General features: G+C 67.0%; 48 protein-coding genes and 1 tRNA gene (1 of these 49 running past the window's edge). 17 read left to right on the top strand and 32 right to left on the bottom strand.

The features are described from left to right. The 3 genes in view from DFQ15_RS00980 to DFQ15_RS00970 are tightly spaced (at most 8 nt apart) and all read left to right on the top strand, a layout consistent with a single transcriptional unit that may run on beyond the window. A protein-coding gene (locus tag DFQ15_RS00980) for an amino acid ABC transporter permease (RefSeq protein ID WP_110464165.1) crosses the window boundary here: on the top strand, positions 1–457 show its 3' portion. It extends 206 nt beyond the left edge of the window; only the last 457 of its 663 coding nucleotides appear in the window; the start codon falls outside the window, past its left edge; it ends in the stop codon at positions 455–457. A gap of 8 nt (positions 458–465) precedes the next feature. Further along, positions 466–1,119, top strand: coding sequence for an amino acid ABC transporter permease (locus DFQ15_RS00975; protein ID WP_110464164.1), 654 nt, complete (start codon positions 466–468; stop codon positions 1,117–1,119). Next, complete coding sequence (locus DFQ15_RS00970; RefSeq protein ID WP_310593095.1) at positions 1,103–1,984, top strand: amino acid ABC transporter ATP-binding protein; 882 nt, start codon at positions 1,103–1,105, stop codon at positions 1,982–1,984. Before DFQ15_RS00975 ends, DFQ15_RS00970 begins: the two co-directional genes overlap by 17 nt. Before the next feature lie 57 nt (positions 1,985–2,041). Here the strand turns inward: DFQ15_RS00970 and DFQ15_RS00965 are convergent, their stop codons facing one another. Next, complete coding sequence (locus DFQ15_RS00965) at positions 2,042–3,598, bottom strand: methyl-accepting chemotaxis protein (protein ID WP_110464163.1); 1,557 nt, start codon at positions 3,596–3,598, stop codon at positions 2,042–2,044. Positions 3,599–3,905: 307 nt separating this feature from the next. On the opposite strand from DFQ15_RS00965, the gene DFQ15_RS00960 reads away from it, so the two are divergent. Next, on the top strand, positions 3,906–4,418 hold the full coding sequence (locus tag DFQ15_RS00960; RefSeq protein WP_158528988.1) for a DUF1439 domain-containing protein: 513 nt from the start codon (positions 3,906–3,908) through the stop codon (positions 4,416–4,418). Between the two features lie 86 nt (positions 4,419–4,504). Here DFQ15_RS00960 and DFQ15_RS00955 read toward each other — a convergent pair whose 3' ends face one another. The 4 genes from DFQ15_RS00955 to DFQ15_RS00940 form a co-directional block, all read right to left on the bottom strand. Further along, positions 4,505–5,380: an ion transporter gene (locus DFQ15_RS00955; protein WP_110464161.1), complete on the bottom strand. Its 876-nt coding sequence runs from the start codon at positions 5,378–5,380 to the stop codon at positions 4,505–4,507. Between the two features lie 76 nt (positions 5,381–5,456). After that, positions 5,457–7,049 carry a methyl-accepting chemotaxis protein gene (locus tag DFQ15_RS00950; RefSeq protein WP_110464160.1) on the bottom strand — a complete coding sequence of 531 codons (1,593 nt, stop codon included), beginning with the start codon at positions 7,047–7,049 and terminating at the stop codon, positions 5,457–5,459. Positions 7,050–7,229: 180 nt separating this feature from the next. Beyond that, positions 7,230–7,511 carry a hypothetical protein gene (locus DFQ15_RS00945; protein ID WP_110464159.1) on the bottom strand — a complete coding sequence of 94 codons (282 nt, stop codon included), beginning with the start codon at positions 7,509–7,511 and terminating at the stop codon, positions 7,230–7,232. A gap of 85 nt (positions 7,512–7,596) precedes the next feature. Continuing rightward, the gene (locus tag DFQ15_RS00940; protein ID WP_110464158.1) at positions 7,597–9,309 is read right to left on the bottom strand and encodes a long-chain fatty acid--CoA ligase; all 1,713 of its coding nucleotides are present in this window, start codon (positions 9,307–9,309) and stop codon (positions 7,597–7,599) included. A 265-nt stretch (positions 9,310–9,574) separates the two neighbouring features. Between DFQ15_RS00940 and DFQ15_RS00935 the strand changes: the two genes are divergently transcribed. Both DFQ15_RS00935 and DFQ15_RS00930 read left to right on the top strand, forming a co-directional pair. Then, the gene (locus DFQ15_RS00935; RefSeq protein WP_082448320.1) at positions 9,575–9,733 is read left to right on the top strand and encodes a DUF3309 family protein; all 159 of its coding nucleotides are present in this window, start codon (positions 9,575–9,577) and stop codon (positions 9,731–9,733) included. Positions 9,734–10,067: 334 nt separating this feature from the next. Next, a complete protein-coding gene (locus DFQ15_RS00930; protein WP_110464157.1) occupies positions 10,068–10,685 on the top strand; it encodes a hypothetical protein in 618 nt (205 codons plus the stop codon). Positions 10,686–10,872: 187 nt separating this feature from the next. Here the strand turns inward: DFQ15_RS00930 and eda are convergent, their stop codons facing one another. Both eda and edd read right to left on the bottom strand, forming a co-directional pair. Continuing rightward, positions 10,873–11,517: a bifunctional 4-hydroxy-2-oxoglutarate aldolase/2-dehydro-3-deoxy-phosphogluconate aldolase gene (eda, locus tag DFQ15_RS00925; RefSeq protein WP_110464156.1), complete on the bottom strand. Its 645-nt coding sequence runs from the start codon at positions 11,515–11,517 to the stop codon at positions 10,873–10,875. After that, positions 11,508–13,328 carry a phosphogluconate dehydratase gene (gene edd, locus DFQ15_RS00920; RefSeq protein WP_110464155.1) on the bottom strand — a complete coding sequence of 607 codons (1,821 nt, stop codon included), beginning with the start codon at positions 13,326–13,328 and terminating at the stop codon, positions 11,508–11,510. The genes eda and edd overlap by 10 nt, the downstream gene beginning before the upstream one ends. A 164-nt stretch (positions 13,329–13,492) precedes the next feature. On the opposite strand from edd, the gene DFQ15_RS00915 reads away from it, so the two are divergent. The 4 genes from DFQ15_RS00915 to DFQ15_RS00900 all read left to right on the top strand — a co-directional run bounded on the left by DFQ15_RS00915 (position 13,493) and on the right by DFQ15_RS00900 (position 18,510). Further along, the gene (locus DFQ15_RS00915) at positions 13,493–13,876 is read left to right on the top strand and encodes a hypothetical protein (protein ID WP_110464154.1); all 384 of its coding nucleotides are present in this window, start codon (positions 13,493–13,495) and stop codon (positions 13,874–13,876) included. Between the two features lie 604 nt (positions 13,877–14,480). Beyond that, on the top strand, positions 14,481–15,938 hold the full coding sequence (locus DFQ15_RS00910) for a TolC family protein (RefSeq protein ID WP_110464153.1): 1,458 nt from the start codon (positions 14,481–14,483) through the stop codon (positions 15,936–15,938). A gap of 1 nt (position 15,939) precedes the next feature. After that, entirely contained in the window at positions 15,940–17,355 is a 1,416-nt protein-coding gene (locus tag DFQ15_RS00905) for a multicopper oxidase family protein (RefSeq protein ID WP_110464152.1), read from the top strand. A gap of 159 nt (positions 17,356–17,514) precedes the next feature. After that, complete coding sequence (locus DFQ15_RS00900; RefSeq protein WP_110464151.1) at positions 17,515–18,510, top strand: P1 family peptidase; 996 nt, start codon at positions 17,515–17,517, stop codon at positions 18,508–18,510. 85 nt (positions 18,511–18,595) lie between these two features. Here the strand turns inward: DFQ15_RS00900 and DFQ15_RS00895 are convergent, their stop codons facing one another. Both DFQ15_RS00895 and ettA read right to left on the bottom strand, forming a co-directional pair. Continuing rightward, entirely contained in the window at positions 18,596–20,125 is a 1,530-nt protein-coding gene (locus DFQ15_RS00895; protein WP_158528987.1) for a DUF1631 family protein, read from the bottom strand. A 208-nt stretch (positions 20,126–20,333) separates the two neighbouring features. Then, a complete protein-coding gene (gene ettA / locus DFQ15_RS00890; RefSeq protein ID WP_110464149.1) occupies positions 20,334–21,995 on the bottom strand; it encodes an energy-dependent translational throttle protein EttA in 1,662 nt (553 codons plus the stop codon). A gap of 375 nt (positions 21,996–22,370) precedes the next feature. Between ettA and DFQ15_RS00885 the strand changes: the two genes are divergently transcribed. Beyond that, positions 22,371–24,164: a DEAD/DEAH box helicase gene (locus DFQ15_RS00885; RefSeq protein ID WP_110464148.1), complete on the top strand. Its 1,794-nt coding sequence runs from the start codon at positions 22,371–22,373 to the stop codon at positions 24,162–24,164. A 260-nt stretch (positions 24,165–24,424) separates the two neighbouring features. On the opposite strand, the gene alaS is transcribed toward DFQ15_RS00885, so the two are convergent. Both alaS and DFQ15_RS00875 read right to left on the bottom strand, forming a co-directional pair. Continuing rightward, positions 24,425–27,124 carry an alanine--tRNA ligase gene (gene alaS, locus DFQ15_RS00880; RefSeq protein WP_110464147.1) on the bottom strand — a complete coding sequence of 900 codons (2,700 nt, stop codon included), beginning with the start codon at positions 27,122–27,124 and terminating at the stop codon, positions 24,425–24,427. A 148-nt stretch (positions 27,125–27,272) separates the two neighbouring features. Continuing rightward, a complete protein-coding gene (locus tag DFQ15_RS00875; RefSeq protein WP_158528986.1) occupies positions 27,273–28,553 on the bottom strand; it encodes a phosphatase PAP2 family protein in 1,281 nt (426 codons plus the stop codon). Between the two features lie 355 nt (positions 28,554–28,908). On the opposite strand from DFQ15_RS00875, the gene DFQ15_RS00870 reads away from it, so the two are divergent. Continuing rightward, on the top strand, positions 28,909–30,312 hold the full coding sequence (locus DFQ15_RS00870; protein ID WP_233504206.1) for a carbohydrate porin: 1,404 nt from the start codon (positions 28,909–28,911) through the stop codon (positions 30,310–30,312). A gap of 151 nt (positions 30,313–30,463) precedes the next feature. On the opposite strand, the gene DFQ15_RS00865 is transcribed toward DFQ15_RS00870, so the two are convergent. Continuing rightward, a complete protein-coding gene (locus DFQ15_RS00865; protein ID WP_110464256.1) occupies positions 30,464–31,483 on the bottom strand; it encodes a PLP-dependent cysteine synthase family protein in 1,020 nt (339 codons plus the stop codon). 35 nt (positions 31,484–31,518) lie between these two features. On the opposite strand from DFQ15_RS00865, the gene DFQ15_RS17345 reads away from it, so the two are divergent. Then, complete coding sequence (locus DFQ15_RS17345; protein ID WP_158528985.1) at positions 31,519–31,668, top strand: hypothetical protein; 150 nt, start codon at positions 31,519–31,521, stop codon at positions 31,666–31,668. A 140-nt stretch (positions 31,669–31,808) separates the two neighbouring features. Here DFQ15_RS17345 and DFQ15_RS00860 read toward each other — a convergent pair whose 3' ends face one another. The 4 genes from DFQ15_RS00860 to DFQ15_RS00845 form a co-directional block, all read right to left on the bottom strand. Continuing rightward, the gene (locus tag DFQ15_RS00860) at positions 31,809–33,161 is read right to left on the bottom strand and encodes an MATE family efflux transporter (protein ID WP_233504205.1); all 1,353 of its coding nucleotides are present in this window, start codon (positions 33,159–33,161) and stop codon (positions 31,809–31,811) included. Positions 33,162–33,205: 44 nt separating this feature from the next. Then, the gene (locus tag DFQ15_RS00855; protein WP_110464255.1) at positions 33,206–34,207 is read right to left on the bottom strand and encodes an ornithine cyclodeaminase; all 1,002 of its coding nucleotides are present in this window, start codon (positions 34,205–34,207) and stop codon (positions 33,206–33,208) included. Positions 34,208–34,240: 33 nt separating this feature from the next. Further along, positions 34,241–35,836: an alanine racemase gene (locus DFQ15_RS00850; protein ID WP_233504204.1), complete on the bottom strand. Its 1,596-nt coding sequence runs from the start codon at positions 35,834–35,836 to the stop codon at positions 34,241–34,243. 390 nt (positions 35,837–36,226) lie between these two features. Continuing rightward, positions 36,227–36,300, bottom strand: a tRNA-Gly gene (locus DFQ15_RS00845). A gap of 227 nt (positions 36,301–36,527) precedes the next feature. Here DFQ15_RS00845 and DFQ15_RS00840 point away from each other — a divergent pair. From DFQ15_RS00840 to DFQ15_RS00835, 4 genes are all read left to right on the top strand, one after another. Beyond that, complete coding sequence (locus DFQ15_RS00840) at positions 36,528–37,814, top strand: tyrosine-type recombinase/integrase (protein ID WP_110464142.1); 1,287 nt, start codon at positions 36,528–36,530, stop codon at positions 37,812–37,814. A gap of 226 nt (positions 37,815–38,040) precedes the next feature. Further along, complete coding sequence (locus tag DFQ15_RS17340) at positions 38,041–38,280, top strand: hypothetical protein (protein WP_158528984.1); 240 nt, start codon at positions 38,041–38,043, stop codon at positions 38,278–38,280. Positions 38,281–38,298: 18 nt separating this feature from the next. Beyond that, entirely contained in the window at positions 38,299–38,820 is a 522-nt protein-coding gene (locus DFQ15_RS17335) for a hypothetical protein (protein WP_158528983.1), read from the top strand. Between the two features lie 7 nt (positions 38,821–38,827). Further along, on the top strand, positions 38,828–39,055 hold the full coding sequence (locus DFQ15_RS00835; RefSeq protein ID WP_110464141.1) for a hypothetical protein: 228 nt from the start codon (positions 38,828–38,830) through the stop codon (positions 39,053–39,055). A gap of 67 nt (positions 39,056–39,122) precedes the next feature. Here the strand turns inward: DFQ15_RS00835 and DFQ15_RS16895 are convergent, their stop codons facing one another. From DFQ15_RS16895 to DFQ15_RS00760, 16 genes are all read right to left on the bottom strand, one after another. Beyond that, entirely contained in the window at positions 39,123–39,818 is a 696-nt protein-coding gene (locus tag DFQ15_RS16895) for a hypothetical protein (RefSeq protein WP_146228614.1), read from the bottom strand. A gap of 56 nt (positions 39,819–39,874) precedes the next feature. Continuing rightward, entirely contained in the window at positions 39,875–40,666 is a 792-nt protein-coding gene (locus tag DFQ15_RS00830) for a DNA adenine methylase (RefSeq protein ID WP_110464140.1), read from the bottom strand. 164 nt (positions 40,667–40,830) lie between these two features. Next, positions 40,831–41,436 (bottom strand): hypothetical protein, encoded by a 606-nt coding sequence (locus DFQ15_RS00825; RefSeq protein ID WP_110464139.1) that lies wholly within the window; start codon positions 41,434–41,436, stop codon positions 40,831–40,833. Position 41,437: 1 nt separating this feature from the next. Then, positions 41,438–42,154, bottom strand: coding sequence for a transglycosylase SLT domain-containing protein (locus DFQ15_RS00820; RefSeq protein WP_199399788.1), 717 nt, complete (start codon positions 42,152–42,154; stop codon positions 41,438–41,440). Between the two features lie 76 nt (positions 42,155–42,230). After that, positions 42,231–42,464: a hypothetical protein gene (locus DFQ15_RS00815; protein WP_110464138.1), complete on the bottom strand. Its 234-nt coding sequence runs from the start codon at positions 42,462–42,464 to the stop codon at positions 42,231–42,233. Beyond that, positions 42,461–44,491 carry a hypothetical protein gene (locus tag DFQ15_RS00810; RefSeq protein WP_110464137.1) on the bottom strand — a complete coding sequence of 677 codons (2,031 nt, stop codon included), beginning with the start codon at positions 44,489–44,491 and terminating at the stop codon, positions 42,461–42,463. Before DFQ15_RS00810 ends, DFQ15_RS00815 begins: the two co-directional genes overlap by 4 nt. Before the next feature lie 34 nt (positions 44,492–44,525). Then, positions 44,526–44,984, bottom strand: a complete 459-nt coding sequence (locus tag DFQ15_RS00805; protein WP_110464136.1) for a hypothetical protein — start codon at positions 44,982–44,984, stop codon at positions 44,526–44,528. 8 nt (positions 44,985–44,992) lie between these two features. Continuing rightward, complete coding sequence (locus tag DFQ15_RS00800; protein ID WP_110464135.1) at positions 44,993–46,084, bottom strand: hypothetical protein; 1,092 nt, start codon at positions 46,082–46,084, stop codon at positions 44,993–44,995. 15 nt (positions 46,085–46,099) lie between these two features. After that, positions 46,100–46,513 carry a hypothetical protein gene (locus DFQ15_RS00795; protein ID WP_110464134.1) on the bottom strand — a complete coding sequence of 138 codons (414 nt, stop codon included), beginning with the start codon at positions 46,511–46,513 and terminating at the stop codon, positions 46,100–46,102. Next, the gene (locus DFQ15_RS00790; RefSeq protein ID WP_158528982.1) at positions 46,510–46,908 is read right to left on the bottom strand and encodes a hypothetical protein; all 399 of its coding nucleotides are present in this window, start codon (positions 46,906–46,908) and stop codon (positions 46,510–46,512) included. Before DFQ15_RS00790 ends, DFQ15_RS00795 begins: the two co-directional genes overlap by 4 nt. A 3-nt stretch (positions 46,909–46,911) precedes the next feature. Then, positions 46,912–48,174 (bottom strand): hypothetical protein, encoded by a 1,263-nt coding sequence (locus tag DFQ15_RS00785; RefSeq protein WP_110464132.1) that lies wholly within the window; start codon positions 48,172–48,174, stop codon positions 46,912–46,914. A gap of 11 nt (positions 48,175–48,185) precedes the next feature. Then, positions 48,186–50,075, bottom strand: coding sequence for a hypothetical protein (locus DFQ15_RS00780; RefSeq protein WP_110464131.1), 1,890 nt, complete (start codon positions 50,073–50,075; stop codon positions 48,186–48,188). 2 nt (positions 50,076–50,077) lie between these two features. Further along, positions 50,078–51,991 (bottom strand): hypothetical protein, encoded by a 1,914-nt coding sequence (locus tag DFQ15_RS00775; RefSeq protein WP_110464130.1) that lies wholly within the window; start codon positions 51,989–51,991, stop codon positions 50,078–50,080. Between the two features lie 3 nt (positions 51,992–51,994). Continuing rightward, positions 51,995–52,390 carry a hypothetical protein gene (locus DFQ15_RS00770; RefSeq protein WP_110464129.1) on the bottom strand — a complete coding sequence of 132 codons (396 nt, stop codon included), beginning with the start codon at positions 52,388–52,390 and terminating at the stop codon, positions 51,995–51,997. Position 52,391: 1 nt separating this feature from the next. Then, positions 52,392–56,102 (bottom strand): tape measure protein, encoded by a 3,711-nt coding sequence (locus tag DFQ15_RS00765; RefSeq protein ID WP_110464128.1) that lies wholly within the window; start codon positions 56,100–56,102, stop codon positions 52,392–52,394. Positions 56,103–56,220: 118 nt separating this feature from the next. Continuing rightward, positions 56,221–56,979 (bottom strand): phage tail tube protein, encoded by a 759-nt coding sequence (locus DFQ15_RS00760; protein WP_146228612.1) that lies wholly within the window; start codon positions 56,977–56,979, stop codon positions 56,221–56,223. Between the last annotated feature and the right edge of the window lie 22 nt (positions 56,980–57,001).

Here is a 57,001-nt window from a genome sequence, read left to right as displayed (position 1 = left end):
CATCGTGCAGCTGTTTTTCGTCTTCTTCGGCTTGCCGGTCGCGGGGGTGAAGCTCTCGCCCGAGACCGCCTCAGTGATCGCCATGGTGGTGAACCTGTCGGCCTACGCCACCGAGATCATCCGGGCCGGCATCGAAGCCACCCCGCGCGGCCAGGTCGAGGCGGCGCAGAGCCTGGCGATGGGCCGGCTGCAGATCTTCACCCGGGTAGTGCTGCCGCCGGCGCTGGCCAAGGTCTGGCCGGCGATGACCAGCCAGATCGTGATCGTGATGCTGGGCTCGGCCGTGTGCGGCCAGATCTCGACGCCCGAGCTGAGCTATGCGGCCAACCTGATCCAGAGCCGCAACTTCCGCGCGTTCGAGGCCTTCATCGTCGCCACCGGCCTGTACCTGCTGCTGTCGATCGCGCTGCGGCGGCTGCTGCAGTGGGCCGGACCGCGTTTCATCTTCGGCCGCTAGAGCGTGTCATGGTCGAATTCACCCTCTGGGACATCCTGCGCAACCTGCTGCTGGCGGCGCGGTGGACGGTGGCCCTTTCGTTGATCGCCTTCGTCGGTGGCGGCATAGTCGGCATGGCGCTGCTGGTGCTGCGGCTGGGGCGCGGCAAGATCGCCGCACGCTTCGTCGGCGGCTACGTGCAGGTGTTCCAGGGCACGCCGCTGCTGATGCAGCTGTTCCTGGCGTACTTCGGCGTGGCGCTGCTCGGCATCGACACCTCGGCCTGGTTCTCGGCCGCGCTGGCGCTCACGCTCTACACCAGCGCTTTCCTCACCGAGATCTGGCGCGGCTGCGTGGCCGCCGTTCCCCGGGGCCAGTGGGAGGCGTCGGGCAGCCTGGCGCTGAGCTTCGCCGAGCAGCTGCGCCATGTGGTTCTGCCGCAGGCGACGCGCCTGGCGATCGCGCCGACCGTAGGCTTCCTGGTCCAGGTGGTCAAGGGCACCGCGCTGGCCTCGGTGATCGGCTTCATCGAGCTGACCAAGGCCGGCAGCATGATCTCCAACGCCACCTTCAAACCCTTCGTCGTCTACAGCTGCCTGGCGCTGATGTACTTCGCGCTGTGCTTCCCGATCAGCCTCGTTGCCAGGTCCCTCGAAAGGAAACTCCATGCAGACCGCCGTTGACGACGCAAGCCCCGGCATGCCTTCTTCAAACGACGGCGGCCGAACCGCCGGGCCGCCCCGGGGCGGCCGCGCCTTGCATTTGGGGGGTGGCGAATCGCACGGAGCGCAGCGCAGTGGAAAGCCGGGGGGCGCCGCTATCGTGCAGATCACCGGGCTGCGCAAGTCCTATGGCAGCAACGAGGTGCTCAAGGGCATCGACCTGAAAGTGGCGCGCGGCGAGGTGATCGCGATCATCGGCAAGAGCGGCTCGGGCAAGAGCACCCTGCTGCGCTGCATCAACGGACTGGAGGTATTCCAGGAAGGCGCGCTGACCGTCGACGGCAAGCAGCTGATCTATGAAAGCGCGATGGCGATGCGCGAGCTGCGCCAGCGCGTCGGCATGATCTTCCAGGGCTTCAACCTGTTTCCGCACCTCTCGGTGGGCCGCAACGTGATGCTGGCGCCCACGCTGGTCAGGAACAAATCCCAGGCCGACGCCGGCGCGCATGCGAAGAAGCTGTTGGAGCGCGTGGGCCTGGCCGAGAAGTTCGACGCGCGGCCCGAGCAACTCTCGGGCGGCCAGCAGCAGCGGGTGGCCATCGCCCGCGCGCTGGCGATGGAGCCGGCGGTGCTGCTCTGCGACGAGATCACCTCGGCGCTGGACCCGGAACTGGTCGGCGAGGTGCTGCGGGTGGTCGAGTCGCTGGCGCTGGAAGGCATGACGCTGCTGATGGTGACGCACGAGATGAATTTCGCCCGCAAGGTGGCCGACCGGGTGATCTTCATGCACCAGGGCCGGGTGCACGAATCGGGCACGCCGGCGGCGGTGTTCGGCAGCCCGCAGACGCCTGAGCTGAAGCAGTTCCTGTCGTCTCTGCACGACTGAGCCCGCGCGCCGCGGCGGGATAGCGGATTTCCGTCCGCACGGCGCCGCGCCGAAGCGTCAGAGCCGGAACACGCTGACGCTCTGCGACAGCTGCTCGGCCTGGTGGCGCATCGAAGAGGCGGCGGCCGCCGACTCTTCGACCAGCGCCGCGTTCTGCTGCGTCACCGCGTCCATGTCGGAAATCGCCTGGTTGATCTGGTCGATGCCTTGCGACTGCTCCTGGCTGGCCGACGCGATCTCCCCGACGATATCGGTCACCCGCTTGACGCTCTGCACTACCTCGGTCATGGTGGCACCGGCCTGGTCGACCAGCCGGGTGCTGTGGGCCACGTTGCCCACCGAATCGTCGATCAACGTCTTGATCTCCTTGGCCGCGGAGGCGGACCGCTGTGCGAGGCTCCGCACCTCCGACGCCACCACCGCGAAGCCCCTGCCCTGCTCGCCGGCACGGGCGGCCTCCACCGCGGCGTTCAACGCGAGGATGTTGGTCTGGAACGCGATGCCCTCGATCACGCCGATGATGTCGACGATCTTCTTCGACGAGCGGTTGACCGAGCCCATCGTGTCGACCACTTGCGCCACCACGTCGCCGCCGCGTGCGGCCACCGCCGAGGCGGAGGCCGCCAGCTGGCTGGCCTGGCGTGCGTTGTCGGCGTTGTGCTTGACGGTGCTGGTCAGCTTTTCCATCGACGCGGCCGTCTGCTCCAGCGCGCTGGCTTGCCGCTCGGTGCGGGCCGAGAGATCGTGGTTGCCCGAGGCGATCTGGCTCGATGCCGCCGCGATAGCCTCGGTGCCCAGTCGCACGTCGCCGACGATGGCGGCGATGCTGTCGCGCATGCTGCGCATCGAATGCACCAGACTGGTGGTGTCCTGCGGCCGGGTGACGATCGTCGTCGTCAGGTCGCCGCGGGCCATTTGGTCGGCCAGGCGCGCTGCGTGGTCGGGCTCGCCGCCGAGCTGCCGCAGCAGGCCGCGCGAAATCAGCAGGCCGATGGCCAGCAGCACCGCCGTCAGAAGCAGCGCACCGGCTCCGAACCGGACGACGCGGGCCATGATCGCCGCGTCCACCGTGTCGACATAGACACCCGAGCCGACAATCCAGCCCCACGGGGCGAAGCCCCGCACATAGGACACCTTCTGCACCGGCGCGTCGCTGCCCGGCTTGGGCCAGAGATAAGGCACGAAGCCGCCGTCCGAAGCCTTGGCGACCTGCACCATCTCCACGAACAGCCGCTTGCCGGTGGGATCCTTGTTCTCGGAAAGATTCTTGCCGTCGAGTTCCGGGCGCACCGGGTGCATCACCATCGTCGGGGTGAAGTCGTTGATCCAGAAGTATTCGTTGCCGCCGTAGCGCATCGACTTGATCGCGGCCATCGCCTGTTGCCGCGCGTCGGCCTCCGAGAGCTTGCCGCTCGTCGCCAGCCGGTGGAAATGCACGATCAGGCTGTGGGCCGATTCGACGTTCTGCCGGACGCTGGCTTGCCGCTCGTCCATGATCAAGCGGCGTTCCGACACCAGGAAGATGGCGGTCAGCAGCGCCACCCCGACCAGCGCGCTGGCGGTAAGAACTCCGAGACGCTTGGCGATGCTGAGGCTGTGCAGGCGGTTGGGCATACGGGCGCTTCCGGTTCAGAGGGCTTTGAAAACGAATGCAAGGCGGATCGTAAGCGTGTGTATCTGCAATTCCATTGCTCTTAAACCCTCGCATTTCCGCTTGCAGCAACATCGAAGTCAACTAAAACTATTTTGGTTCAGTTTTATGCACTTCCGGCGAAAGTTCGAAATCCGCAGCGCGTTCGATGCCGGAACCGCCGCATGCGGAAATTCCTCACACCGGAATGCTTGACACACTCTCCCCACGATGCCCTTGACCTCGAACCGCCGTGCCGCCCTGTCTACCGCCCTCGGATGTCTTGCGACCATGGCATGGTCGAGCCCTTCGCAGGCGGGCTACAACATCTGGACCGGGACCTATACCATCGGCCGCGACGAAGTGCAGGCCGGCATCGCCAAGCGTTTTCCGGTGGGCCTGCGGTACATGGAGATGTTCGAGGTGAAGCTGACATCACCGCGCGTGGCCCTGCTGCCGCAGACCAATCGCCTGTCGGTCACGGTCGATGCGACGGTGCGCAATCCGCTGTTCTTGCCGACGCCGGTGCCGGGTGTGCTGGAGATCAGCAGCGGCCTGAAATTCGATGCGCAAGCCCGTGCGGTGCGGCTGCACGAGCCGACGGCCGAGCGCCTCACCCTGCAGGGCCTGTCGGCCGCCGACAGCCGCAACCTCCAGGCGCTGGGCGCCACCGTGGCCCGCGAACTGCTGCGCGACTATCCGTTGCACACCTTTACCGAGGACGAGCTGCGGCTCGGCAACCGCAAAGTCGAGATCGGCGACATCACGGTCACCGATGCCGGGCTGGCGGTGGAGGTGCGCTGAGACGCGGGCGGGATGCGCGACGGCACCGGCGCCTGCCGTTCGAACCCTCGCCAGCGCTGAGCCGACCGCATCCGCAGGATGCCCGGCTAGCGGCCCGCGTGCTCGGGCAGGGGCGCGCCGCACTGCATGCAGAAGCGCGCCTGCGTCGCATGGCCCACCGCGCCGCAGGCCTCGCAGGCCGGCGCACCCGACGATACCATCACCCGCCGCGCCGTCATCTCGGCGGTGACGATGCCGGTCGGCACGGCCAGGGTGCCCCAGCCGAGCAGCATCATGACCGAGGAAATCAGCCGGCCCAGGTCGGTGCGCGGCGTGATGTCGCCGAACCCGACGGTGGTCATGGTGGTGATCGCCCAGTAGACCGAGGTCGGCACGCTGGTGAAACCGTGCTCGGGACCTTCGACCACGTACATCAGCGTGCCGACCACCAGCACGATCATCAAGACCGCCGAAAGGAACACCATGATCTTGCGGCGACTGGTCTGTAGCGCCTGGGCGAGCGCCTGGAACTCGACCACGTACGCCGCCAGCCGAAACACCCGGAAGATCCGCAGCAGCCGCAGGATCCGCACGTCGATCAGTGCGTGCAGCTCCGGAAACACCAGCGCCAAGTAGGTCGGCAGCAGGGCCAGCAGATCGACCACGCCGAAGAAGCTGCGAGCATACCGCCAGGGATGCCGCAGGCACAGCAGCCGGGCCGCGTATTCGAGCGTGAAGAGCACGGTGAAAACCCACTCCAGCCGGCTAAACAGCAGGTAGTGCCGGTCGTGGATGGCCTGCACGCTGTCGGCGATCACCACGCCCACGCTCAGCAAAATGAACAGGATCAGCAGTTTGTCGAAGTTGCGGCCGGCCGTGGTTTCCGACTCGAAGATGATGCGGTAGACGTCGAGTCGCCAGCCGCGCTCGGGCTTTCCGAAACGGATGGATTCGGGCGGGGAGATCGGGGGTGCGTCGGCCATCCGCGGATTCTAGAAGCGTGGCCGGCGCGTGCCTGCCGCACGCACCTTGCATTGCGCCGCGGCGCCGCACCGGCGTTCACTGCAGCGTCAGCAGCGGGCCGTGCGCCGCGGATACGTGGCGAAACACCGATACCGCCTGCACCAGCTGCTCTGCCTGCAGCCGCAGGCCGGATGCGGCCGCCGCGCTCTGCTCGACCAGCGCGGCGTTCTGCTGGGTCATCTCGTCCATCAGCGTGACCGAGCCGCCCACCTGCTGCATGCCCTGGTTCTGCTCGTTGGTGGCGTAGCTGATCTCGTTCATCAGCGCACTGACGCGCTTGACCGCACCGACGATCTCGGCCATGGTGCTGCCCGCGTCGCCGACCAGCGTGGTGCCGCGCGCGACCTGCTCGGCGCTGGCGTCGATCAGAGACTTGATCTCCTTGGCCGCCGCGGCGCTGCGGCCCGCGAGGCTGCGCACCTCGGCCGCCACCACCGCGAATCCGCGCCCCTGCTCGCCTGCCCGCGCCGACTCCACCGCCGCGTTGAGCGCCAGGATGTTGGTCTGGAACGCGATACCGTCGATCACGCCGATGATGTCGGCGATACGGCTGGAGCTGACCTGGATGCCTTTCATCGTCTCCACCACCTGCTCGACCACACCGCCGCCGCGGGTGGCCACTTCCGATGCCTGCAGCGCCAGCTGGTTCGCGTTCTGCGCATTGGCGGCGTTGTGTTGCACGGTGGAGCCCAGCTCTTCCATCGACGCGGCCGTCTGCTGCAGGGCCGAGGCCTGCTGCTCGGTGCGCCGGCTCAGGTCGTGGTTGCCGTCGTCGATCTCGCCGCTGGCCGAGGCGACCGCCACCGCGTTTTCGCGGACCGCACCGACGATGCCGCTCAGCTTCTCCTGCATGTTGCGCAGCGCCAGCAGCAGCTGGCCGGTCTCGTCCTTGGCGAGGATGTCGACTCGGTGCGACAGGTCGCCTTCGGCGATGTGGTCGGCCACCTCGACCGCCTGTTTCAGGGCCCGCGTGAGCCGCATCGTGATGGTGTAGGCGGTGGCAAGCGCCACCACCGCCGACAGCAGGCAGAACGTGAGCAGCATCGCGCGCTGCCGTTCGAAATGCGCGGTGGCTTCTTCGATGGAGGCTTGGGCACGCTGCGCGGTGAAGTCGGAGTACGCCTGCGTCGCCTGCACCAGCTGCAACAGCAAGGGGTTGCACTTCTGGATGATGGCGGCGATCGCCTCGTCACGCTTCTGCTCGCGTGCCAGCTGCACGATGTTCATGGCCACCGGGGTGTACTGGCGCTCGATCTGCTGGATGCGGGCGTAGAGATCGTTGGCGGTGGCATTCGGCTCGGGCGAAGACGCCAGCATCGCGCCGAGCTTCTGCAGGTTGGTGTCCACGTCCTTGTGGGCCTGCAACACGCTGGCGTATTCGGCATCCGCGTCCTGCGGGCTGCCGGCGATCACCAGGTTACGAGCGGCGATTGCCCGCCGGTCGACCGAGGAGCGGACATGCTCGGCCACCCGGGCGCGGGCGCTCAGTCCGTTGACGTACTGCCTGAACTGCGCATTGGCATTGGAGAGGGCCACGAGGCCCGAGGCGGCCACCGCGAGCAGCAGTGCGGTGAGCACGCCGAAATTGATTGCGAGCTTGGTCTTGACCGAAAGGTCCCTAAACGCCATAACGACTCCTAGATTTAGACACCAGGCAGGCACGGCCGGTGGCCGCGCGCGAGATGGGGTCTGAACACATCTTCGGCTTATTTTACCCGGCTTTAATTTAGCTGAAGTTCGGAGTTTCCAGGAGATGAAAAGAAGGGGTGAAACCTGCCAGAAGCCGTTTTGTGAAGGATAGAAGCCGAATCAGCTCAGTACGGCCGCCGGCTGCACCGCGCCCGAGGGGAGCCTGTCGATCCGCATCGACAGATCGAAGAATTCGGCCTTGCCGGCGTAATAGCGGTCCAGGCGCCACTCCTGCAGGATGTCCATCGCCAGGCCGAAGCGGGGATAGTCGAGCTTGTAGAGGCTGCCCAGCTCAAAGCTGCCGGCCGATTCCAGCGCCAGGACCAGCTCCAGCAGCGTCTTCGCGCCGTCGCTGTCGGGGTCGGATTCGATGAATCGGCGGGCTTGTTTGATGGCGTTCATGTCGGGCGGTAGGGAGAAAAACCGCACTCTACCGCCCCTATGCCCGGTTGTCGTGACATCCGTATGAAGCGGTGCCGCGCCAAGGTCACAGCCTCGGCGCGGTTTGCACCTGGGCGGCGTTTTCGGATTCCTGCAGGGCTCGCCACATGACCTTGCCGCTGCCGCTCCTGGGCAGCGCCGCGACGATCTCGACCATCCGGGGCGCCTTGTAGACCGCCATGTTCTCGCGGCACCAGGCGACGATGTCCTCGGCCGACGTGTCTGCATGGCTGTGGCGCAGCACGACGATCGCCTTCACGCTCTCGCCGCGGTACGCGTCGCGGGTGGCGATGACACAGGCCTCCTGGATCGCCGGGTGCCGGAACATCAGCGCCTCCACCTCGGCCGGCCACACCTTGAAGCCCGACGCGTTGATCATCCGCTTTAGCCGGTCGGTCATGAAGAAGTAGCCGTCTTCGTCGGTACGGCCCAGGTCGCCGGTGCGAAAGAAGCGCTGGCCGTCGCGCTCGATGAAGGCCGCCCGGGTGGCGTCCGGCCGCTTCCAGTAACCCGAGAACACCTGAGGCCCGCAGACCACGATTTCGCCCTGCTCGCCCTGTGCCACCGGTTCGAGCGTATCCGGGTCGAGGATCAGCGACGCGGTGCCGACGAAGGGTATGCCCAGGCACTGCTGCTTGGGCGCGTCGGGCGGGTTGGTGTGGGAGGGGGCGGCCGTTTCGGTGAGTCCGTAGCCTTCGGTGTAGCGCAGGCCGAATTCCTCCAGCAGCCGCTGCGCCACCGCCTGCGGCATCGCAGCCCCGCCGCCGCCGATGTAGACCAGGCTCGACAAATCGTAGCTGTGCATCTGCGGGCTGCCGAGCAGATCGATCAGCATCGTCGGAATGTTCGTCCAGTGGGTCACCCGATAGCGCGATATCAGCCGGCCGGCCAGGTCGCGGTCCCAGCGCGGCATCACCACCAGCGTGCCGCCGCCGTAGACCGCCGTGTGCAGCAGGCTCACCATGCCGGTGATGTGGAACATCGGGATCGCCGCGAGCGTTACGTTCTCCGACGTGCCGTTGCTCCAGGCGAGGCCGGCCACCGCGTTGTGCATGATGCCGGCGTGCCGGTGCATGCAGCCCTTGGGCAGGCCGGTGGTGCCGCTGGTGTAGGGCAGCAGTGCCAGGTCGTCGGGGCCGACGTCCAGCGACGGCGGCGCGTCCGGGCAGGACAGCGCGTCGGCCCATGGGTGCACCGTACCGCCGGCCAGGACCGGCGTGGCATGTCGCGTGCCCAGCCACTCGCGCCAGGCGGGCGGCGGCGCGTTCTCGCCCTCGGTGCCGGCGTCGAACGCGTCTGAAAAGTGCGTGACGACCATGTGTCGCAGCCCGCTGCCCGCCGGCAGCGCGTTGCTGGCGGCGGCCAGGTCCCCCGCCAGGTCGGCCGTCGTGATCGCCACGCGGGCATCCGGGTCGGTAATGTAGTGCTTGAGCTCTTCCGCGCGGTTCATCGGGTTGACCGGCACCACCACCGCATTGGCCCGCAGGATAGCGAAGTGCGCCACCACCAGTTGCGGGCAGTTCTGCATGTCGAGCGCCACCCGGTCGCCCTTGCGAACCCCGAGCTGGAAGAGATGGCCGGCCAGCCGTTCGGCCTGCGCCGAAAGTTCCGAATACGTGGTGGTTCGCCCGAAGAACACCACCGCAGCCTTTTGCGGATAACGGCGGGCCGATGTGGCCAGATTGTCCCAGAGCGATACCGCCGGCGGGATGATGCGATGGGGCAGGCGCCGGGGCCAGAACTTGTAATGCGGTTGCATGCGGTCTCCTTGCTGCAAGGGTAGCGCTGCAGTCGCCGCACACCCACCGGGCCAGCCCTATGCGGCCGCTGTTCACGTCGCCTTCGCGACCGGCACCGGTTGCTCGCCGGCGCGGATGTGGGACACGCCTGACGGCGTTTCAGGCCGCGATCCTGCCGGGGCCCGCCCGCGCGCGGCCGACCATTCGGCCAGACGTCCGGAACGTCACGGCCCCGACGGGTCGCCATAAACACAGTCACACCGTGACATTCGAGGAGTAATCACCATGTCTCTTTCGTTCATTCTGTTGATCGTCCTGATCCTGATCCTGGTGGGCGTCCTGCCGACGTGGGGACACAGCCGCTCGTGGGGCTACGGTCCGAGCGGCGGCATAGGCCTGGTGTTGGTGATCGTGATCGTGCTGCTGTTGATGGGGCGGATATGACCGCCGGCCGATCGTCCGGCCCAAGATGAAGAAGGGGTCCCGCGGGACCCCTTCTTCCTTGGCGCTTCCATTCATGCATGCGTCGACAGAAAAAGCGTGGGCCGGGCGGCGGCACCTTTGCCTGGCCATCGCCGCTGCGGCAGCTGGAGCGGACCCGTACGTACGCTCGACCCGACCACCGATGGCCACGAACCATTTTCTTGATGAAATTGGCCCGCAGCCGGCGCACGGCGCCGACTACCAGCTATCAATTAGATAGCATTGGTCGGGGTGGTCATCCGGGTGTCACTACACTCGGGGCCCGCGCTCTCGCACCACGCTTCTCATTCTCCCGATGGACTTTCTCTTGCTGGCGACCCTGGTCGCCATCGGCGCGTACGGCCTCAAGGCGCGCGACCAGGGCCGCCGAATCGTCCTGCTGGGCACCCACCTGCGACAGTACCGGATCGAAAAGCTGATGGAACACTTGACAGAGGGCTACCTGCGCGCCTTGGGCGAGGACGACCCCGAAGGCCGCCAGCAGATCTGGAACCTGCTGCATGCCACAGAGAGTTCGCTGGCCCACCAGTTCCAGACCTTCGCGACCGAGTTCGCGCGGTTGGACGAAGCCCAGACCCGCGTCAGCACCCTGCCCTTCGCCCTACCCTACGCGGCCAGGCTGCTGCCCGCCGCCAGCTTCGACGTGCGCAAGGCCTTCGCGATCCATGCGCGCGGCATCGACAACGCGGACCGCAACACCGGGCAGCGCTCGCCCCGCGACAGGGCCTTCACCCTGTCGGCCGAGCTGTTCCTGATGCAGCACACCTGCCACTGGTTCTGCCGATCGAAGGCCGTCGCATCGGCCCGGATGATGGCTCGCCACCAGACGACGCACCGGCAGCTGGTGGACGCGGTGGCGCCCGAGACCCGGTTGACCTACCTGGCCTTGATCGAAGGCGCCAGGCCGCGCTGACCGCGGGCGGCCCGCACCACCCCGGTGCCCGATCGCACGGGTCTGCGGATCGCCGTGCAGCAGCGGACCGCGACGCGGCTGCCTCGCCTCTCCCCGGCTTTCCCTATGAGGGTGGGACCCTCGCGGATACGTCACAGTACAAACACGCCTTGAGCCACCCCCGCGTCGGCGCGGCATCGACGCCGCATCAGCGCGCAAGTTGCGACGCGGCGCGGGCCAATGCGGTGATACGGTCCCAGTCCCCGGCCGCGACGGCATCGGCCGGCGTCAGCCAGGAGCCGCCCACGCAGGCGACATTGGGCAGGCCCAAAAACTCCGCGGCGTTGGCGATGCCGATGCCGCCGGTGGGGCAGAAGGCGACGTCGCCGAACGGACCGTGCCACGCCTTCAGCATCGCCGAGCCGCCGGCCTGCAGCGCGGGGAAGAACTTGAGTTCGGTCAGGCCGTCTTCCTGGGCCATCATGATTTCGCTGCCGGTCGCGACGCCGGGCAGCAGCGGCAGGCCCGCGTCCTCGCACGCCTGGCCGACGGCCCGGGTATAGCCGGGGCTGACCGCGAAACGCGCGCCTGCCCGGGCCACCGCAGCCGCCTCGGCCGCGGTGCGGACGGTGCCGGCACCGGCGACCGCCTCGGGCACCTCGCGGGCGATCGCCTCGATGCAAGCCAATCCCTGGGGCGTGCGCAGCGTCACCTCCAGCATGCGGATGCCGCCGGCCACCAGCGCGCGGGCCAGCGGCACCGCATGGGCCACATCGTGCAGCACGATCACCGGGATCACCGGCGCGTCGCGCATCACCTCGAGCGCGGTCAGCGCAGCGTTCTTCACAGCCATGTGCAAGCTCCTTCTTCGGCGGTCAGCGCGTTGCGGCGCATGCCGGCGAAAAGCTCTCGCCCCAGGCCCGCGCCGTTGTGTCGGATCAGGTCCTCGGGCATCTCGGCCAGCGGCCGGGCATCCCATTCGGCAGCCGGCACCAGCACCTCCAGCGTGCCGGCGTTCGCGTCGAGCCGCACCGGATCGCCGTCGCGCACCTTGGCCAGCGTGCCGCCGGCCAGCGCCTCGGGCGACACGTGGATCGCCGCCGGCACGTTGCCCGACGCGCCGCTCATGCGGCCGTCGGTCACCAGCGCCACCCGGAAGCCGCGGCCCTGCAGCACCGCCAGCGGCGGCGTCAGCTTGTGCAGCTCGGGCATGCCGTTGGCCTTGGGGCCCTGCCAGCGCACCACGCAGACCACGTCGCGCTCCAGCAGGCCGTCGTGGAACGCACGCTGCAGGCCGTCCTGCGAATCGAACACCGCCGCAGGCGCCTCGATCACATGGCGGTCGTCCGGCACCGCCGAGACCTTGATCACCGCGCGGCCCAGGTTGCCCTGCAGCAGCTTCAGGCCGCCGACCGGGCTGAAAGGCGACGTGGCCGGCCGGACCACCGTGTCGTCGCGCGACGGCCCGATGTCGGACCAGCGCAGTGCACCGCCCTCCACCGCCGGCTCGCGGGTGTATTCGCGCAGACCGTGGGGGCGCACGGTGAGCACGTCCTCGTGCATCAGGCCGGCGTCGAGCAGTTCGCGGATCACGTAGCCGGGGCCGCCCGCGGCCTGGAACTGGTTCACGTCGGCGCTGCCGTTGGGGTAGACGCGGGTCAACAGCGGCACCACGTCGGACAGCGCTGCGAAGTCGTCCCAGTCGATGGTGATGCCGGCCGAGCGGGCCACCGCCACCCAGTGAATCAGGTGGTTGGTCGAGCCGCCGGTGGCCAGCAGCGCAGCCATGGCGTTGACGATCGCGCGCTCGTCCACCACCCGGCCGACGGGCGCGAAGCGCCCGCCGTCGCGCCGGATGCCGAGCACCGTGCGCACCGCCTCGCGCGTCAGCAGTCCGCGCGCATCGTGGCCCGGGTTGATGAAGGCCGTGCCGGGCACGTGCAGGCCCATCGCCTCCAGCAGCATCTGGTTGCTGTTGGCGGTGCCGTAGAAGGTGCAGGTGCCGGGGCCGTGGTAGGCCTTCTGCTCGGCCTCCAGCAGTTCGGGCCGGCCGACAAGGCCCTGCGCGGCCTGCTCGCGCACCTTCGACTTGGCCTTGTTGGAGAGGCCGCTGGTCATCGGCCCGGCGGGCACGAAGACGGTCGGCAGATGGCCGAAATGCAGCGCGCCGATCAGCAGGCCGGGCACGATCTTGTCGCACACACCCAGCATCAGCGCCGCGTCGAACACGTCGTGCGACAGCGATACGGCGGTGGACAGGGCGATGGTGTCGCGGCTGAACAGGCTCAGCTCCATGCCGGGCGTGCCCTGCGTCACTCCGTCGCACATCGCCGGCACGCCGCCCGCCACCTGCGCGGTGGCGCCGCAGGAGCGGGCCTCGTCTTTCACGATGTCGGGGTAGTGCTGAAACGGCGCGTGGGCCGACAGCATGTCGTTGTACGCGGTGACGATGCCGATGTTGGGGCCCCGCTCGGCCACGACGCGCAGCTTGTCGTGGCCGGGCATGCCGGCGAAGGCGTGGGCGACGTTGGCGCAGCCCATGCGCTCGGCACCGGGCGCCCGGTGCGCCAGCGCGTCGAGTTGCGCCAGATAGTAGTCCCGGTGCGGCCGGCTGCGCGCGCGGATCCGGTCGGTGACGCGCTGGAGGGTCGAATGCAATGTCATGTGGGGATGCTCCGGAAGTCTCTTCCGCGCCGCGCTGTCCGCGTCGAAGGGGCTGCCGGCCATCCTAACGCGCGGATCGGAACCGAGGTAGGCGGAGGTAACGAACCGGTTACGAACGGGGAGGCCATCGCGTGGACAGAACGAACCCCTTATCATCGCCCCCCATGTCCCGCCCGCTCCTCGTCGTCTTCGCCTTGCTGCTGGTGCTGCGCGGCTGGGTGGGCGATGCGATGGCGATGCAGCCGCCGGCGGCGGGACATTGCCAGCCGGCGCATACGGCAGCGCAGAAGGTCGAAGGGCAGGTCGCGCACGACGGCATGGCGTGGCACGGCGGAATGCAAGATGCGGCCCCTGCCGCGACGCACGCCGGGTCTGCGGCCTGCGGCGATTGCCAAATGTGCCATACGGCCGCACTGCCGTCCGGCCCTGGCGGACCGGTGCCGGCCCCGCTGCCGCAAGCCTTGCCCCGCGCGACGCCCGTGGCGTATGCCAGCGCCGATCCGGTGCCCGGCTTCAAACCGCCGATTTTTCGGTCTCCCCGCCCGTAGTCCGTCTGCAGCGGACCGGTGCTTCGGCACCGGCTTGCGCAGACGTGTCCTCGTTTCGTCCGGAGACCGTTCCCATGTCTTTTTTCTTTTGCGGCGTCGTCCGCCGTCGCAGCGCCTTGCGCCGCATAGCGCCGCTGGCCGCGGCCGCTGTTTCCCTGTTCGCAGCCCAGGCCGTCACAGCATCGCCCGCTGCGGCGGTAGATGCCGGTATTGCCGCACCACCACCGGTGTACCGCCCGGCTTTCGATGGACCCCTGGGCTTGGAACGGGGCCGCACGCCCTGGCGCGACGCCAATGCCGCAGCGCTAGAGGAAGCCGGTGCCGGTCGTGCGCATGGCAGTCATACCGATCATGGCAACCAGGGCAGTCATGCCAATTCGGATGCCCACGCTACGCAGCCGACGATGGCCATACCGATGCCGGCCGCTCCCCCACCGAACAACCCGGCTCTACCGCCGGGCGGGCCTGCACACCACGGGCATGCCGCCCCCATGCCCCCGAGGCCGGCCGTACCGACACCTGCAGCGACGGCGCCCCAGCCTTCGGATGCGCCGACGGCCGATCCATACGACCACAGCCACCGCCATCCGGCAGGGAGCGCCCGATGAGCGTGCACTTTCATCGCACCACACCACTGGCGCTGGCCGCCCTCGCCCTCCTCGCGGGCTGCGCATCCGCCTCCCCCGATGGCCTGCGGGGCGATGTGCAGTCGCTCGCCGCGCCCCGCATCGGCACGGCGGACGCACCCTTGCCCGCACCGGGCGCCGACGTGTCGGCCACCGTCGCCGGCCTGCTGCGGCCGCAACCGCTGACGGCCGACGCCGCGGTGCGCATCGCGATGCTGCAGAGCCCCGCGCTGCAGTCCTCGCTCGCGACGCTGGGCATCGCCGATGCCGACCGGGTGCAGGCGGCGCTGCTGCCCAACCCGGTGTTCTCGATCGCGCGGCTGACCGAGGGCGGCGAGCGCGAGATCGAGCGCAGCCTGTCGATCGGACTGCTGGGCATCGTCACTCTGCCCTGGCGGGCCGAGCTGGGCCGGCAACAGGCCGAAGCGGCCACGCTGCAGGCGGCGCAGGAGGCGGTGCGCCTGGCGGCCGACGTGCGCCGCGCCTGGTTCCGCGCGGTCGCGGCCGAGCAGTCGGCCCAGGCGGCCGAGCGGATGCGGCAGGCCGCGTCCGCCGGTGCCGAGCTGGCCCGCCGCATGGCGCGCACCGGCAACTGGAGCACGCTGCAGCAGTCGAAGGAGCAGCTGGTGCTGGCCGAAAGCGCCGCCCACCTCGCCCGCAGCCGCCAGGCCGCGGAACGCGAGCGCGCCACCCTCGCCCGGCTGCTGGGCCTGCGGGGCGAGCAGACCGGGTTCGCCTTGCCCGACCACCTGCCCGCGCTGCCGGCGGCCAGTGCCGCGCCCGATGCGGCAGCGGTCGAATCGACCGCGCTGCGCGAGCGGCTCGACGTGCGGGCGGCCCTGGCCCGCAACCGCCAGTTCGCCCGCTCGCTGGGGCTGGTGCGGGCGACGCGCTACGTCAGCGACCTCGACATCGGCTATGTCCGCAACGCCACCTTCGACGAGGCGGGCGGCGGCCGCTCGGTGCAGCGCGGCTGGGAGCTGGACCTGCCGATACCGCTCTTCGACTGGGGCCAGGCGCGCAGCGCCCGCGCCCGCCACCTGTACCTGCTGAGCGCCGCGCAGGTGAGCGAGGTGGCGGTTCGGGCGCGCAGCGAGGCGCGCACCGCCTGGCTCGGCTGGCGCACCGCGCACGACCTGGCGCTGCACTACCGCCAGGAGGTGGTGCCGCTGCGCAGCCACATCGCCGACGAGACGCTGCTGCGCTACAACGGCATGCTGGCCAGCGTCTGGGAGCTGCTGGCCGAGGCGCGCGCCAGCCTGGCCGCGGTCGATGCCGCCACCGCCGCCGAGCGAGATTTCTGGATCGCCGATACCGACCTGCGGCAGGCGCTGACCGGCGGCTCCGCCGCGACCACCAACGCGCCCCTGCCAGCAGGCTTTCCCGCCGCCACCGCGCCCTTCGGCGCTCTTCCCCTCACCAGCCCGGGCCACTGACATGAACCGCCGCAATTTCTTCGCCGGCACGGCCGGTGCCGTCGCCGCCTCCACCGTCGCCCGCTCGGCCCTGGCCGCGCTGCCCGAGGCGCACCACCAGCACGGCAGCGGCACCGCACCGCCGCTGTTGCCGGGCGACGGGCCGCGCTACAACCCGGTCGTCACTCTCAACGGCTGGACGCTGCCCTGGCGGATGAACGCCGGCGTCAAGGAGTTCCACCTGGTCGCCGAGCCGGTGGTGCGCGAGATGGCGCCGGGCATGGAGGCCCACCTCTGGGGCTACAACGGCCAGAGCCCGGGCCCGACGATCGAGGTGGTCGAGGGCGACCGGCTGCGCATCTTCGTGACCAACCGCCTGCCCGAGGCCACCACGGTGCACTGGCACGGCCAGCGCCTGCCCAACGGCATGGACGGCGTGGGCGGCCTGACCCAGCCGCACATCCCGCCCGGCAAGACCTTCGTCTACGAGTTCACCGCGCAGCGTCCCGGCACCAACATGTACCACCCCCATTCCGACGAGATGGTGCAGATGGCGATGGGCATGATGGGCTTCTGGGTGACGCATCCGCGGGCGGCGCGGCATCCGCAGATCGCGACGGTGCAGCGCGACTTCTGCTTCCTGATGCAGAGCTTCGACATCGACCCCGGCAGCCGCACGCCGCGCGTGGCGACGATGACCGATTTCAACCTCTGGGCCTGGAACAGCCGGGTGTTCCCCGGCATAGCCCCGCTACCGGTGCGGCGCGGCGACCGGGTGCGGATCCGCGTCGGCAACCTCACGATGACAAACCATCCGCTGCACCTGCACGGCCACGAGTTCAGCGTCACCGGCACCGACGGCGGGCCGGTGCCGCCCTCGGCCCGCTGGCCCGAGGTGTCGGCCGACATCGCGGTGGGCCAGATGCGCCAGATCGAGTTCGTGGCCGACGCCGAGGGCGACTGGGCACTGCACTGCCACAAGGCGCACCACACGATGAACGCGATGGGCCACGCGGTGCCGACGATGGTCGGCGTGCCGCAGGAAGACCTGGCGCAGAAGATCCGCGGCATCGTGCCGCCCTATATGGCGATGGGTTCGCGCGGCATGGGCGACATGGGCGCGATGCGGATGCCGCTGCCCGAGAACACGCTGCCGATGATGTCGGGCGACGGCCCCTTCGGCCCGATCGAGATGGGCGGCATGTTCAGCGTGCTGAAGGTGCGGCGCGACCAGCCGGCCGGCGACTACCGCGACCCGGGGCCGTTCGCACACCCGCCGGGCACGGTGGCGCACGAGTGGACCGGCGCGCCGCCGCCGCAGGCGCCGACCGCTCCCGGTGCCGGCGCACCGGCCGCGCCCGCCGTGCCGCAGGGCCATCACCCTGGCGGGATGGACCACGGGGCCATGGGCCACGGCACCGGCGGCACGGCGCGGTAACTGCGGCCGTGCAGGCAGGTTTCAGGGGTCTTTCAGGCCTGCAGCCGGCTCGGAACGCCGGCCTCCAGCTATCGAAACCATAGCGCCGGACGTTTGCGGGGCTGCGCCGGTCGATGGCACGCGGTACCGGCCCGCCGCGGGCCTGCCGATAATCCGCGGATGTCTACAGCCCACCCTCCCGGCGCGATCACCGACGTGCCCGGCATCTCCGTCGGCCACTGGACCTCGGACCTGCGGCCCACCGGCTGCACCGTGGTGCTGGTGCCCGAAGGCGCGGTGGCCGGCGTAGACGTGCGCGGCGCAGCCCCGGGCACGCGCGAGACCGACCTGCTCGCGCCCGGCAACCTGGTGGAGCAGGTCCATGCGTTCCTGCTGGCCGGCGGCAGCGCCTACGGGCTCGATGCGGCGGGCGGCGTGATGCGCTGGCTGGAAGCGCATGGCCACGGCCTGCCGGTGGGCGTCGGCCGGGTGCCCATCGTGCCGGCGGCGGTGCTGTTCGACCTGTTGGTCGGCGACATGCGGGTCCGGCCCGACGCTGCGGCAGGTTACGCGGCCTGCGCCGCCGCGTCGGCACGGCGGCCGGCCGAAGGCAACGTGGGCACCGGCGCCGGGGCGGCGGTGGGCAAGCTGTTCGGTATCGGCCGCGCGATGAAGGGCGGCGTGGGCACCGCATCGGTCACGGTGGGCGGTACGACGGTGGGGGCGCTGGTCGCGGTGAATGCGCTGGGCGACGTGGTCGATCCCGCCACCGGCCTGCCCGTCGCCGGTGCGCGCAGCCCCGACGGCCGCCGCCTGCACGACACCCGCCGCGCCCTGCTGGCCGGCGACCCGCTGCGGCCGCTGATCGCCGGCACCAACACCACCGTCGGCGTGGTCGCGACCGACGCGCCGCTCACCAAGGCGCAGGCCCAGCGGCTGGCGCAGTCGGCGCACGACGGGCTGGCGCGCACCATCAACCCGGTGCACACCGTCTCCGACGGCGACACGCTGTTCGCGCTGTCGACCGGCCGGGCGACCGGCGTGCCCGAACGGACCGTGCTGGGCGCGATGGCGGCCGAGGCGACCGCGCTCGCGGTGCTGCGGGCGGTGCATGCTGCGCGGAGCATCACGGTGGACGGCCTGCATCTGCCGGGTCTGTCGGACGTTCGGGTATGAGGCCCGTGCCGCGCTGAACGCTTGGCGGCGGTCTGCGCCGAGGCCTGCGGGCCGCAGCACCCAGTGTCGCCGGCTGCCCTGCCGACTAGCCTTGCTGCACGATCCGCAGCCGGTTCTCTTTCATGCACTGCACGCAGAGGCGGCGGGTCATCGATTCGTTGCGGCCGTCTTCGCCTTCGAACAGCAGGAGCGAGCCGTGCGGGCTGGCCCACAGCAGTTGCAGCCGGCGCCAGTGGCCGTCCTGCAGCAGCTCGACCTTCACGCCGGGTGCCAGCGTGTCGTCGGTGACCGCCGCGTCGCCGGGCATGCCGTCGCCCGCCGGCCGGAAGGCCAGGTCGTCCGGGGGCGCATTCCAGGGCCGCGTCGGTGGTGACGACGCGGCCGCGCCGTCGGCGGCGGCAGGCTCCGCCTCGGGCATCGCGGGCAGCGGCCGGTTGCGGATCGCGAAGGAGCTGCCGTCGGGCCGCAGAGCGATCTGGTGCGCATCGACCAGCGCCTGGAAGAAATCGACCGTCTCCTCCTCGGGCCAGCCGATCGTCGCCAGGCCGATGCGCAGCCGGGTGAACAGGTTCTGCAGCACGCTGGTCAGGTGCCGCCGGTCGGCGCGGCCGAGCACCGGCTGGGCGCTCCAGAGCAGCGGGCGCACCAGGGCGTAATAGCCCTCGGGGTCGGTGACGCCGCCGCGCGCACCGATCTGGGCCTCGGCGATCACCTGCGACCACGGGCCGAGGACGAAGGCACGGACCACCTCGGGTACCCGGCCCGTGTCGGGCAGGCGGGCGATCTCGTCGGCGATGCGGGCGGCCCGCATGCGGCGCTCCTCGGTGCGCAGCAGCCCGCGGGCGGAGGCTTCCGACACCGGTGCGCCGACGGGCGGCTCGGCCGGTACCGTCCACGCCGCCGGCGGGGCGTCCGCGGCGCCCGGGGCCGCCGGCGCGGCCGCCGCCACCGGCTTCTGCCCGGCGCGGACGATCGCCACCGCTTCGTAGCCCACCGCCACCACGCCCGCATCGCGCAGCACGGCCGACAGTTGCTCGTATTCGGTCTTCAGGTGGGCGCCCATGGCGGTGGTCAGGTGCTGCATCCACAAGGACCGCACCGGCGGCGAGGCCTGGGTGCGGTCGACCACGGCCTGTAGAGCGCGCAGGTACACCTCGGGCCGCAGCGGGTTGCGCTGGGGCTGGATGCGCGTCAGGCCCTGGGCGGACGACACCAGCCCGTCCAGCTCGGCCAGGGGTGCCTCCAGCGCCTGGTGGGCCGCCTGGTGCGAGCGGGTCAGCTCGACATGGCCCTGCACCTGCGCATCGTCGACCAGCGACAGCTCCAGCGGCTGCGGGCGCGCCTTGGCGGCACTGCCGTCGCCCTGGCGCACCGCCTCCTCGAACTCGATCGGAAAACGCTGGACCATGAAGACCGCGTTGTCGCTCAACGTCTGCAGGGCCTCGGCATAGGCACCGCGGCCCTGGTACTGCTCCAGCTGGCGCGAGCGCTGGTAGAGGCTGTCGCGGGCGGCGGCCAACAGCTTTTCCAGGATGCCCGGACTGCGCGCCATCGCCTGCGCCAGGCAGGCACGGTAGGCGGCGGTGGCGGCGTCGGCGTCGGAATCGGTTCGCATGGTGCTCATCGGATTGGCGGAAGAACTACCCGGGACGGGACCGCAGGATAACCCCTGCGGGCAGGGCGCGACGGAGTGCCGCGACACACGGCCGCGCGTCCGTCCGTCGTGCTCGGAAGATCTGAAAGAACCGCGGCGAGCGGCCCGCGTGCGCGGCGAGGACCGCAGCCGCGCCATCGGATCGCGCAGCAGGTTCTCGCACACCTTCTCAGCCGAGCGCCTTGTAGCGCATGCGCTTGGGCTTGGCGCCCTCTTCGCCCAGGCGGCGCTTCTTGTCGGCCTCGTATTCCTGGTAGTTGCCGTCGAAGAAGGTCCACTGGCTGTCGCCTTCGGCGGCCAGGATGTGGGTAGCGATCCGGTCGAGGAACCAGCGGTCGTGGCTGATGACCAGCACCGTGCCGGCGAATTCCAGCAGCGCGTCTTCCAGGGCGCGCAGGGTTTCCACGTCCAGGTCGTTCGACGGTTCGTCGAGCAGCAGCACGTTGCCGCCGGCGATCAGCGTCTTGGCCAGGTGCAGGCGCCCGCGTTCGCCGCCGGAGAGGCTGCCGACCTTCTTCTGCTGGTCGCTGCCGTTGAAGTTGAAGCGGCCCGCGTAGGCGCGGCTGGCCACCTGGAACTTGCCGACGTTGAGGATGTCGAGGCCGCCCGAGATGTCTTCCCAGACGGTCTTGTCGTTCTCCAGCACGTCGCGGTGCTGGTCGACGAAGGCCATCTTGACGGTCGAGCCGACGACCACCTCGCCGCTGTCGGGCCGCTCCTTGCCGGCCAGCAGCTTGAACAGCGTCGACTTGCCGGCACCGTTCGGGCCGATGATGCCGACGATGGCACCTGCCGGAATGCTGAAGCTCAGGTTGTCGATCAGCAGCCGGTCGCCGAATGACTTGCTGACGTTGTTGAAGTCGAACACCTGGTTGCCCAGGCGGTCGCCCACCGGGATGAAGATTTCCTGGGTCTCGTTGCGCTTCTGGTATTCGAAGTCGCTCAGTTCCTCGAAGCGGGCCAGCCGCGACTTGCTCTTGGCCTGGCGGGCCTTGGGGTTCTGGCGCGACCACTCCAGCTCCTTCTTCAGGGCCTTGGCGTGGGCTTCCTCGCTCTTCTGCTCTTGCGCCAGGCGGTCGCCCTTCTGCTCGAGCCAGGTGCTGTAGTTGCCTTTCCACGGGATGCCGCGGCCGCGGTCCAGCTCCAGGATCCACTCGGCGGCGTTGTCGAGGAAGTAGCGGTCGTGGGTGATCGCCACCACGGTGCCCGAGAAGCGCTTGAGGAACACCTCCAGCCAGTCGACCGATTCGGCATCCAGGTGGTTGGTCGGTTCGTCGAGCAGCAGCATGTCGGGCTTCGACAGCAGCAGGCGGCACAGCGCCACCCGGCGCTTCTCGCCGCCGGAGAGCAGGCCGATCTTGGCGTCCCACGGCGGCAGGCGCAGCGCGTCGGCGGCGATCTCCAGCTGGTGCTCGGAGTCGGTGCCGGCGGTGGCGATGATCGCCTCCAGCTCGGCCTGCTCGGCGGCCAGCGCGTCGAAATCGGCGTCCTCGTTGCCGTAGGCGACGTAGACCTCTTCGAGCCGCGCCTTGGCGGCGAAGACGGCGCCCATCGATTCCTCGACGCTTTCACGCACCGTGTGCTCGCTGTCGAGCTTGGGCTCCTGCTCCAGGTAGCCGATGGTCAGGCCCGGCATCGGGGTGGCTTCGCCCTCGATTTCCTTGTCCACGCCGGCCATGATCTTCAGCAGGGTCGACTTGCCCGAGCCGTTCAGGCCCAGCACGCCGATCTTGGCGCCCGGGAAGAACGACAGCGAGATGTCTTTCAAGATCTGCCGCTTGGGCGGCACGGTCTTGGAGACCTTGTTCATGGTGTAGACGTATTGGGCCATCGTGCTTCTTGGAATGAGGAGATTGGGAGAGACCGCCGGCACGGGACACGCGGCAGGTGCGGCGGATGCCGGCGGCGGAAGAAACGGGAGCCGGCGGCCACAGGGGCGGACCGGCGGGCGCCGGCCGTCGGCGGCGGGCCTGCGGTGTTACGAGTTTAACGCAGCCCACCGCGCATACGGCGCTGCGGGCCCCGCTGTGCGACAATGTCCCGGTCGTTGGGCGCAGTTACCCGCGACATCGGCAGTCTGCCGGGGACGAAGGAACAGATTCCGGGCTCCCATATCCCATCCTTGTTTGCCTATGACTGGCCCGGAAGCGCACAGCGACTCCCGCGGCAGGCAGATAAACACCGCGCCGTGGATGGCGCTTACTCCATGACCTTTGACGATCTGAATCTGGCCCCCGCCATTCTGCAAGCCGTTCACGAACAGGGCTACGAAACGCCCACTCCCATCCAGGCGCAAGCCATCCCCGCAGTGCTCGAAGGGCACGACCTGCTCGCCGGCGCCCAGACCGGCACCGGCAAGACGGCCGCCTTCGTCCTGCCCCTGCTGCACCGCATGCAGGCCACCGAGGCGCCGAAGAGCAAGTTCGGCAACAAGGGCGTGCGCGCCCTGGTGCTGACTCCGACGCGCGAACTCGCCGCCCAGGTCGAGGAATCGGTCCGCGAATACGGCAAGTACCTCGAGCTGTCCTCCACCGTCATCTTCGGCGGCGTGGGCATGAACCCGCAGATCGACCGCATCAAGCGCGGCGTCGACGTGCTGGTGGCCACCCCCGGCCGCCTGCTCGACCTGCAGCAGCAGGGCAACCTCGACCTGTCGACGGTGCAGTTCCTGGTGCTCGACGAAGCCGACCGCATGCTCGACATGGGCTTCATCCACGACGTGAAGAAGGTGCTGGCCCTGGTGCCCAAGGACAAGCAGAGCCTGCTGTTCTCCGCCACCTTCAGCGACGAGATCCGCGAACTGGCCGCCACCCTGCTGAAGAACCCGCAGAGCATCCAGGTCACCCCGTCGAACACCACGGTGCAGCGCATCACCCAGGTGATCCACCCGGTGGGCCGCGGCAAGAAGAAGGCGCTGCTGGCGCACATCATCAACGAGCGCAACTGGAGCCAGGTGCTGGTCTTCACCCGCACCAAGTTCGGCGCCAACAACGTGGCCGAGCACCTCACCAAGAGCGGCATCCAGGCGATGGCGCTGCACGGCAACAAGAGCCAGTCGGCCCGTACCCAGGCCCTGTCGGGCTTCAAGAGCGGCGAGATCCGCGCCCTGGTGGCCACCGACATCGCGGCCCGCGGCATCGACATCGACGAGCTGCCGCACGTCGTCAACTACGAAATCCCGAACGTGTCGGAAGACTACGTCCACCGCATCGGCCGCACCGGCCGCGCCGGCAACAGCGGCGAGGCGGTGAGCCTGGTCTGCATGGACGAGGAAGGCTTCATGTACGACATCGAGCGCTTCACCAAGCAGAAGATCCCGGTGCAGGTGATCGACGGCTTCGGCCCCGAAGCCGGCGAGAGGGCAGAGCCGATCGCCATGGGCCGCCAGACGATCTGGGGCGGTGCCGGCAAGCCGCCGAGCCGCGACGTTATGGCAGCGGCCGCCAAGGCAGCCCGCACCGAGATGCTGCAGCGCATCCGCGAGAACAAGGCCGGCCAGGGCGAGCGTGGCGGTAACGGCAGCAGCGGTGGCGGTGGCGGTGGCGGTCAACGCAGTGCAGGCGGCGGCGGCCAGGGCCGTGGCCGCAGTGGCGGCGGTGGGGGTGGTGGCGGCCAAGGGAGCCAGGGCGGCGGCTACGGCCAGCAGGCACCGCAGCAGCGCGCGCCGCGCGGTCCCCGTCCGGCCTTCGGGGGCGGCGGCGGTGGCGGCCAATATGGCGGCGGCAACGGTGGCGGCGGTGGTGGTGGCAACCACGTGCCTTTCGAGGAACGCCAGCCGCGCCACCACGGCAATGCGCCGAGCCCGTCGCATGCCGACGTGGTCGCGCACCGCCGTGCCGAGTCGGTCGGCGGCCCTGCCGGCCAGCCCGATCCGCTGCGCACCAGCGTCGACAGCATGTTGGGCCGCGGCCGCCGCAACGGCGGCGGTGGAAACCGCTCCGGTGGCGGTGGTGGCTATGGCCGCAGCGGCGGCGGCGGAAACCGCTCCTACGGTCGCTGACCGACGGCGGGCCACCAAGCCCGCATGCAGCGGCCGCCCTGGCGCGACCGGACGACAAAAGAGGCGCCGCGGCGCCTCTTTTGCTTGGTGCCTCCACCGCCGCGGGCGGACGGGCACGCCGGCACGATGGGATGCGGACGCCTCGCCAGCGCTGCTGTTCGGCTAGAAATTCAAGCCCCAAGATACAGGAAGCCGGCGTCCAGCGCCGGCCTCTTGCTATCGAAATAGAAGCACCCTTTGCGGATGCCTCGTCGGCCCCGTCAGACCCGCTCGGCCACCCAGCCGCGCACCGACTGCAGCGCCGCAGCCAGCGCCGTCGGGTCGGTGCCGCCGGCCATCGCGATGTCGGCCTTGCCGCCGCCCTTGCCGCCGACCTGCTGCGCGACGAAGTTGACCAGCTCGCCGGCCTTGACCTTGCCGACGCTGTCGGCCGTCACGCCCGCCGCCAGCTGCACCTTGCCGCCTTCGGCGGAGGCCAGCACGATCGCGGCGGTCTTGAGCTTGTCCTTGAGCTTGTCGAGCGTGTCGCGCAGCGCCTTGGCGTCGGCGCCCGGCAGCAGCGCGGCCAGCACCTGGATGCCGTTGACGTCCACCGCCTGGGCCACCAGTTCGTCGCCCTGCGAAGACGCCAGCTTGCCCTTCAGCGCGGCGAGTTCCTTCTCCAGCGTGCGGACCTGCTCCAGCACCTGGGTGAGCCGGCCCTGCACATCGGCCGTCGGCGCCTTGAGGGTCGAGGCGACCGTCTGCACCGTCGATTCGAGCTGCTGCAGATAGGCCAGCGCCGGCCCGCCGGTGACCGCCTCGATCCGGCGCACGCCAGCGGCCACGCCGCTCTCGCCCACCACCTTGAACAGGCCGATGTCGCCGGTGCGCTGCACATGGGTGCCGCCGCACAGCTCGCGGCTGGTGCCGATGTCGATCACCCGCACCGTCTCGCCGTACTTCTCGCCGAAGAGCATCATCGCGCCGGTCTTCTGCGCTTCCTGGATCGGCAGCACGCGGATCAGGTTGGGGGTGTTGGCGAGGATTTCCTCGTTCACCCGGCGCTCGATCTCCAGCACCTCGGCATCGGTCACGGGCGCGTTATGGGCGAAGTCGAAGCGGGTGCGCTCGGAGTTCACCAGCGATCCCTTCTGCTGTACATGGCCGCCCAGCACTTCCCGCAGGGCCTTGTGCATCAGGTGGGTGACGCTGTGGTTGCGCTGGGTGGCGAAGCGCAGCCGGGTGTCGACCCGCGCCGCCACCGTGTCGCCCACCGCCAGCGAGCCCTGGGTCTGGGTGCCGTGGTGGCCGAACACGTCGGCCTTGATCTTCTGCGTGTCCTCCACCCCGAACTGCACGCCCTCGGCCGCCAGCACGCCCTGGTCGCCCACCTGGCCGCCGCTCTCCGAATAGAAGGGCGTGATGCTCAGCACGACGATGCCGCTCTGGCCTTCGGCCAGTTGCTGCACCGGCGCGCCCTCGTGGTAGAGCGCCACGACCTGCACCGTCTCCTCGACCAGCGATTCGTAGCCGGTGAAGGTGTTGCCTTCGCCGGAGTAGTCGAGCGCGCGGTCCATCTTGAACTTGCCGGCGGCGCGGCCTGCGGCCTTTTGTTTGTCCATCGCCGCACGGAAACCCTCTTCGTCAACCGAGAGGTCTGCCTCGCGCAAAACGTCCTGCGTCAGATCGAGTGGAAACCCATAGGTGTCGTGCAACTTGAAGGCAACGTCGCCAGGCAGTTTCCAGCCGGTGCCAGGCTTGACATCGCCCATCGGATCGTTACGGCTTCCAGATCTTTCATAAACGCCTGCAATTTCTTCCTCCAGAATATGCATCCCGTTGGCCAGCGTCTCGAAGAAGCGCTCTTCCTCGGCTTTCAGAATCGCGGTGATCCGGGCCTCGTCGGCCTTCAGCTTGGGATAGGCATCGCCCATCTGCGCGACCAGGTCGGCCACCAGCTTGTGGAAGAACGGTTTCTTCCGGCCCAGCTTGTAGCCGTGGCGGATGGCACGGCGGACGATGCGGCGCTGCACGTAGCCGCGGCCCTCGTTGCTCGGCACCACGCCGTCGGCCACCAGGAACGCGGTGGCGCGGATGTGGTCGGCGATCACCCGCAGGCTCTTGTTGTTCAGGTCCTGCTCGCCGGTTTCGCCCCACACCTCGCGTGCCGCGGCCTTGACCAGCGCGTCGAACAGGTCGATCTCGTAGTTGCTGTGCACATGCTGCAGGATCGCGGCCAGGCGCTCCAGGCCCATGCCGGTGTCGACGCAGGGCGCGGGCAGGCGCTTGACGCTGCCGTCCTCGGCCATGTCGAACTGCATGAACACGTTGTTCCAGATCTCGATGAAGCGGTCGCCGTCCTCGTCGGGACTGCCGGGCGGGCCGCCCGGAATGTGCGCGCCGTGGTCGTAGAAGATCTCGGAGCAGGGGCCGCAGGGGCCGGTGTCGGCCATCATCCAGAAATTGTCGGACTTGTAACGGCCGCCCTTGTTGTCGCCGATGCGGATCACCCGCTCGGGCGGCAGGCCGATCTCCTTGGTCCAGATGTCGTAGGCCTCGTCGTCTTCCTGGTAGACGGTCGCCAGCAGGCGGTCGGCCGGGAGCTTGTAGACCTCGGTCAGCAGCTCCCAGGCCCACTTCAGCGATTCGCGCTTGAAGTAGTCGCCGAAGCTCCAGTTGCCCAGCATCTCGAAGAAGGTGTGGTGCCGCGCGGTGTAGCCCACGTTCTCCAGGTCGTTGTGCTTGCCGCCGGCCCGCAGGCAGGCCTGGACCGAGGTGGCGCGCTGGTAGGGCCGCTTGTCGATGCCGAGGAAGACGTCCTTGAACTGCACCATGCCCGAGTTGGTGAACATCAGCGTCGGGTCGTTGCCCGGCACCAGCGAGCTGGACGGGACCACCGTATGGCCCTTGGATGCGAAGAAATCCAGGAAGGTTTTGCGGATGTCCGCGACGGAGAAGGGAGCGGTGGTCGTGGTCATGAAAACGGGGTGGAATGGGGGTCTGCGAACGGGGGAGCAACCCGCGATTTTACCGCCGGGTCGTCGCCGTTCGGCCTGTGCCGGGTCGCCGGTGCCGGCCCTGCAGCTCTCCCCGGCTTTCGCAGGCACGTCGAAGTGCATAACAGCTCTAAGGCCGCCGCTGCTCGCCGCGATCGCGTCCGGCGAACCGCGCCTGCCACAGCGCCAGCAGGCAGGTCAGCGGAATCGCCAGCTGCAGCAGCTCGTGTACCGCCTGCAGCATCGCCAGCCCCGGCCGCGGCCCGGCGGGGGATGCCCATGGGCCGATGACGTAGGGGCCGGTGGCGATCTCCAGGACCAGCAGCACGCCCACCGTCGCCGCGGTCGCCATCGGCGCATGCCACGACGTGCCGGCCACACGGGGCTGGGGGCCGTAGCGCTTGAATATCCACCAGAGCGCCACCACCGCCGGCACCAGCACGACCAGCAGCGCCACCTCGGCCCAGCCGCCGGGCACCGCGCCCGGAAGGCGCAAGCTCTGGCGCAGCACGGCCAGCCAACGGAGGTGCAGGTCGGCTTCCGAGGTGGCCAGCACCACCAGCAGCGTGGCGATGGCGACGCGGTCGACCCGTGTGAGCGCGGCGAAGCGCAGCACGCAGACGCAGATCAGCGTCACGCCGTAGAACACGGTGGTGCCGGAATCGACCGCGCCGCCGTGCTGCAGCAGCCCGGCCGGCACGACGCCCGGCATCGCCAGCAGCAGCACCGCCCCGACGACGCAGGCCGCGGCCACCAGCAGCGGCCCGGTGCGGGCGCTCGACATCAGGCGCGTGCCCCAGGCACTGCGCAAGGCCGGCTGCACCAGCCACGACCGCCCGGGCTCGGTCACCGCCAGGGCCGCCGGGTCGCGTGCCGCCAGGGCGGGCCGCAGCCGCCGGCGCCAGACGTACTCCAGTCCCACCGACACCGCGGCGCATGCCGCGCCCAGCATCGCGCCGGCCGCGATGTCGCGCGGAAAGTGCAGGCCGGTGTAGATACGGGACCAGAGCGTCGGTACCAGCAGCGCCAGTACCCCCCCGCCCAGCAGCCGCAAGCGCGGCCGCACCAGCAGCATGAAGGCCAGCGCGAAGCCGGACGAAGCATGGGTGCTGGGAAACCCCGGCCGCACCGCGTGGTCGGTGTAGACAGCCGACAGCCCCGCCATGAACGGCCGCGGAAACCCGATGGCGGCTGCGATATTCTTCGCCAGCACCGACACTAGCATCGTCGCCAGCAGCACCAGCACGATCGTGGCCCGCTCGCCCGGCTTGCGCCAGAGGCCGACCGACAGCAGCGCCAGCACCGCCATGCCGGAATATTCCAGCACGAACAGGGCCACGGCGAGCGTCGCCGCATGGGGCGCATGCCCGGCCGCCACGGCGTGGAACAGGGAAAGATTGAGATCGTTCACATCGATTCGGCAAGGAAGGGGGCCGGCAGCCCCGGACGTCCGAGAGGTCGTATTAAATGCCAGAACGCCCGATGCACCGTGAGCGGGTCCCGATGACCGCAGGGTCATGAAAGCGTCACCGGCATCGGGCAGGCCCCGTGCAGCGCCGGCCGGCGCGGCCTGCGGCACTGCCGGCACCCAATCACGGCAGGCCACAGGGAAAGCCGGGAATGCTATCTATTTCATAGCTGGTAGTCGAAGCGCAACATCCGCTGCAGACCCGAAACGTCAAAAAAAAGCACACCTGTCTCCTTATACTCCCGACCGCAGCGCCGCCGGCGCCCGCGCTTTTTTCCGACGTACCAGGCCGCCGCCCGTGCCCTTCCACCTGCCCACCCTCCCCCCGTGCGCCGCCGCCGCGCGCCGTGCCGCCGCGCGCTCTTTCCGACACCTGCAGTGGCTGCTGCCGCTGACCTTGCTGGCCGGCGCGCCGGCCGCCCGCGCGGCCGACGACCCCGACTTCGCGACGGAGAACTGGAACCTGCACGGCCAGGCCACTTACGTCTGGCAGCGCAAGCCGGCTTTCGATGCGCCCTACTCCGGCCCCACCAGCCTGTCGCCGCTGCAGGAGCGCAGCTACTCCTTCACCTCGACCGCCTTCATCGGCCTGCGCCTGGGCCGCTCGACCGAGCTGTACTTCAATCCCGAGCTGGTGCAGGGCCTGCCGCTCTCGCGGCTGCAGGGCCTGGGCGGCCTCACCAACGGCGAACTGCAGAAGACCGCCGGTACCTCGCCCATCGTCTACCGGGCGCGCCTCTTCGTGCGCCACACCTGGGGCCTGGGCGGCGGCACCGAGCAGGTGGCGTCCGACGCCAACCAGCTCGCCAGCGTCTACGACAAGCGGCGCATCACCCTGACGGCCGGCAACCTGGCGGTCAGCGACCTGTTCGACGACAGCAAGCATGCGCACGACGCCCGCACCCAGTTCTTCAACTGGTCGTTCTTGACGCACGGCGCCTACGACTACGCGGCCGATTCGCGGGGCTACTCCTGGGGCGCCGCGCTGGACTACCGGCACGACGACACCTGGTCGGTGCGCGCCGGCCGCTTCATGCTGCCGATCGAATCGAACGGTCTGAAGCTCGATCACGCCCTGTTCCGCCACTACGGCGACCAGATCGAACTGGAGCGCCGCCACACGCTGGCCGGCCGCGAAGGCTCGGTCAAGCTGCTGGCCTTGCGCAACGTGGCGGTGATGGGCGGATTCCGCGATGCGCTGACCTACGGCGCGCAGAGCGGCACCGTGCCCGACGTGGCACCGATCCGCGAGCGCCGCAGCAAGGTGGGCGCCGGCGTGCATCTGGAGCAGGACATCGCCGACGACATCGGCGTCTTCACCCGGTTGGCCGCCAACGACGGCAAGTCGGAGACCTACGCCTTCGCCGAAATCGACCGTTCGGCCTCGGCCGGCGCGACCTTCGGCGGCGCCCGCTGGGGCCGGCCGATGGACGCGCTGGGCATGGGCGTGGCGCTCAACGGCCTGTCGCAGCCGCACCGCGATTTCCTGGCCGCCGGCGGCAGCGGCTTCTTCGTCGGCGACGGCCGGCTGCGCTACCGTACCGAGACGATCCTGGAGAGCTACTACCGATTCGGCTTCGGCCTGCCGCGCGGCGGCGAGGCGGGCCTGAGCTTAGGCATCCAGTACATCCGCAATCCCGGCTACAACGCCGATCGCGGTCCGGTGAAGATCGGCACGGTGCGGCTGCACGTAGAGCTGTGATTGTCGGAACGCCGGCCCGACAAGACCGGATGGCCCAGAGCGAATCCGGTCCTGGGGTCGCGGCCGTCACGCCGACCCCGGTGAGGTGGACACTCGACAGCTGAGCGAATTGGGCGCTGCTTTCGGTGTGAACCGACGACACCGGTCACATTCAGCGCATTTTTTTCTGTAACAACTCCTCCAATTCTGCCGCTACTGCATTACTGACGAGCCCATGGGACTGCATCCATTCGTCGTTGAAAACCGTGTTGAGGTATTTCTCTCCTCCATCGCATACCAGAACCACAGTGGTGCTTTCAGGCGGGGCATTTCTTGCGTGATGGAGTGCCCGATAGATGACGCCACCGGCGGAGCCCCCCACTAGAACAGCATGGTGTCTCGCCAGGTAGCGCGCTGTTTCGAAGGCTTGGCTGTCGGTAACCTTCAGGCCTTCGTCGATGAGCGCGTAGTCGATCAAGACGCCGATCTCTGCGCCTGCCGGCGTTCCTGTTCCAGATTGATGGTAAGGAAATCCAGCGCCACCGAATATGACGGAACCGGAAGGTTCGATTCCGATGGTCTTGATCGTGGGAAGGTATTTCTTGAGCGCACGCGCTGTGCCGCATAAGGATCCTCCGGTCCCGACGGCGCCGAACAAATAGTGAATCTGTTCACCGAGTGCCTGGTAGAGTTCCTGGGCCAATTCTTTGTAGCCGTTTGCATTATCCGGATTGTTATGTTGCCGTGTCCAGTAGGCGCCGTGCTCTGCTGCAATCCGCTCCGCGGTCGCATCCCGATCAGCGGTGGCGAGCCCACCTTCGGGACTGCCGACGCGCACCAGTTCGGCACCATAGGCTTGCATGCCGCGCAGCTTATCCACGCACGAGTGGTGATCCACCACAGCAGTGAAGCGATATCCCCGTTCTGCGGCTATCAGGGCCAAACCGAGACCGGTGTTGCCCGAGGTGGACTCGACGATCCAGCCCCCCGGCTTGAGTTTTCCCTGCGATTCGGCCTCATCTACCATTTGCCGCGCCATGCGGATTTTGGCCGTCCCGGTGGGATTGAACTGTTCGAGCTTGAGCAGCACTCGGCCACTGCCGGGTGCCACCGGCATATCCAGCAATGGCGCTCCGCCGATCAGGTCCGAGATACGGGTTTTGACAGCGGCAGGAAACTCGGTTGCTTGCATGATTCGCTCCTTGGCCATACGAAAACTAAAAAGGCATGGATGGATCTTCCATGGTCGGGATTTTCGACGTGGTACAAGAGAATGCCTCGCGCGAATTGTTTATGCGCATGAGGGCTTGCAGGAAAAAATCGTTTTCCGCCGGCAGCGATACCGGTGCGCTGACGAAAGTTTCAAAGCCCGGTTAGCGCCGGGCTTTGACGATCACGCCCTCGCGCAGCGACGATCTGTACCTGGATCGCAGCGCGGCAGACCGCCTATTTCCGTACGCGAGAGGCGTCGTATCGATTCGATATATCTGCTCTCGCGCATGGTGTGTGGCTTCTGTTTATTGCGCGACCTCGCCTCCTCGTGGAGCCGCGTCTGCTTGCCGCGCGAGGCGTGAGACGCGCTGGCGAAACGAGACGACCAAAAGTGCAGCCGTGGCAGCCAGCCCTATCGTCTGGCCGACCCAGACGCCATAGATGCCATAGCGCGCGGTGATGCCAAGCATGTAAGCCAAAGGCAGCCCCACCAGCCAGTAGCCGACCAGGGAGATACGAAAAGGCCCCACCGAATCGCCGGTGCCGCGCAAAATGCCATTGCCGATGTTCTGGCTGGCGTCGAATATCTGCAGTACCACGGCGATCAGCAGGCCGGAGGCGACGAGTGCCAGCGCGGTGGCATTGGCGCGATGCTCCGCGGATATGAACAACGCCCCGATCACGTCTGGTACCAGCACATAGGGAACCGCCACGACCAGCATAGCCGCCACGCCGAGGCCCAGCGCCAGGAAGCCGAGTCGCCGCGCCCGCGCGTAATCGGCCATGCCGCAGGCCTCGCTGATATGGATGGAGGCCGCATGCGAAATACCCGCCGAGATCATGAAGACGATGTAGATGATCTGGTTGAGCACTGTCTGCGCGGCCAGTGCTTCAACCCCCAATGTGCCGATCAACAGCGTCAACACCGTGAAGAATCCGGCCTCGGAGGCATAAGTGCAGGCGATCGGTAAACCCAGTTTCCAGACGCTGCGCACCGCGTCCGACGACCAGCGCAGCCCTGACGGGGCGCAGTACGGCGCCAGCGTGTTGTTCTTGCCCACCACGGCCAGGAACATGAGGAACGACATCAGGAAGACCAGCGATGTCGTCAGCGCCACCCCGGCGAAGCCCAAGGCCGGCACCCCGAACTTGCCATAGACCACCGTGTAGTTCAGGCCCGCCGTCAGTACGATGGAGATCAGGGTGATCGCCAGTAGGGGGCCGGGGTACTTGAGCCCGACGGTGAAATACCGAAGAGTCTGGAAACATAGACAAGGCAGCAAGCCCGGCGCGGCCAGCAGGAGATACTGGAATGTCATGGCCGCTATTTCTGCTTCCTGGCCAACCCAGATCAGGGGGCGCTCCAACAGCATCAACGCCACGATGAACACGACCGCCGAGACCGTTGCACAAAAAAAGCCAGCCACCAGCAGTTCGCGCACACGTGCCTGGTCGTCCCGGGCATGCGCTTCTGCCACCAGGTTGCTGACACCCGTCACCAAACCGGTACCCATCGTGCGTAACTGATTGAACAGCGCGATGGCCAGACCGCCAGCGGCCAGCTCCTGCGCACCGAGCTTGCCCAGCACCACGATGTCGATGGTCGTCACCGCCACATGCGCGAAATTGGTCAGGATCAGAGGCAGCGCCAGCAGCAATATGGCCCGTGCATCGCCGTGTCGTGGTCGTGTTTTTGCCGTGCTCACCATAGTTTGACCCTCGCACCCCGGCTCTTGGCAAGTGCCAGATCCGCGAGATAACGCCCCAGCGCCACGTCGGTGACGACCATGCCGCTGTTGTACGCAAAGACCACATCCGTCTCATCGCGTCGAGCGGCGGTCGTGCCCATCAGAATGTCCGGCAGTTCAGCATCGACGGGCGGGACGCTGCCATCGGGCGCAGCCAGATCTTCGCATGTCACCTTCATCTGTTCGGTGTCGGTGGCGATGCGGTAGTCCGCTCCGTGCAGCACGTCGGCATCGACGCCGTAGCCCAGCAGCACCGCGACGGATCCGGGCCTGAGCCAGGCACGGCGCACCTGCTGCCTGGCGGTCAGGCCCGATGCGCCGATGACAATATCTGCCTCGCCAGCGGCTCGCTGCAGATCGGTCACGATCTGGACGTCGCGCTCGGGATATAGACGCGCGACCGCGGTCTGCACGGCCTGCAGTCCGTCCTGGTACTGACCGTAGACCATCAGACGCTCCAGACGGGGCAGCGCGGCCACCAGCATCGGCAAGGCGATCTGGCCTTGCACGCCCGTCCCCACAACCAACGCGGTACGGGCGTCCGGACAAGCCGCACGGGCCATCAATGCGGAGGTCGCCGAGGTTCGCAGGGGCCCCAGCTTGACCACGTCCATCAGCGCAATGGGCTCGCCGGTAACGTCGTCGCACAGAAAGATGAAGGAGTGGAAGCGGTAGGCGTCGCGGCTGCGCTGGGGGTCGAACTCGTAGACGACCTTGAACCCCAATGTTTCGCTGGCTCCGTCGCGTCCGACCATCGAGTATCCGATGGAACGCCGGTCGCCGGGCTGGACGATGGTCTTCAGTGGGTTTTTCGAGTCGCCGTCGCGTAACGCCAAGAAAGCACTCTCGACGACCTCAAGGACCCGCGTATAGCTTACCCCCAGATTCTCGAGCTCCGTTTGAGAAAGCACCCAGAGTTCGCCAGGTTGCCCGTATCGCTGCGGGGATTGCCCCATGCCCATGCCTCCGGTTCCGTTATCGAGCGAGGGTCATATTCCGTCCAGGTGCCAATGCGGTGCCAATGGCTCCCCATGCAGCTCGACGACTACCTTGGATGGCAGAATGGCCTCGTGGAACGGGGATTCGTTTGAATCCATCTGGTAGCCCGCCGTGTTCAAATAAACAAGCCGATCGCCTGGCTGAACGGGGGCAGGAAAACCGATCTTACGCCATGTCAACATGTCGCCCTCCAGGCAGGTCGAGCCGCCGACGCAGGCGAGGAACACCTGCCCCTCATTCTCGGCGGCGCCCAGCAGCTGCGGATCGGGCAGATATTCGCTGTTGAACCATTGCTCCGACAAGCTGAGGCTGCTGCCTTGTACCGTGACGATGCCGTAGCCGTAGCCGTAGCCGTAGCCTTCGCCGACGTGACGGTCCTTGACGCCCAATACCTTGAAAAGCGTCAGTCCCGCCTGGTCCAGGAGCGCTCGCCCCGGCTCGATAATGAATTCGACACCATGTCGCCGGGCTTTTTGCGCCAAGCTGGTGCCACCTCCAGTGGGACAATTCAATAAGTCGCGCAAAGCGTCGGCACCGTGTCTGACCGCACCGTACGGATAGAAGCCCGAAAAGGTCTTGCCCGCATGGTAATGCGCAGCGGCATCCTGTTGCAGAAATCGGCGCCATTGCTCGGGATCGACGTACTGAACAGGGAGGCCACCGCCGAGGTCGATCTGGCCGCATGTCTTGAATCCGAGCGCCTGTGCTTGCAGGCACAGTTCTATCAGTTGGCCGGCGAATTCAGCACGCTTTTCGATCGAATAGCCGCTGAGATGGAACGAGAAACCCTCCAGGCGAATGCAGCCTTTTTGAGATGTGCAGCATTCCAAGGCAGCTCTGTATTCTGTCGCTGTCAGCCCGAATCGGCTGCTCGCTTGGCCGGGCGGCCGAAAACGCAACAAGACTCGCGCGGTCGTGCCGCTGGCTGCCGCCAGAACTGCGAGCCGCCGCAGTTCGCTCAAGGAATCGATGGCAATCAGGCCACCGTGTCGCAATGCCAAGTTCAACAACCCGTCCGTCTTTTCGGGACCTGATATCCCGATTCTTTCTCCCCTGACCCCTGCTGCCAATGCTTTGGTGAATTCCCCGATGCTTGCGACGTCTATGCCGATGCCCAGCTGGGCGCAGGCTTGGGCGAAGGTATCGGCTTTGTTGGCTTTCTTTGCGTAGAGGATGGTTCCAGTCAACCCGTTCTCGGCAAAGACGCGCCGGAATCGCTGAACGTTCTCGGTAAAGATCTGAGGAAAGACTATGTGCAGCGGAGAACCAAATCCCCGGCTCAGTTCTTTCAACAAGCCTGCATGCCGTAGCAGCAACGAGGCCACGAACGGGTGCCGATGTGGGGCCAGCTTGAAAGCCAGAGCCGGATCGTATCGCAACGAGAGATCGTAGTTTTTCTCCTCGGCTGCGGTGTCTCCGCGGGTTTCCACGGCTTGGCCTTGATGAGAAGCCAAGCCCGGTTGACAAGAAGACTTCACGACCGCGGCCGACCTCCAGGCAATCGGTGGACCTGCAGCCTCGCGTTTGAATTCAGCGGAAAAAGTACGGCGTTTTTTAGTCATCGGACACTTTTCTTTGGCAGGCATTTTCGCCTAAGAGCGGCTAACACAACCCAGCGAAGCGGTTCTGGCTAGGCGCCGCATCGCAGACAGTACGAGTAGTACGACAAGGTGCGGCAACGACGCCAGAAGGGTTGTGTTAGCCGCTCTAAGTGGTGGTCCGGCTAAAACGTATCGTTTTGGACCGGTAATCGGTGGATTCCACTCGACGTCACCGGACTGAAGAAGTCCGTCAATGTCATCGATTTCAGCGCACGGGCTCCCACAACGGCGAGCCATTTACGATTGTATTTTTTACATACACCTTGCCAATGACTTTGAAACCCGTGGCGTACGGCAAATAAATGTAGCCCATGGCACCTTGATGGTCGGCTGGGCAGCCTCGACAGAGACAAAACCGGTGGGAGGCTCCGGAATTGGAGCGGGTGAAGGGAATCGAACCCTCGTATGCAGCTTGGGAAGCTGCCGTTCTGCCATTGAACTACACCCGCGTACATCTAACCTGTTGATTCTGAACGAATCAGTGTCGTAAGGGCCTGAATCACAAAGAGAAAGTGACCGGAGCAGCAGAAATAAACCGCTTGAAATCGCTTTTCCTCGCCCGTATAAACTTACGCCTATAGCGTAGGTTTTGGCGTAGGTTTGAAATCACGCCTCAATCTCACGCTGTTGCATTGGCCGGCACAGGCCCCACGACACGGTTGAGAGTATAGGTTCCATGCACTTCGACGCGCGCGCGGCCCGCTTGCTCCCACCCGGGGGCCACTTACTGGTGGATGGATGCCCAGGACTGCGGCTCGTGGCTTCGGCCACCGGGAAAACCTGGATCTACCGCTACAAAGCAGTTGAGACGGGGCGCATGAAACAGACGGCCTTGGGCCCCTGGCCCGCTATGCCGATACAGGCGGCAGCGGTCCGGTGGCAAGCGCTGCGCGACCAGCGCGCCGCCGGCGTGGACCCCAACGAGGCCAAGCGTGCCGCCCGCAAGGCCGTCCATAGTCCGGCTACCGCACTGCCGACCGTGCGCCGGGTGGTCGAGGACTACATCAAGGGCGAGTTGAGTGCCAACCGCAATCCTGCGGGACTGCTGGCCGCCCGGCGGAGTTTGGAGCGGCTGCTGGATGAAGAGCCGGATCTCGCCAAAAGCCCGGCCGCCGCACTCGCCCGTGCCGATGCACACGCCGCACTGGATAGCCGCAAAGCTACGCCGACCGCAGCCGCAAAGCTACGCTCCTTGCTGGGCGCCGCGTGGTCTGAGGCTATCGATGCGGCAACGCTGCCAGAAGACACCCGCAACTGGTGGCGCGAAGTGCTCAAGGGCAAACTGAAAAGCAAGGGAAAAATCATCGGTGGCGAGCACCAGGGCCGGCAGCGCCGCGTGCTGCAACAGGCCGAGGTCGCCACCCTGCTGGCCTGGCTACCCAACATGCACAGCCTGGGGCGCGACACCACCGAAATGTATCTGTGGACTTGCACGCGCGGCAGCGAGATTCTGGCTATGCGTGCGGCGCACGTCACCAAGGAAGCGGATGGATGGTGGTGGACAGTTCCCAAGGCGCTGACGAAAAATGCCCGGGCCGACGATGCCACAGACCTGCGCGTCCCGTTGATCGGCAGGGCGCTAGATATCGTGCGCCGCCGGCTAGACACCATCGGCGATTCGGGCTGGCTGTTCGAGGATGCGCGCGGCGAGCAGTACACCCAGCACGATTTTTCGACGTACATCTACGGCTTGCAGCCTTATTCGAGCAAAGCGACGCAGCGCACAGGCGATGGCCTGGTGTTGCCTGTGACGCATTGGACGCCGCACCAGCTGCGGCGCACGGCGCGCACGCTGTTGGCCTCCATCGGTTGCAGCGACGAGATTGCCGAGGCGATCATCGGCCACCTGCCGCCCGAGATCGTGGCCACATACAACGCATATACGTACGACAAAGAGCGCCGAGCCTGGCTCGAGAAGTTGTCGCAAAAGCTTGAAGCGCTTGCCGCCTGTCAGCCGACCTGATGCCCCGCTTGCATGCGGCGGCCTAGGCACGTAAAGCCGACCCAAACCGGGCGCTATTGTGCCGCAAGAACTGTATGCTTTTACAGTGCTTTGCTACATCTACCCTCTCCGAACGAACGGCGCTCGACGGCCAGTTGACGAGGTGTTGGCGCGCCCGCCGATACATGGATGGCTGGCGTTCAATCGACCGCGCCCGTGGGGCCAACCGGAAGAACATGCGATCCTGGTGGACCCCGACACCAAAAAACGGGAACGCGCAACCTTGAGCTTCGCGAGGGTCGTGCGAATTGAGGGAGGCATGTTGATCAGGGGTCAGGACATTCGCATCGGCAGCCCTCGCTCGATCACGACCCAAATGTGGGCGGTGAGCATCACCGAAGACGATTTGCGTGCATTGGTGATGTCCGTGGGCCGCAAGGAGGATGTGCGGCGGCAACGGCTGGAGCGCGAACGTGCGCACGGGTAACACCTATGGGCAGCGGCCATGACGATGCGTCTGAGCATGGACGAAACGCTGCATCGCATCGGTGCTGCGATGCAAGAACGAAACGGCCGGCCGGTCGACCAGATCGACCAGGCCGAAGATGCCGAGGACCAGCTGGCGCGCGAGTGCGTCGAGGTGCGCCTGCAGGGGTATGACCCCAAAGGGCAGCGCGAAGCAGGCGAGGTGGCGGCCGCCCTCCACCAATACCGTCGTGCATTCGAGCTGCTACTCGGCGGCCCGCGCCAAGTGCTGGCCGCGCTGCGGGCGGCGCAAGAGTCGAGGGAGATGCCGCTGGAAGAGCTGGAGCCGGCAGGCCGCGAACTGCTGCGCAAGTGGGCCGGTGCAGCCGCGCAGCTGCAATCCGAAGGCCTGGGGGCGCTGACGACTGGGACAGCGCACAAAGCGTGGTTCAGCGCCACCATCGTGCGGCGCCGGGATGAGTTGGCCGCGGCGGCTCGAATCAAGGCCGCGCGCGAGGCGCCACCACCAGCGCAATCACCCGGCCAGATCGACCTTTTCTGAGGCGGCCATGCAAGACAACCACCCTACCCTGCTGCAGACGCCAGAGCCGCCCACGTCGATGCAGCGCCATCACCGTTTCGCGTGGAGCACCACCAATATCCTGCCGCTGGCGCCGGATGCCTATGTCGTGCGGGAGAGCGGCGCGCTGTGGCAGGTGCGGGTGAAGGAGACGCTGGCGCTAGTGTATGCCGGGCCGGGCCCGGTCTCGGTAACCCGGTCAAATGCGCCTTTTTAATCAAGGCTTCTGCTTTTAATCAATTCGCTAATTCTATAAAACCAATAGGGCCATTGAAAATTCCGGATTAATCACCATCCCAATTTTTATGACTCATGTGGATCTCATACAATTTTTGCGCCTCTTCCTGCAATGCATCCATTAAACAATCAGTAGCCTTTTCAAGTTTATTTAGTGCTTGGGTCATTTCTTCCGGTATGAATCTGAGGGGCTGCAACCCCATTTCCGGCGCCACAATTCCCGCTTTCAAGGAGACCATCACCGCTTCCAAGCCAAACGTACGGCCTGAGAGACCAGTTATCTGGTCTACTATCGGGCCTGGCATGCTTCTATATAAATCCCGGTCGTACAGCGACTCATATCTGCGTAACAGTCCTTCTACAGCGGTAATAAATACGATGATTGATCGATCGCCCCTTATAAAACATTGCTCAATGAAAGTAATTCTTCCCCTAATATCATTGACTACTGCAATAGAGTGGTGAGCCCCTTTGATTGCATCGGATATTCTCACAGCATGTATTTGACGATCAACTAGAACTTTTGCACTTTTCGTTTGATCTTTCGCAATGCGCAATGCGGTCCAGGCAGCGTAAATTGCACCCACTCCAGCGAACCAAGTACCTACCATCGAAAGAACCGATATTTTATCGGTCGTGCCTAGAGTGGTGGGCTCTGGCATAACCCATATTACAGAAGAAAATATTATTGATACCGCCGCAATAACTAATAACCCTCGCAATAAAACCAATGCATTGTTCATAAATTTCCTCACTAGAATTAAATTCTTATTTAAATTTCATGAATTAGAGCAAGGAATCAGAACAAGCCAACCGGCTCGGCAGCAACATCCCAACTCGAAATCAGCAGCTCGTTCCGTTCAACACCAGCGCCACCCCCCACGGTGTACTCTACTGGCGCCACCTCGAAGTGCAGCCCAGCGAAGCACTCTCGGATCTCGGGATGGTCGTTGATGCTCAGTATCGCCTTGCCCTTCATGCGGCGCATCAGCTGCGCCATGGCCACATACTGATCCCAAGCGAACGGCACGCCATAGCCCTCGGTCTGCCAGTACGGCGGGTCGAGATAGAACAGCGTGTGCGGCCGGTCGTAGCGGCGGATGCACTCGGCCCAGTCCAGCTGCTCGATGTAGGCGCCGTGGAGGCGCATGTGGGCGGCGCTCAGCTGTTCCTCAAGCCGCAGCAGGTTGACGGTCGGCGCCGGCGTCGTGGTGGCGGTGCCCCAGGTCTGGCCCTTGACCTTGCCGCCGAACGCCTGATGCTGCAGATAATAAAAGCGTGCGGCACGCTCGATGTCGGTGAGCGTCTCGGGCCGCGTCTCCTGCGCCCACTTAAAGACCTGGCGGCTGCTCAGCGCCCATTTGAACTGGCGCACGAATTCCTCCAGATGCCGCTGCACCACGCGGTAGAGGTTCACCAGCTCGCCGTTCACGTCGTTGATGACCTCGACCTCTGCCGGCGGCCGCATGAGGTACAGGGCGGCGCCGCCAGCGAAGACCTCGACGTAGCAGGTATGCGCTGGGAAGCGCGGAATGATGATGTCGGCCAGACGGCGCTTGCCGCCAAGCCACGGGATGATGGGCATTGCCATGAGAGGTTCCAGATAGCCGGGTGTAACCGGTGTTTACAATCGCCCCGCCTGTACAGGTGGGCAGGGCCTTGGCTGGGCTCACAGGCTTGTTCTGTGTGACCGGTGACCGGCATGGTGGTGACACACCATGCCGGTCGCCTTGCTTCTTAATTTCGCCGCGGCGGCTACCGCGCCCCCGCCTGCTTGATCGTGTCCGTCAGCGCTGTCGCAATCGCCGCGCCGTTATCCTTGCTTCCCTTGTTGTTGCCGTAGAAGTAGCTGACCACCTGTTGCGCGTTGGAGGCCACATAGCCGACCACGGTGCCGATCAGGCCGGAGCAGATGGCGGCGACGTTGGGGTCCACTTTGAAATACCCCGTCATCAGCAGGAAGCAACCGAGCAGGACGGCAGCCATCAGCACCGCAAAGCTGACCAGGATGCAAACCCCCATCACGAATACGTTTTCGTTGCCGCCGAACACCGCGCGGGCGTTGCTGGTGTCGGCCACGTAGGCCAGTTCGGTCTGAGCGTTGAGTTGTGCCAAGTCGATCTGCAGGCGCTGCATGTCCAACTCGAATTGCTGGTTGGCGGCGCGCAGGGCGACGATCTGGTCGCCGTTGAGCGATCCGTTGGCCAGGGCTTCGGCAACCTGGTCTTCGGATGCGTCGGCGTTGCCTGTGACGGCCGCCGCGATGGTTTTAAACGCCATGCCGCCCAGCGGGCCGAGCAGCGCAGTGCCCAGGGTGGGCGCCAGGCCGTTGACCAGCTTTTTCCAATCGAATGCAGCCATATCAGGCCCCTTTCGCGCCCAGCGGCGCAGCGTTGATGGGCAGCAAGCCCAGGTTGAGCTTTGCCTGCACCTTGGCCAGCGCCTCGGCGCGCGTGATGGTGCGGTCGCCATTGGTGTCCAGCCCTGCGTTTTGGCGGTAGGTGGTGGGGCGGCTTGCCGCATCCCACAGCACGTAGCTGTCGGGCTTGCCGATGCCGGCGGGCCACAGGATGGCCATGTACACGTCGCCCAGGTTCTGCAGCCGGCCAGCCAAGGGGCGGAAGTAGCGGTATACCCAGTTGATCTGGTCCTCTGGCGTCATGCTGCCCAGCGCCGAGGTCGAGGTGCCCAGCTGCACCGCCGTTGCCGGCATGAACTGAATCAGGCCCGTGGCCCCGCTGCCGGCCATGTTGGTGACCGATGCAGAAAACGTTTCGCCACTCTCCCAGGCGATGCAGGCCATCAGCCATGACGCGCCGGCCGGCGGCATCTTGAGCGCGTCGGCCGCCCACACGATGCGATCTCGGAAGGTCTGCGATACCCGGGCGCCCCATGCCAGGCTGGCGGCCGGGTCCGCGCCAAGCGCTGGCGCCGCCGCTCCCGAGGCACGGGCGGCCAACTGCATGGCGGCAGCCCACGCGGTGGCGCTCTGGTTGCCCCAGTCGCCATCGACGATGCCGGTGTAAAGGCCAAGCTGCGCCAGATCGGTCTGCAGCTGGCGGGTAGGGGTTGGGGTCATGGCATCTCCAGGTAGCAGGCAACAAAAAACCCGCCGTGCTTGCGCAAGGCGGGTGGTGAATGGGGAGCGGGGCTGGCTAGATTTCGATCTCGACCAGCGGCAGGTTGGGCGCGTCGCCGGTGATGGCGCCACCCTGCACATAGACGGTGGCCGCAGCGGTCAGCTCCAGCGGGTTGCGCACGCGCAGGCGGCCACCGCCCGGCAACACCACCGTGGCCGTGCCATCGCTGTGCACCGCCTCCACGGTTGCGAAAAGCTGCGGGTCTGAGGGCAGCAGCTCGACCAGCCGCCGAAACAAGGTTGCGCTCATAGATGACGCTCCACGGTGGCCGTCTGCCGGATGTCGATACCTCTGCCTTTGCCGCTGCTGCTCAGCGCCACGCGCAGGCTGATGCCGCGCACCATGCCGCGCCACGCAAGCCCGGGCTCCAGCACCTCCAGCAGTTGGCCCTGCTGCAGCACACCGGGCAGCGTGCCGCCCGTCAGCACCGGCAGCGTGATCTGCTGGGGCACCTGCGCACCACCAGCGCCCAGCACCGCCCTGCCCCGTTGCCGCGCCGCGTCTGCGTGGGTAATCAGCGCATCGGTCACCTGGGCCGCCAGCAAGTCGCCTGCGGTGCCGGCGCGCTTGACGTGGCCCAGCACGCCCTGGCCCTGCCCGCCAACGTAGACGGCATTCCACGCGGGCTTGTAGGCCGGCTGGTAGCTGTCGGTGGTCACCACGGCCAGCGGGATCTGCACATCCGGCGTGGCAGCGCTCCACTCCCACGGCATGAGCGGGTAGCGCGGCGCCACCACCAACTGCGCATCGGTGCGGTGGCTGCGCACCACAGCGCCACCGGCCTCGGCGATGCGCAGCACCGCCGACAGTGGCGTGCCCTGGTGGCTCCAGGCACCCGCCGGCACTTGCCAGTCAACCGACTGCCAGCCCACCGCCACGCCTGTGAACTCCAGCGCCTCCAGCGCCAGCTGCTGGACATTTCGGCCGGCTGTGCTCAGCCATGTCTGCGCAGGCATGTACGGGTCGCCCAGCAGAGACGTGGCGCTGCGGCCCGACACCTGCGTGCGGATGCCCGTAGCGCTGCGCGTGCGGGCGATGGACTCGATCACAAACACCCAGGCGGTGCCGTCCACCGTGATCCGCACCTGGGCCGGCGCGCCGCCCGACGGCGCAAGTTGCTCCATCAGGTGCTGGGGCCCGGTGGCCGACATGCTCCAGGCGTACCCATCGTCGTCGGCGCTGATGGTGGTATCTAGCAGCGTGACCGGCTCCAGGCTTGGCAACAGCACGCACTCGATGGCGTGGACGCTCATGTAAACCTCCAGTAAGGGAATGACATAGCGCGGCGGCTCGGGGTCGGGCCCGCCGCCATGCCGCTCACAGAAAAATACGAGGCCCGTGCTGCCGTCCCAAGCGGCGCTGAAGACCAGATTGACTGCCCGTCCAGGGGGCGGCACATAGCAAGGCGGCTCAACCGGATGGATCGGCCCCGGGATCGTTTTGCCGATGACGGGCTGCATTGCGTACTGCCACACGGTGGACAGGAGCACCCGCAGTGGCATGCCGGCGCTCGCGCCGCTACCGGCAACCGTGGAGAGCTGCAGTGCATCGCGCCAGTGGACACCAAGGCTCTGTCGGCGGTCACGGAGCGCGTCCTGGTCGAACAGGACGGTGCCGGCTCGTGCAGGCACCCCTTGCTGCCAGGCCAGCGCCTGCCCCAGGCGCCGGTCGCGCAGTGCGTCCTGCCAGCCCGACACAGCCTGCATGCGCAGTGGCGTGGCGTCCTGCCAGTTGTCGGACTGGGAGCGGGGTTGCCGCTCAGCGTCCTGCCAGCGCTGCTGCGTGAACTGTTCGAGCGCGAACGCCTGTTGCCAGTCGGCGGACAGCGCCGCTGGCGAGGCAACGGCGCCCTGCCACAGGAAGCCCTGGCTTGCCGCGGCGCCATCGGCACCGCTCCAGCCGCCAACAATCTGATTGGTGGCGGGGCGTGCCGTATCGCTGAGATACCGTGCAGCGACGCTGCCCCGCAACGGGGGCAAGCTGCTGGCGACGGCGATGCGCTGCTGCCGCACGATTGGAGCTGCCCCGCGCAGCGCCGGCAGAAGGCCGACCACCGACATGATCGCCGGCAGGGGTTGCGCGATGCTGTCGTCGCCGAAGACCAAGTGCACTGGCCCTGCCGGTACCGCTGGATGGGTGAACACCAGGTCGGCCGACTGCGCCGGTGGTGTTGCGTCAAGCGCGTCGTGGTCGAACGCGCCAGCGTCGAACGCATGCGCGCGGTCCTTTGCATTGAATGCCGCGGCGTCGAACGCCAGTCGGTGGAACGCAGACATGCAGTGTGGTGGTCAGGCGCCATGCGGCAGCACGTCAGGCCGCGTCCCGCTGGGCAAGCTGTGCCTGCAACTCCTGAACCTGCAGCGAAAGGGCCGAACGCTCCGCCGAAGTGGCGGCAAGTTGTGCCTGCAGATCCTGAGTCTGCAGCGCCAGTGCGGCCTGGTGCCGCAGCTCGGCATTGTCGGCTGCAACGGCCTGCGCCTGCACGCGCAGATCCTCGTGCTGCTGCATCAACGCCGCATGGGCGTTGGTCTGTGTTGCAAGAACAGATTTGAGGCTATCGACCTGGACCAGCGCCGCAACGGTGGCCTGGCCCAGCACCGCATCGAGATCGGCGCCAGCTATCGCCGTCGGCGGATTGGCGGTCGCGGCGATCACATTGCCATCGCGCAGCACCTCGCTGATCGTGATGTGGTGAGAGCCTATCGTGCCATCGGGGTTGTGGCGGATCAGGGTTTCGTAAGGGCGGATGGCTTCGGTGATGGTAGGCATGGCAGGTCTCATGAAACGGCGGTGGAGGTGTTGACGATCAGCCAGTTGGTCGCGTCTGAGCGGCACAACTTGCTCCCGCCTGCGGCGTTGGTCACGGTGATGTAGGCGTCTGCAAACGCTGCTGCAGAAGGCAGCGTATTCAGCGTGTACTGGCCGAGGGAAACAGGGCCAGAGAGGGTTGATGACCCGGCTACGCGCAGCAAATCGCCGCGGCCTGCGGCTGCCCCAATCAGTACAGGACCCGCGCCGTAATCGACTTCGATGGCGACTTTTGCCCCAACCGTCCCTGAGCCAGAAGGCGCCTGAATCTTCAGCGCGGTATAGCCGGCGAGAGTTTTTCCCGCAGACATGACTGGGCCTTCAAACGTGAAGCCGCGTAGCTGATAGGGAGCATCTGAGAAGATCTGCGGCGTAGTAACGAAGAGGCTGTCGAAAGCTGAAACCTGGGCAGTCCCTTGACGGTTGTAGACGAAGCGAATCGACTGCGCCGATATGCGGTTGACCGCACTGCTGTCCGTTACGTTGACCGAAAAGGATTGGGGAATACCGCCTTCCGTCACCGTGGAGTCCAGACGCAATGCCGAATTGGCAGCAGACGCCACCACCAGGCGACCCTTGAAGCTTTTTTGGCCCTGGATGTCCTGGTCTCCTGTGAGCTTGACCACAGCGGTGTCATTGGCCTTGGTGTCCAGGGCCTGCTGCTGCGGCCCGCTCACCGGTTTGTTGGTGTCGGCACTGTTGTCCACATTGCCGAGACCCACCGCAGCCCTGTCGAGCGTCTGCCATGTCTTGTCGCCCCGCAGGTACTGCGCGCTGGTGCCCGAAGCGATTGACGGCTCTTTGCTGGCGAGCGCGGCTGCTGCCGCAGTGCTCACCGGCTTGTCCACGTCCCGGGTGTTGTCCGCATTGCCAAGGCCGACATCGGCTTTCTGCGGGGCAACCCAAGCGCCCGCCTTGCGCAGGTAGCCCGCGTCGTCTGGCGCCTCGGGTACCAGGCCCTCGACCAGATGTGTTTCGTTCCAGTCGCTGGCGTTGACTTTGGTCGGGTCTGGGCTGTCCTCGACCTCGGAAATCTTTTTGTGTGTGATGCGGATGACCATCGGTATCTCCTGTGACTAGCTGATCGTCGAGTCGCCCAGCACCAAGCGGCCGCCGGCGTAGAGGGCGGTGCCTGCGGTGCCCGCGATGCGGAAATCGCCATCGCCTGCGTCGTCGGTGACGCGGCCGTCGGCGACCAAGGTCCCGTCGGCACTGAGCCAACGGCCCCAGGTGACCTCGCCACTCACCGCTATCTGGTCGCCGGTGGCCGACTGCTGCTGCAGCACCAGCACGTGCGCGACGATCCGGGCGCAGGGCCTGGCCAGCACGATCTCGACCAGGGGCGCGCCGCCTGGTGCAGCGCCGAGCGGCGGCTGCACGGTGTCGTAGAAGGCGATCCGCGCGCGCCCTGCCGCTGGGCCGGCATCCGCGTAGGCCAGCGTCGCCGCCAGGCGCGCATCGTTGTGGGTAGAGGGGATGGCAAGCGTCATGGCATCCGCTCCGCTGCAAGGTTGTCCGCGATGACGGCGCGGTAGGCGTGCCGGTGGTCGTAGGCGATCACGGTGTACCGATCATTCAGGTTGACCTGCCTGAACGCATAGTCGCCTGCCTTGTCCGACCAGGTGCTGCCGACCAGCAGCCGTGTGCCCTCGCTGTACAGCAGTACCTGGCGCTCGAGCGGCAGATTGGAGGGGTCGCCCTTGCGCATCACGGTGCCGGCGATGAAGCCTTTGCCACCGAAATACACATCGACGCGCAAGGCGTCCAGTGCGGGCGCAGCGGCGCCGTACAGCGGCTGCGTGTCCCAAACGGACGAGCATGGGCTGTGCAAATGCCTCAACGGCACCACGACAGTGGCCACCGGCGTAGACGAGTCGTCTGCCACTGATCACCTCCACGGGCCGGAGATGTCGAAGGCGATCTGCGCGCCCTCGGCATCGCTATCGTTGGCGATCCGTGGCAAGAGGAAGCGCTTGCCGGGCTGGCCCGTCACGTTATCGACAATGGTCTGGTCGCTGTACGGCAGGGTCTGTGGCATCCAGAAAAGGCCGGGCATCGTCCCGCGCATATGCCCGTCTTGCTGCTGGATGTAAGACGGCAACAGCCACAGGCCATAGTCGGGGCCGTTTGGAAACGGAACAGACCCGCGGCCGGATGTCTGCTGCGCATTGTTGGTGTTGAGCGAAGCGACGCCGAAGCGGACCGGATTCCCGATCTGCGTATGCGACCGCAACAGCACATTGCCATTTTGCTGGAGGGATTTCCCGATCCCCCCGTACTGCGTTACGTAGGAAAAGTAGTCGCTGTTGGATAAAAGTGACTCGGAGGCCGAAAGGACAGTCCCGAACTGGTCACCCGGCTTAAAGCTCTCGATGTCGCCAAAGCAGTATGTTGCGCGGCCGCTTTGGCTGTAATTCCCGGTCCAGCTCAGGAGTAGGTAGAAAAGTCGATCATCGCCCACCAGCACCCAGTTGCGACTGCCCGCGCCCCCATCGCCGTAGGTCTCATAACCGATCTGGCGCCCGTGGAACCACTTGTGCCAGCCCCATTGCCCAGCGGTGACTTGCTGCCAGTTTTGGCGAGGGTTGTTCGGATCGAAGGGCGCCTCCGCTCCGACGATGGTGTCGATGTCCGTCATGTCCTGGGCGATGCCCACCGCAGCCCACCTGGCCCAGGTGTCGTTGTTGTAGTCGTTGCCCTTAATGGCGTCGTCGATCAGCAGGATGTTGCGCGGCGACAGGACGGACTTGCTTCGGTAGGCCCGCTTGTTGAGGCCGCTGAATGCTTTTTCCCAGCCGAGCGGCGCGATGCGGGCCTGCAGGGTGGTGCTGCTAGTGGCGGGAGACGCGGGCGCGCCGGTCACGGCGTAGGTGAACGTGTTGGCGGTCACCGATAGCACCCGCGCCCGGCCGTTGTAGGCCGGCTGGTCGGCTCCATCCACCTGCGCCACCTGGCCCACGGTGTACGGGTTGCCGTTGGTGAGTGTGGCCGTGGCGATGCCGTTGGCCGAGGTGATCGAGGTCAGCGCCTTGAGCGCAAAGCCGGTGACCAGGCACGCGTCGAGCATGTCCGTCAGCGAGCCCCAGGCATTGGTGATCTGCGGCGCGCCGGGCGTCCCGCTGTTGAAGTACTGGACCGTGGTATCTGCCATGTGTGGCTCCTTTAGGGACGATCAACGTCGCCGCGGGTGAGCAGCGAGAAGCGGTAATTGAGGCCAGCCTCGGGGCCGGCCTGGACGGTGCGGATCACATCCACCGTGAAGATGGCGCCGATGGTGTTGATGCGCAGTGCGTTGCCTGCTGCCCAGCCCGTGCCCCAGCCCAGCGCCCGTACCGTGAAATACGGCTCTCCGGTGATGGGATTGACCGGCGAGCAGTCATCGACGATGGAGCCGGCAGCGATCTGCCCCACGTGCTCACCCACCACCACGAAGGCGGTGCTGCTCGTGAAGCGCAGGCCCCACCGCTCGGTCATCGCGCCGGCGTTGGTGACCTCGATGGGATAGGCGGCGTCGTTGTAGGTGGCAGTTGCCGTATCGCCGCCGACCGCGTCGCTCCAGGTGGCCCCGTTCCAGCTCGCCTGGTCGAACAGCTTGCTCACCCGCGCCCGCAGATCGCCCGCCATGAGCGCGCTGCTCACGTAGCTGCCTGGCACCGGGTAGGCGTGGGTCAGCTGGCGGTTGAAGCGGAGCGTGCCGTCGATGCCGACGTCGGAGACCACCACCATGTCCTCGACCCGGTGTTCGATATGCACCGGCTGCGCCCAGCCGGTGACGTCTGTCACGGCGACCTTGCCGGCCTCGAGGTCCACGGTGTAGCCGGTGTTGATGGTGCGGCCGTCGGCGCCGATCACCCTTGCGCGCGACAGCCGGACCCGGCCGACGTTGATCGTCTGGCCTGCAGACAGTGCGGCCGGCGCGGTGCTGCCGGTATGCCCCACCACGGCCCGGAAGCCGGGCTGGAAGATGGTGACCCGGCCATCGGGTGGCAGGCGCACAGGATCTACGCCCAGCAGCTCCGCGTCGAGCGGCAGGTAGAAGTAGGCGACGCTGTTGTAGCGCAGCGTGGTGGGGTCCACCGGCCAGGGGCGCCAGATCTTGCCGGCCTGCACCGCGCCCACGTCGTCCGCGCTGTACCACCACTCCAGCTTCTGGGCCGGGGTCAGGTCGATGTCAAACACGAAGTCGCCGAACTGCAGCTCGCCCACGCCGCTCTCGTAGTCCAGCTTGCCGCGCAGGTGCAGGCCGTCGATATTGCCGTTGACATCGCCGATGGCGGTGATCGCGTTGCCATGGGTGTCGGTCAGGCTGATGGTGACGCCGGTGGGCTTCAGCGGCGCCGCCTGCGTGCGGAAGAAGATGGACGCGGTGGTCCAGTTCTGCCGCACCGTCCAGCAGCTGTCCAGGGTGAAGGCCGTGGCTGGGCCGCCCACCACGTAATCGAAGACCCGCGCGACGCCGGCCGAATAGTCGAGCTGCCCGGCCACGAAGCCGGGCGATGCGTTGCTACGGTCGCGCACGATCACGCCGTCGTAGTCCTCGTACACGTGGCCCATCCACGTAAACCGCACGCTGCCCGGCACGATGTAATCGGTGCTGTAGGGCACAAGGTCGATGGTGATCGGGCCGGGCACGAAGGACATCTGCCCCGCCTGCGGCGACGCGAAATCCTTGGCATAGCTGACCGTTACGGTTGAGGCCGCCAGCAGCTGCTCGCTGACCGCCGCGTCTACATATTCGCCGCCCTTGCTGCCGGTTGAGCCGCCGCCGCCCGATCCGTTGACCAGATCCTCGAAGGTGGCCGCATCCTCGTGGTCGCTCTTGTAGCCGCTGGTGCTGCTGCTCAGGTCCAGCAGCCGAACGTTGAGGGATTTGCCCGCGTAATTGATGGTGCCCAGCGCGCCGAAGGTGCCGGTGCCGTCGTCGTTGACGGTGTGGACCACCGTGTCTTGCGTCTTGCTGGTGTTGTATGTAACCGTCGAGTGGGTGCTGGTGGAGCCCGCGCTCTTGGTGATGGTGGTGGTGACAGGTGTGGTGCTTGCGATAGTGGCCATGGTTATCCTCCAGAGACCGACACGGGCTGCGAGATGCCCCAGGCGCGGTATTCGGTGCCGCCAATGTTTTTGGTGCTGGCGCGCTCTTGCTCCGACCACTGCACGCCCGTCACGTCGGGCACGTCGTAGTAGTAGCCGGTAGCTCCGGCCGTGGGGAACACGCCCATGTACTGCGTCTCGCCCGTGAGCAGACGGGTGCCGCCGGGGAACATGCCGGCCATATAGGCTTCATTGCCCGACGTGCCGGCCCCGGCACTGATGGGCACCCGGGTCATGCTGACGGGCGTGACCACGGGGCCGGTGGCACCCGGCGGCGTCAAGACGGTGGTGGTGGTCGAGTTACCGGTCTTGCTGGTGTTGCCGCCCGACGTGGCGCCCGAGCTGTTGGACACATTGCGCACCGTGGTCCAGCGCACGGCCACACTTCCGGCCGCAGGCACGTCGTCGAGCGCGATGGTGGCAAAGCCGCCGGCGTCGGGCACCACGGTGACCGGCTTGGTGACCAGGGTGCCGTATTTGTACGAGATGGAGAACTCGGTGCCCGGGTCTGGCATGGCAGATGGGCGCAGCAGCAGCATGCCGGCGGCGTAGTTGATCTCGCCGGTGCCGTTGCCGGCCAGGGCGCCTGCGGTGTCGGTGACAGTCTTGAGCACGCCGGCCGAGGTGTATTGCAGCACCAGGGTGCCGGGCTGCACGCCGTCATGCTCCAGCTTGATCCCAAACTCTGGCGCGCGGAAACCCGCCTGGCCGCTGCGGCTGACGAAAGCGCTGCTCTCGCCCCACCCGAAGATCACGCTGGAGCCGACGTCTGGCAGCACCGGGAATGTGCATGCGATTGAGCCGGTGGCGTAGTTCACCGTGCCCACGCCTGAGCCGGTCAATCCACCCTGGCCGTCATCGACTACGGAGTACCAGCTGCCGAGAGCCCGGTACGACACCGCGACCGTTCCCGGCGCTGGTAAGGGCTTCAGGATCTGCACGACGCCGAAGCCCCGGTTTTCCTGGCCGATCTTGATGCGCATGGTGTGCGGCGACGAGGCCACCGACACCCGGCGCGGCGCGGTGGCCAGCAGCAGCTCGCGCACGGCGGCAGGCCGCTGGTCGAGCGCGATGGCCTCGGTGCGGGCGTTGGGCACCAGCTGGGTGTAGACGCTGGTCGCCTTGAGCTGGGCATCACCGATATCCGCCGCGATCTGCAGGGGCACGACGCCGTAGTAGTTGCCTGCGTCGGCCACCGTGGTGTCGCGCACGATTGTCTTGTTGGCTGCACTGGCAAACAGCCGGCTCGGTGGCGATCCGGCGAAAGCGGTGCGCAGCTTGTCCGAAATCTGCACCGTTACGACGTCAGCCGCGAAGTCTGTCGGGATGCCCTGCACGATTTCGGTGAACGTGCGCCGCTCGCTCTCCACCCGCGTGGAGCGCACGAACTGGATCTGCTCGCCAGGCAGGCCCTCGGACTGCACCAACGCCAGCGTGCGGCCAATGGGCGGCTGCGGACTGCCTGGGCGCTGCAGCAGCTGGATCGTGCGCTGGCCGGCCACGTGGTTTTCCAGCAGGTAGCCGCCCCACACGCTGCCCTGCACCAGGTAACTCTCGATGGCGTTGGCCACCTCGGTGCGGCGGGCGAAGACACCGGGTGCCTTCATGAGCGTGATCGAGATGTTGGGATCGTTCGGCGGCTCGGCCACGATCAGGTTGGCGTCCATGTAGACATCGCGGTCGTTGGTCTGCACCGCGGCGCTGACCTGGCGGATGTAGAGACGGCCACCAGCGCGGGCGCTTTCCGAGATGTCGGGGAAGAGCGCGTTGCTGACACCGTCAGGGATCACATTGGCAGTGGGCGCGCCGCCGCCTTCGGGCACGTCGTCCATCACCTGGGAGGCCAGCAGCTTGATGTCGCCGGATCGGATGGGCATGGGTCAGATCTCCAAAAAACGCAGCGCCAGGCTGCAATAGGGGTGTTCGTCGGTCGGGTCGCAGTAATCGACCACCAGCACGCCGGCCAGGGCGGCTTCTTCGCGGGCGAAGACCACCTGGAAGGTTTCGCCGCGCAAATTCAGCGTGAAGGCGGCGCCGGCGATGGATGCCCAGGCCTGCAGCAGCAACATGGCCGCGCGCGAGTCCCAGGCGTGGTCATCGCCACCCTGCAGGGTGATGGGCCGACCGCCGCTGAGCTGCAGGAAGTCGAGCACCAGCGCCCCGGTGATGGAGCGCTCTGCGGTCTGGGCGACGGGCTGCCACTCCAGTTCGTTCACCCAGCGCAGGTCGGCGGGCAGCGGCACGGTGGTGCCGGCGTAGGTCAGGGTGATGGACATATCAGTACCCCGCGGCGCGCTTGGATTGCTCCAGCCCGCGCAAGAAGTTCTCCAGCGCCCGGCCACCGGCTTCGTCGGTGTTGACCGCGCCGTAATTGCTGCCGTTGATCTGGAGGTTGTAGGTGTAGGTTTTGCCGGGCGCTGGCGCCGGCGCGGGCGTTGGCGTGCCGCCCTTGGGCTGCAGGGCCTGCACGCGCTCTAGGATCTGCGTGGCGGCCAGCAGCAGCTGGTTGCCCTGCGTGATCGCCGCGGTAGACACCGCGCCCGGCGCCAGCTTGGCCATCGCACGGACCTGTTCCTGGTTGGCCCTGGCCTGCTGGAGCGCCGTCTGCGCAGATTGCAGATCGCCGGCGCCGAGGTTGCCCGCCTTGAACTTTTCGACCATGGTGAAAAGCGTGTCTACGGGGAGGTTGTTGGTAAAGGTGCCGGCGGCGCTGCCGTCCTTGTTGGCCCCAAACCCGTCTGCCGTCTTCGGTGGCGGCACAGCAGCCAGACGCTGCAGCGCGGCCGTCTGGGAATCGATGGCGGTCACATTGCGCTGGCGCGTGCTGGTGTCTTCATTCGTGCTGCCGATCTGCTGGACGGTCGCCCGCCCCGATGCGTCGAATGCGACCGTCAGCCCCTTCGCTGCCGCCTGTTGCTTCAACATGGCTTGCGTCGATTCCCGGGTAGCGCCACCCAGCCGCCCACTGGCGGCGATGGCTGCATCGGCATACGAGGCAAAAGCTTTGCGCAGGGTCTCGGCGCTGGAGGTGCCATCGTCCCGGATCAGCTGCCATGCCTGGCTGTTGGACTTGGCGATGCGGTCCAGTTCCTCCGGCGCGGTGATGCCCAGCTGCTTGTAAGCCTCCCGCACAGAGTTGATGCCCGGCAGCGCCGCATCCAGCGAATCCTTGAGCACCAGCGCCTTCTGGGCGGCCTGGTCGAGCAGGCCATCGGTGATCTTGCTGCCCAACTGCCCACGCAGCGCCTCGATCTGCCCGCGCAGAATCTCGATGGCGCGCTGGCTGTCGGCCGTGTCGATGGCCTTGCTGATACTGGTGGTGAGTACGCGGCCGGTGTCTACGCCTTCGCTCTTGAGGCGCCCCAGGCCTGCCACGATCACATCGATATCGTTCACCGCGCTGCGGGATGTGGCGCCGATGCCGCCCTGTAGCTGCGTGAACTCCAGGCCCGTGCGGCGCACGGCTTCGCGCAGGCCGGCATCCATGATCTGCTGCAGCTGCTCGGCGCCCCGCGCGGTGCCCGCCAGCGCCGCCCGTGCCGTGGTCTCGAACTGCACCAGGTCGCGGCCGTCCAGCGCCTTCGCCCAAGCGGCCTGAAACTCCGACGCAGTGAGCTTGGCATCGGCCAGCAGCCGGTCGAGCACGCCCGCGGCGTTGCGGAAGCCCTGGGCGTTGCTCAGGTCGAAGTCTTTGCCTATCTTGCCGATGGCCTCGCTGGCGCTGTCGCCCTTGGTGCGCATCTCATCGAACTTGCCGATCAGGCCTGTGGCCTCTTTGGTCAGTGCGAACTGGCGATTGCGCGCCTCTTCTGTCGCTGCGGCCATACGCAGCTTGGAGTCGATGGCCTCCTGCTCGGCCAGGGTCTGCGAGCGCAGCCGGTCTTCGGCGTCCTGCATCACCTTGCCCCAGCCCATGAACTTGGCGGCGGCCTCCCCTGCCTTCTGGGCCAGGCCCAGGATCTCCGGCGCCAGCACCGCGGCCGCAATGCCCACCGGGCCGAGCAGTGCAGTAAAGCCGCGCCACACAATGCCCGCCTTAGAGACCTGGGCGGCTGTTTCTGCTACGCGCGCACCGGCAGCGGCCTGCGCCACGGCACCGGCGCCGGTAGCCACGGTGGCGCCCACCTGTGCAGCGGTGCCCGCGGCGGTGAACTTCGCCACATCGGTCCAGGCCGCCGCATTGGCGCGCTGCGCGAGGGTGCTGGCTGCCGCCGCCGTAGTGCCCGCCAGGGCCGCGCGGGTGTTGGCCGCCTGGGCCACGCTATTGGCGTCTACCGCCACTGTGTGCGCACCCACGGCAACCGTGGAATCGGCCGTGGCCTTGGTGGCGCCCAGCGTGGCGGCGGCCAACTTCACCGCGTCGGCCGCCAGCCCGGCGATCTTGATCGCGGCGTACGCCTTGCCGGCGGCATAGAGCGTGCTGACCAGCGTGTCGAGGTTGTTGGAGAGCCCTGTGATGATGCGCGCCACGTTGGCGCTGCTGACCGCGCCCTTGTCGCTTTCGCCGACGTACAGCGTCCACTGCGTCTTGAGGTTTTGCAGTGCGCGTCCTACGGTGGGCGGCAGCTTCTCGAACTCCGTCGCCACGGCAGCAGATTGGCCCTGCAGCGCCTTGATTACCGTCGCGGTGGTGAGCTGGCCTTCGCCGGCCATCTTGCGCAGCTCGCCCGTGGTGACGCTCAGGCCATTGGCCAGCGCCTGGGCCAGGCGCGGCGCCTGCTCCATCACCGAATTGAATTCTTCACCCCGCAGCACGCCCGACTGCAGGCCCTGAATCAGCTGGGTGATGGCGGCGCTACTGGCCGCTGACGAAGAACCCGAGAGTTGGATCGCCTGGTTAATCGTTTCCGTCAGGCCCAAGGCTTGACGCTGCGCCGCGGCGGCACCCAGGCCGGCCTCTTGCCCCGCCTTCGTGATGCGGGTGAACAGGGTGCCGGTCTCGTCCAGCGCGCTGTTGGTGTCTAGCGCCACCCGGGCCACGCCCGCAAAGGCGGTATCGAAGGCCTTCCCTTCGCCCGTGGCCAGCTTGATCCGGGCGGCCAGGTTCTTGTATTCATCGGCCGTCTGCGCAAGGTCTTTTGCGACTCCACCGATAAAGGTGCCGCCGACCGCCGCAGTGGCGATGTTCTGGATCTGCGCAAGCTGGCGGCTAAGCCCGGCCATGCCGTCGCGCAGCGCCGCCTGGTTGGCCACCTGGCGCTGGGCGCTCTCGGTCGATGCCTGCGCCGCGGCACGGTACACCGGCGCCAGCGCCGCAACCTCTTGCCGCACGTTCACCACGGCCGCATCCAGATTGCGCTCTGCCTGGGCCAGATTGGAAGTGGAGATGCCGGCCGCCTGCATGGCGTCGCGCGAATCGGCCAGCGCGCGGTTCTTGGTGCCCAGGCTGGCGCTGACGTTGCGCGCCGCGTTGACCGCGTTGTTGTATTCGGTGGTCAGGCCCTTTTCTGCCGTCTCGGCTTGGCGGGTGGCATCTGCCGCAGAGCTGAGTTCCTGGCGCTTTTCCTTGAGGTTGTCGCGCAGGCTGCGCACCGTCACCTGCAGCTGGGCCGACGACTCGCGGTAGTCGTCGCTCTTGCGGGCCGCGCCGGTGTATTCCTCCCGCAGCTTCACCAACGCCTGGCGGGATTCGTCGAGGTCGGACTTGGCGCCCGCCAGCGCCGTGCGGGCCCGCGTCTCTGCCTCGGCGAACTGCGCGGTTGCTGCCGTGGTCTGGGGTAGCTGCGCGCCCAGGGTATCGACCTTGCGGGCGGCGGCGTCCATCTCGGTGCCGAGTGCCGCCGTCTCACGCTTGAGCGATTGGAACGTCTCGATGGCATCGCGCTTGGCGCCCAGCGCGGCCAGTGCATCGGCCGCGGCCTTGGCGCTTTTCTGCAGATCCCCCTCCAGCGTGCCCTCCAGCTCGCGCAGCACCCCCTCCAGCTGCTGGACACTGGCTTCGCCGGTAACGGCGGCCTCAATGTCATATTTGATTTTTGGATCGGCCATGCGGGTTCAGCGGTTGGGGTGCGGCGGTGGGTGGGCTCTTACGTATGCGGGCGACGCATACGAAAAAGCCCGCCGGGGTGGGCGGGCTTGCGGGGCGGTACGGACGTCCGTACTGCGGTCAGAAGGTGCGGACTTCGTAGCCTTCGGTCTTGCCGGCAGGCGTCACCACCTTGCCGCTGAGCGTGATGTTCGTGAAGTCGGCCGCCAGGAAGTCGAAGCCGTTGTTAGAGCCCAGCACGGCCTCCCACACATCCGCTTCCAGCGCCGAGCCGTCCACCATGTTCTTGCCGTCGAAGCGCGCTTGGCAGCGCACCTGGGGGTTACGGCCGCCCAGGATTCGGGCGCCATCGACCGCGATGGCGGTGTAGCTGACCTTGAGCGCCTCTGCTTCGACGATGGCGCCGGCAGCCAGCGCGCGCACTTCGCCGCGTGCCCAGTTGATTTCGTAATCCAAGCCCTGCTTATAGGTGGTGGTGCCTGCATCGTTCTTGACTGCAAAGCCAACGGCCGACAGGTTTCGGTTAGCCAGCTTCACCGGCACGCCCAGCTTGGCGACCAATGCTTCATCAGCCACCGTTTCCGCAGGCTGGTTGATTTGCTGCACGATGCCCTGAAACTGCATGGCCAGCGCTTCCTTGTTGGCGGCGGCCAGTTCGATGGTGATCTCGGTCGGCTTGGGCAGCACCACCGATGCGCGGGCCTGGCCGTAGTCGATGTGCGAACGCGAGGTGCTGGTTTTTTCTTCGTAATCGGGCTTGATCTCGAACTTGTCGGCGTCGAGCTGTTGGCCGAAGCCCAGGAACTTCTGCTGCGCAGGGTCCCAGAGGTTGAGCGATACCAGGCCAGCGGCCAAAATTGCACGGGCGGTAGAAGCCATGATCGAATGCTCCAGAAACAGG

This window comes from Xylophilus ampelinus, from assembly GCF_003217575.1.
GTDB lineage: Bacteria > Pseudomonadota > Gammaproteobacteria > Burkholderiales > Burkholderiaceae_C > Xylophilus > Xylophilus ampelinus.
This window is presented reverse-complemented; position numbering and strand designations above follow the sequence as displayed.

Coding starts and splice junctions, on each gene's coding strand:
- DFQ15_RS00975 (WP_110464164.1), top strand. CDS start 466: ATGGTCGAATTCACCCTCTGGGACATCCTGCGCAACCTGCTGCTGGCG.
- DFQ15_RS00970 (WP_310593095.1), top strand. CDS start 1,103: ATGCAGACCGCCGTTGACGACGCAAGCCCCGGCATGCCTTCTTCAAAC.
- DFQ15_RS00965 (WP_110464163.1), bottom strand. CDS start 3,598: ATGCCCAACCGCCTGCACAGCCTCAGCATCGCCAAGCGTCTCGGAGTT.
- DFQ15_RS00960 (WP_158528988.1), top strand. CDS start 3,906: ATGGCATGGTCGAGCCCTTCGCAGGCGGGCTACAACATCTGGACCGGG.
- DFQ15_RS00955 (WP_110464161.1), bottom strand. CDS start 5,380: ATGGCCGACGCACCCCCGATCTCCCCGCCCGAATCCATCCGTTTCGGA.
- DFQ15_RS00950 (WP_110464160.1), bottom strand. CDS start 7,049: ATGGCGTTTAGGGACCTTTCGGTCAAGACCAAGCTCGCAATCAATTTC.
- DFQ15_RS00945 (WP_110464159.1), bottom strand. CDS start 7,511: ATGAACGCCATCAAACAAGCCCGCCGATTCATCGAATCCGACCCCGAC.
- DFQ15_RS00940 (WP_110464158.1), bottom strand. CDS start 9,309: ATGCAACCGCATTACAAGTTCTGGCCCCGGCGCCTGCCCCATCGCATC.
- DFQ15_RS00935 (WP_082448320.1), top strand. CDS start 9,575: ATGTCTCTTTCGTTCATTCTGTTGATCGTCCTGATCCTGATCCTGGTG.
- DFQ15_RS00930 (WP_110464157.1), top strand. CDS start 10,068: ATGGACTTTCTCTTGCTGGCGACCCTGGTCGCCATCGGCGCGTACGGC.
- eda (WP_110464156.1), bottom strand. CDS start 11,517: ATGGCTGTGAAGAACGCTGCGCTGACCGCGCTCGAGGTGATGCGCGAC.
- edd (WP_110464155.1), bottom strand. CDS start 13,328: ATGACATTGCATTCGACCCTCCAGCGCGTCACCGACCGGATCCGCGCG.
- DFQ15_RS00915 (WP_110464154.1), top strand. CDS start 13,493: ATGTCCCGCCCGCTCCTCGTCGTCTTCGCCTTGCTGCTGGTGCTGCGC.
- DFQ15_RS00910 (WP_110464153.1), top strand. CDS start 14,481: ATGAGCGTGCACTTTCATCGCACCACACCACTGGCGCTGGCCGCCCTC.
- DFQ15_RS00905 (WP_110464152.1), top strand. CDS start 15,940: ATGAACCGCCGCAATTTCTTCGCCGGCACGGCCGGTGCCGTCGCCGCC.
- DFQ15_RS00900 (WP_110464151.1), top strand. CDS start 17,515: ATGTCTACAGCCCACCCTCCCGGCGCGATCACCGACGTGCCCGGCATC.
- DFQ15_RS00895 (WP_158528987.1), bottom strand. CDS start 20,125: ATGCGAACCGATTCCGACGCCGACGCCGCCACCGCCGCCTACCGTGCC.
- ettA (WP_110464149.1), bottom strand. CDS start 21,995: ATGGCCCAATACGTCTACACCATGAACAAGGTCTCCAAGACCGTGCCG.
- DFQ15_RS00885 (WP_110464148.1), top strand. CDS start 22,371: ATGACCTTTGACGATCTGAATCTGGCCCCCGCCATTCTGCAAGCCGTT.
- alaS (WP_110464147.1), bottom strand. CDS start 27,124: ATGACCACGACCACCGCTCCCTTCTCCGTCGCGGACATCCGCAAAACC.
- DFQ15_RS00865 (WP_110464256.1), bottom strand. CDS start 31,483: ATGCAAGCAACCGAGTTTCCTGCCGCTGTCAAAACCCGTATCTCGGAC.
- DFQ15_RS17345 (WP_158528985.1), top strand. CDS start 31,519: ATGGATGGATCTTCCATGGTCGGGATTTTCGACGTGGTACAAGAGAAT.
- DFQ15_RS00855 (WP_110464255.1), bottom strand. CDS start 34,207: ATGGGGCAATCCCCGCAGCGATACGGGCAACCTGGCGAACTCTGGGTG.
- DFQ15_RS00850 (WP_233504204.1), bottom strand. CDS start 35,836: ATGCCTGCCAAAGAAAAGTGTCCGATGACTAAAAAACGCCGTACTTTT.
- DFQ15_RS00840 (WP_110464142.1), top strand. CDS start 36,528: ATGCACTTCGACGCGCGCGCGGCCCGCTTGCTCCCACCCGGGGGCCAC.
- DFQ15_RS17335 (WP_158528983.1), top strand. CDS start 38,299: ATGACGATGCGTCTGAGCATGGACGAAACGCTGCATCGCATCGGTGCT.
- DFQ15_RS00835 (WP_110464141.1), top strand. CDS start 38,828: ATGCAAGACAACCACCCTACCCTGCTGCAGACGCCAGAGCCGCCCACG.
- DFQ15_RS16895 (WP_146228614.1), bottom strand. CDS start 39,818: ATGAACAATGCATTGGTTTTATTGCGAGGGTTATTAGTTATTGCGGCG.
- DFQ15_RS00830 (WP_110464140.1), bottom strand. CDS start 40,666: ATGGCAATGCCCATCATCCCGTGGCTTGGCGGCAAGCGCCGTCTGGCC.
- DFQ15_RS00825 (WP_110464139.1), bottom strand. CDS start 41,436: ATGGCTGCATTCGATTGGAAAAAGCTGGTCAACGGCCTGGCGCCCACC.
- DFQ15_RS00820 (WP_199399788.1), bottom strand. CDS start 42,154: ATGACCCCAACCCCTACCCGCCAGCTGCAGACCGATCTGGCGCAGCTT.
- DFQ15_RS00815 (WP_110464138.1), bottom strand. CDS start 42,464: ATGAGCGCAACCTTGTTTCGGCGGCTGGTCGAGCTGCTGCCCTCAGAC.
- DFQ15_RS00810 (WP_110464137.1), bottom strand. CDS start 44,491: ATGTCTGCGTTCCACCGACTGGCGTTCGACGCCGCGGCATTCAATGCA.
- DFQ15_RS00805 (WP_110464136.1), bottom strand. CDS start 44,984: ATGCCTACCATCACCGAAGCCATCCGCCCTTACGAAACCCTGATCCGC.
- DFQ15_RS00800 (WP_110464135.1), bottom strand. CDS start 46,084: ATGGTCATCCGCATCACACACAAAAAGATTTCCGAGGTCGAGGACAGC.
- DFQ15_RS00795 (WP_110464134.1), bottom strand. CDS start 46,513: ATGACGCTTGCCATCCCCTCTACCCACAACGATGCGCGCCTGGCGGCG.
- DFQ15_RS00785 (WP_110464132.1), bottom strand. CDS start 48,174: ATGGCAGATACCACGGTCCAGTACTTCAACAGCGGGACGCCCGGCGCG.
- DFQ15_RS00780 (WP_110464131.1), bottom strand. CDS start 50,075: ATGGCCACTATCGCAAGCACCACACCTGTCACCACCACCATCACCAAG.
- DFQ15_RS00775 (WP_110464130.1), bottom strand. CDS start 51,991: ATGCCCATCCGATCCGGCGACATCAAGCTGCTGGCCTCCCAGGTGATG.
- DFQ15_RS00770 (WP_110464129.1), bottom strand. CDS start 52,390: ATGTCCATCACCCTGACCTACGCCGGCACCACCGTGCCGCTGCCCGCC.
- DFQ15_RS00765 (WP_110464128.1), bottom strand. CDS start 56,102: ATGGCCGATCCAAAAATCAAATATGACATTGAGGCCGCCGTTACCGGC.
- DFQ15_RS00760 (WP_146228612.1), bottom strand. CDS start 56,979: ATGGCTTCTACCGCCCGTGCAATTTTGGCCGCTGGCCTGGTATCGCTC.